Consider the following 56,691-nt stretch of genomic DNA (forward strand, 5'->3'; position numbering starts at 1 on the left):
ACAGTGCTCGTCGACGCGGCCATAAACCTCGCCATCCAGCATGGCGGCAGGCGCGCAGGCGCACAGGCCCAGACAGTAGACCGGCTCCAGCGTCACTGCGCCATCCGGCGTTGTCTGGTGAAAATCGATGCCGAGCAATTGCCGCACGCGATCGGCAACACGATCACCGCCCATCGACTGACAGGCTTCCGCCCGACAGAGTTTCAGCACATGCCGGCCGGCCGGATGATCGCGGAACTCGTGATAGAAGGTGACGACGCCATGCACTTCGGCGCGTGAAAGATTGAGTTCGCCGGCAATGACCGGCTTAACATCATCCGGCACATAACCGAACTCCGCCTGGATCGCATGCAGGATCGGCAGCAACGGGCCTTCGAGATGTTTGAGCTCGCGGACGATATCGCGCGAACGCTCGGCCATATCAGCCGTAGCGAGATGCATGTTCATTCGTCAGCCTCCCAACCGACTTCTGTTCATGCAAGCGAGGCATCAACGGCGCAGCGCGCCAAAACACCCTCCTCCGCTTACATTTGCAAAGTTTCGCAGCAGGTTAGGGGAAGGGTCAATAGGATGATTACGTTACGCGATAGAACATTTCTATCAATCCGGATCGATAACACCCAGATGTCGCGCCTCATGCAGCAGCGCCGAGACCAGCGGCGTAAACGGTTCGCGATGGGTGGCGACAAGCCCGACAATGTGGCTGGCCTTCGGTTCGACGATGGGAATGGTGCGGATCTGCGCCGAAAAACCGAATGAACGCGCGACGTTACGTGGCATGATGCTGGCCCAGCGCCCTGTGCCGACATGCGCGAGCAGCACGACCATCGAGTTCGATTCCAGCATGGTGCGAACATCGACGCCCGCGCTTGCCAGATGCTGGTTGATGATCCGGCGGTTCTGGTTATCCGGCGTCAGAAGGCAAAGCCTTAGACCCGCCATGTCTTTCCAGGTCACTTCTTCGCGATCTGACAGCGGCGTGCCCTCTGCCGTGACCAGCGTGTAATGTTCGGCATACAGCGGAACAGTGGTAACGCGACCGAGCGGCTCGTTGTCGAGATAGGTCAGACCGGCATCGATCTCGAAATTTTCCAGCTGGCTCAGCACCTGCAAGGAGGTGCGCGACACGACGGAAAACGTCACTTCGGGGTGCTTGGCCTGAAACGGTTCTGTCAGTTTTGGGATCATGGCAAGCGCCGTCGGGATCGCGGCCAGCCGGATATGCCCGGCCAGCCCCTTGCGCGCAGCCCGCATTTCCTCCCGCATCGTGCGCGTATCACCGACGATGCGGCGTGCCCATTCCAGCACGCGCTGACCTTCGGGTGTCAGCCCCTGAAAGCGCGATCCGCGCACCACCAGACCGACACCAAGCGTTTCTTCCAACTGCCGGATCGCTGCCGACAGCGTCGGCTGGGAAATGCCGCATTCCTCGGCGGCACGTCCAAAATGCTGCTCGCGCGCCAGCGCAATGAAAAATTCCAGCTTGTCGATCATGGCAACTCCCTCGAAACAAGCGCTAGCCGGTTACGCTCGTCAATTCAACAGATTGCAACGGCCGGATGATCAGAGTTGCAGCGCATCCGTGATGCTTTTCAGAAGTTCGGCACTGCGTTTCAGCGCCACTTGCTCGCTCGGGGAGAGATCGGGAAGCATATCGAAGGCCACGCCATTGGCGCCGATCACCCGCGGCAGAGATAGCGCCACCTGCTCGACCCCGGCCACATGATCCGTCACCAGCGACACCGTCAGAACCGCACCTTCGTCGCGGGCAATGGCCCGCACGATACGGGCAATGCCGGCGCCGATACCGTAATAGGTCGCCCCCTTGCCCTCGATGATCTTGTAGGCGGCGTTTCTGACATTGTCGTCGATCTCGGCGCGGACCTTGTCTGTCAACGGTGCGCCGATCTGCTGGGCAAACGACGCCAGATCGACGGAGCTGGCACGCGCACTGTGCCAGGCCAGAACCTCGCTATCCCCATGTTCGCCGATCACGTCGGCATGGATCGATTGCGGCGAGATGTTCAGGTGGCGTGCAATCAGGCTGCGAAACCGGGCCGTGTCGAGGATCGTGCCCGAGCCGATGACCCGCTGCGAAGGCAGACCGGACAGGCGCTGGGTGATGAAGGTGATGGCATCCACCGGGTTCGACGCCACCAGCAGGATGGGATTGCTGACGACGGACAGAACCTGCCCGACGATCTGCCGGAAAACCTCCGTGTTGCGGCCCAGAAGCTCAAGCCGTGTCTCGCCCGGTTTCTGGCTGGCACCGGCCGCAAGGATGACGATACCGGCACCATCGAGATCCGAATATCCCCCGGCCCGGACGCGCGTGGCCGACATGAACGGTACGGCATGGGCGATATCCTCGGCCTGCGCCACCGCCAGCGCCTCGTTGCGGTCGATGATCACGACCTCGCTGACATAACCGGTAATGGCGAGCGCAAAGCCCACCGAACTCCCCACCATGCCCGCGCCGATAATACCGATCTTCATGAAAAACACTCTGTGAAAGCTGGCCGTGACTATAGGGCGAAAAGCGCAGGGGTATTTGATATCAAGCCGTTTTGGGCAAGGACATAATCACCTCGGCGAAGCGGACAAGGTCACCATCCACGACATCCCGTGCAGTCGCCCGCCGCATCGGCCGGTTTTCCATCGCCCCCATCTCGTTGGCGAGCTCGTCAGGTGAAACAGCATCAAACGCCACCGGCAGCGCGCGCCGGATGTCGCAGCGATCCATCAGATCAGAAGTAAAGCCCGGCAGCTCCTGCGCAGACGCAAGGCCGATGGCTTTCGCCGCGGCATCCAACTCCGCAGTGGGCGCCGCAACAAGCCAGGGCAAGGTCGCCTCGAAACCCAGTGCCGTGGCGAGGCCATGACGAATGGGAGCAAGGCCCGCCAGCGCATGGCTTATATTGTGGGCGATGGCCGTGCCGCAATTATCGACGGCGATACCGGCGTAACACGAGCCCAGCAGAACCTTTCCGCGTGCATCGAGATTGCCCGGTGCCTTAACGGCCGTTTCCAATGCGCCGGCAACCAGCCGCATCGCCTCATATGCATAGAGCTGTACGCCGGCATGGGTGTTACGGTTGGTGGCGGCTTCGAATGCGTGGATGAAAGCATCCATCCCGCACCAGGCAGTCAGGTGCGGTGGCAGCGATACCGTCAGGGCAGGATCGAGGATGACCAGATCGGCCTTGGTTTCAGGCCCCCAAATCCAGAGTTTTTTGCCCTCGTCACCGGCAAAAATGCTGGTCGCAGACATTTCCGCGCCGGTCCCGGCCGTGGTCGGAACCAGTATCTTCCTGAGTGGATTTTTCGGCAGAGGGTTGGCCGCCAACGCATAAAACATCGGGTCCTGGCCAGAGGCAGCGCAGCAGGCGGTGATCTTGGCGATATCCATCGCAGAGCCTCCGCCGACGCCGATAACCTGCTGCGCACCTTTTGCCGCCCGTGTTGCGGCCTGGAGATGGGGAAGTTTCGGCTCGCCGGCAAAGTCGGCAAACAACGCCGCAGTAATGCCATGCGCTCTCAGGTCGTCAATCAGCCGGTTGGCCAGCCCGGAGGCAGCCAGAAAGCTGTCCATGACCACCAGCGCCCGATCGATATCGCCAAGCACTGCTGCCGCTGCGGCCGTTTCAGAAAAACTGCCCGCACCAAAACGCATGTCTGGAATGAAGGAATTTGAGAACATCAATGCTGCCCGCCCCCCTGGAAGTGACGGTATCAACATGCCTGATCAACTGGGATCTGCAAACCTGCAAATCCCGGAAATGAAAAGGGCGACCCGAAGGCCGCCCCGATCATTTGATATGAGCTCCAGCCTCAGCCGGAAACCGTGTTGTTCAAGTGCGTCAGATCCACCAGGAACTGCTCGAGCTTGGTCTTGTGCTCGTCGCTATCGGCATTATCCAGTTCTTTCTGGGCATGCTCGATGCGGGACTGCAGCTTTTCACGCGTGAGAGCCTGCAGCGGCAGAGCCGCTTCGGCCAGCAGCGTGCAGCCCGTCGGCAGGATGTCGGCAAATCCACCGATAACGGCGTATTTTTCCGTCTGGCCGGAAGCGAGCTTCACGGTCACGATGCCAGGCTTGATGGTTGTCATCGTCGGTGCGTGATTGGCCAGCACCGTCATCTCGCCAAGGGTCGCCGGGATAACGACTTCGCTTACCTGTTCGGAAACGAGAAGGCGCTCGGGCGATACGAGTTCAAAATTGAAGGTGTCGGCCATGACGGTCCACTTTCAGATGATGTTGCAGGCAAGAGCCGACGGCGCGTTTGTCACGCGCCGTCGAAGCATCAATGAGATCAGGCAGCAGCCTGCAGCTTCTTGGCCTTTTCGACCGCTTCTTCGATCGAGCCGACCATGTAGAAGGCTGCTTCCGGAAGGTGGTCGTATTCGCCGGCGACGAGGCCCTTGAAGCCCTTGATCGTGTCTTCGAGAGCAACCAGCTTGCCCGGCGAACCGGTGAACACTTCGGCGACGAAGAACGGCTGCGACAGGAAGCGCTCGATCTTGCGGGCGCGGGCAACCGTCAGCTTGTCTTCTTCCGACAGTTCATCCATGCCGAGGATGGCGATGATGTCCTGAAGCGACTTGTAGCGCTGCAGGGTCGTCTGAACCTTACGAGCGATTTCGTAATGTTCTTCACCAACGATCAGCGGGTCGAGCATGCGCGACGTCGAGTCGAGCGGGTCAACAGCCGGGTAGATACCCTTTTCAGCGATCGAACGCGACAGAACCGTCGTTGCGTCCAGATGGGCGAACGAGGTTGCCGGTGCCGGGTCGGTCAAGTCGTCGGCGGGGACGTAAATGGCCTGAACCGAGGTGATCGAGCCGGTCGTCGTGGTCGTGATGCGTTCCTGCATCTGGCCCATGTCGGTGGCAAGCGTCGGCTGATAACCAACGGCCGAAGGAATACGGCCGAGCAGAGCCGACACTTCCGAACCAGCCTGCGTGAAGCGGAAGATGTTGTCGACGAAGAACAGAACGTCCTGGCCCTTGTCGCGGAAGTCTTCAGCGATGGTCAGACCGGTCAGAGCGACTCGAGCGCGCGCGCCCGGCGGTTCGTTCATCTGGCCGTAAACGAGAGCAGCCTTGGAGCCTTCGCCGCCGCCGTGCTTGTTCACGCCCGATTCGATCATTTCGTGGTAAAGGTCGTTACCTTCGCGGGTACGTTCACCCACGCCGGCGAATACCGAGTAACCACCGTGCGCCTTGGCGACGTTGTTAATCAGTTCCATGATGAGAACCGTCTTGCCAACGCCGGCGCCGCCGAACAGGCCGATCTTGCCGCCCTTTGCGTAAGGCGCGAGAAGGTCGACGACCTTGATGCCGGTGACGAGGATCTGGCCTTCGGTCGACTGCTCGACGTAGGACGGTGCTTCCTGGTGAATGGCGCGCTTGCCCGAAGTGACCAGCGGGCCGGCTTCGTCAACCGGTTCGCCGATGACGTTCATGATACGGCCGAGCGTCTCGGGACCGACCGGAACGGTGATCGGTTCGCCGGTGTCGCTGACGGGCTGGCCGCGGACCAGACCTTCGGTCGAGTCCATAGCGATCGTGCGGACGGAGTTCTCACCGAGATGCTGCGCAACTTCGAGAACGAGGCGGTTGCCGTTGTTCTCGGTTTCAAGTGCGTTCAGGATCGCCGGCAGTGCGCCTTCGAACGATACGTCGACGACGGCGCCGATAACCTGGGTGACCTTGCCGGTTGCTGCGGCAGTAACGCTCTTGGCGCGGGTCTTCAGGGTAGCTGCTCTAGCCATGTTTCTTACCCTTTCTAAGGCCTTCAGAGCGCTTCCGCGCCCGAGATAATTTCAATCAGTTCCTTGGTGATCTGCGCCTGACGCTGACGGTTGTAGGACAAGGTCAGCTTGTTGATCATATCACCAGCATTGCGGGTCGCGTTGTCCATAGCGGACATCTGCGCACCGTAGAAGGAAGCGTTGTTTTCCAGAAGCGCCCGGAAGATCTGCACGGCAACGCTGCGTGGCAGCAGGTCTTCGAGGATTTCCTGTTCGCTCGGCTCGTATTCGTAGAGTGCTGCAGAGGCACTATCAGCCTCGGAAACACTTTCGAACTTTGCCGGGATGATCTGCTGGGCTGTTGCCACCTGCGAGATAACCGACTGGAAACGAGCGTAGAACAACGTCGCGATATCGAACTCGCCAGCATTGAACATCGTCAGCACGCGGCCCGCCACGTCATCCGCCTGAACGAAGCTAAGCTGCTTCACTTCGCGGAAGGTGACGTAATCGACGATGTTTTCGCGGAAGGAACGACGAAGAATGTCGTTGCCCTTGCGGCCGACCGTCAGGATCTTGACCGTCTTGCCTTCCGACAGAAGCTTCAGCGCGTGGTCGCGGGCAAGGCGGATGATGGAGGAGTTGAAGCCCCCAGCCAGACCGCGCTCGCCGGTGGCGACCACAAGAAGATGAACCTGGTCCTTGCCGGTACCCGACAGAAGCAGAGGTGCTTCCGCGTTGCCGGCATTGGCAGCCGCAAGGCTGGCAAGAACCTTGTCCATGCGTTCCGCGTAGGGACGTGCGGCTTCGGCGGCCTCCTGGGCGCGACGCAGTTTTGCCGCGGCGACCATTTTCATCGCCTTGGTAATTTTCTGCGTCGCCTTGACGGAGGCGATCCGGTTTTTCAGATCCTTAAGTGAAGGCATCCGTTATCGGTCCTCGGGCTAGTTCCGGTTTCAGGCGAAAGACTTGGCGTAGGCGTCGAGCGCAGCCTTGAGCTTTGCCTTGGTGTCGTCGGAAACCTGCTTCTCGGTGCGGATCGCATCGAGAACCGGCTTGCCTTCGCCACGCATGTAGGACAGCAGGCCCTGCTCGAACTTGCCGACGTCGGAAACCGCCACCTTGTCGAGGTAGCCGTTAACACCTGCGAAGATCACGGCAACCTGCTCTTCCGTCTTCAGCGGCGAGAACTGCGGCTGCTTCAGGAGTTCCGTCAGACGTGCACCACGGTTCAGCAGGCGCTGGGTCGAGGCATCGAGGTCGGAACCGAACTGAGCGAAGGCGGCCATTTCACGATACTGGGCAAGCTCGCCCTTGATCGAACCGGCAACCTGCTTCATGGCCTTGATCTGAGCGGCAGAACCAACGCGCGAAACCGACAGACCGACGTTAACGGCCGGACGAATGCCCTGGTAGAACAGGTCGGTTTCAAGGAAGATCTGGCCGTCGGTGATCGAGATCACGTTGGTCGGAATGAAGGCCGAAACGTCGTTACCCTGCGTTTCGATGACCGGCAGAGCCGTCAGCGAACCGGCACCGGCATCGTCGCCCATCTTGGCGGCGCGCTCGAGCAGACGCGAATGGAGATAGAAAACGTCGCCCGGATAAGCTTCACGGCCCGGCGGGCGGCGCAGCAGAAGCGACATCTGACGATAGGCAACAGCCTGCTTGGAAAGGTCGTCGTAACCGATCAGGGCGTGCATGCCGTTGTCACGGAAGTATTCGCCCATGGCGCAACCGGCGAACGGTGCGAGGTACTGCATCGGAGCCGGGTCGGAAGCCGTGGCAGCAACGATGATCGAATACTGCAGGGCGCCGCGCTCTTCCAGAACCTTGACGAACTGGGCAACGGTCGAACGCTTCTGGCCGATAGCAACGTAGACGCAGAACAGCTTTTCGCCGTCCGGGCCGTTGTCGTGGATGGCCTTCTGGTTCAGGATCGTGTCGAGAATGATGGCGGTCTTGCCGGTCTGACGGTCACCGATGACGAGCTCGCGCTGGCCACGGCCAACCGGGATCAGAGCGTCGACAGCCTTGAGGCCGGTCGACATGGGCTCATGAACCGACTTGCGCGGAATGATGCCTGGAGCCTTGACGTCGACGCGCGAACGGCGGGTCGCGTTGATCGGGCCCTTGCCGTCGATCGGGTTGCCAAGCGCGTCAACAACGCGGCCGAGCAGTTCCGGACCAACTGGAACGTCAACGATGGCGCCCGTACGCTTGACGGTGTCGCCTTCCTTGATGGCGCGGTCGGAGCCAAAGATAACCACGCCGACATTGTCGGCTTCGAGGTTAAGGGCCATGCCGCGAACGCCGCCGGGGAACTCGACCATTTCACCAGCCTGGACGTTGTCCAGACCGTAAACGCGAGCAATACCGTCACCGACGGAAAGCACCTGGCCGACTTCGGAAACTTCGGCTTCCTTGCCGAAATTCTTGATTTGATCTTTAAGAATTGCGGAAATTTCCGCGGCGCGGATGTCCATCAGCCAACCTCTTTCAGTGCAAGCTTAAGGGTGGAAAGTTTGGTGCGAAGGGAGGTGTCGATCTGGCGCGAACCAACCTTGACGATCAAACCGCCGAGAAGCGACGGGTCGACAGTCACATTGATGGTGACATCCTTGCCAGTGACGCCCTTCAGCGCCGTCTTAAGTTCTTTGTCCTGCGCTACGGTGAGCGCATGCGCCGAGGTGACCTCGGCAACAATTTCGCCGCGGTGAGCCGCAGCAATTTCGCGGAACGCGCGGATCATGCCCGGCAATGCGAACAGGCGGCGATTACCGGCAACGACCTTGAGGAAATTGGAAACAACCGGACCGAGAGCGGCCTTTTCGGCGATCGCCGTTACAGCTGCCTTCTGCTCTTCCGAAGAGAAGACCGGGCTCACCACGAGGCGGCGCAGATCTGCACTTTCATCAAGCATCGCCTGAAAACGGTCAAGATCGCCAGCAATCTGTTCGATTGCATTGGCCTCGACAGCCAGCTCGAAGAGCGAGGATGCGTAACGTTCGGCAACGCCGGAAATACGCTGGGATGTGTCTGCCACGGGCACGAATTCCCTGATTATCATCCAAGCGGAAGGCCTGTTTTGAGCAGTCCAACAAACGCTTGAAATCGTTTCGTTTTCTCGAAACGAACAGGGAACCTCCCCCCGCCGTTCTTTTTAATTCGCGGTTCGTCTAGCATAGGACGTTTGGACTCGCAACACGCGCGGCGCCGCAAAACACCCTCTCCACGGTGGGTTTGCGTGTTTTTAGGCTGTTTCCACGAAACAAGGCGGCGCGACCGGTGGTCACAGGCTAAAACGTGGCCGTCAGAAATACCCGAGGGAATAGCCAAGCGGCCCGGCAGCAAGCAGAAGCTGCAGGGTCAGAAGCGCGATATTGCGCACCACAAGACCGCGATCGAGGAAGAGTGACAGCAGGCGTCCCAAGGCCGCAAAACCGAGCGTGACGCCGACGGCCAGATAGTAGAAATCCTGCGCGAACAGCAGCGCGCAAATCGGCAGCCCGAGATAAAGACCGCCGGTCGAGCGGGTGGCGCCATAGCCTTCGGGTGTGATCTGTCCGACCTGAAAACCGCCGAGACGCAGCGCCGTGCCGGGCAGCACAAGCAGGAAAAGACCGATCAGGGCCGTGGCGGCGGATGCCACGAAGGCGATCTGTTCGGGTAGTTCGGTCGGAAAATAGAATTCCATAGGGCTTCCGCTCCATGCATGCATAGTGTGAGGATGTGTAGCAGCTAACCGGTTATGGTTAAAGAAAGCTCTGCGGATCGACGTCGAGCTGAACCTGAACCGATCCGCGCTGCTTTGGCCCGGCATTCAGCATGACGCGCAAAAATGCCTGCATGTCGGAATTGCGGCGCCCATGCACGAGCAGACGGAAACGATGGCGGCCGCGCACCAAAGCCAGCGGCGCTTCGGCAGGTCCGAGTACGGCAATGCCGGTCACTTTTGGCGCCGCAGCCCGCAAGCCGCGCGCATGGGTTTCGGCATCGGCGCGCGTTTCGGCGGATATGATGATGGAGGCCAGACGCCCGAACGGCGGCAGGATGGCTTTTTCGCGCTCGTTGATCTCGCGCTCGTAAAAGGCCGAGGCATCACCCGAAACGATCGCCTGCATGACCGGGTGCATCGGCTGGTAGGTCTGCAACAGGCCGTGGCTCTTCAGACCTGTACGACCGGCGCGGCCCGTCACCTGGCTGAGCAGCTGGAACGTGCGCTCGGCGGCGCGCGGATCGCCATTCGCCAGCCCCAGATCGGCATCGACAATACCGACCAGTGTCATCAGCGGGAAGTTATGACCCTTGGCGACGAGCTGTGTGCCAATGACGATATCCGCCTCACCATTGGCGATCGCCTCCAGCTCCAGCCGCATCCGCTTGACGCTGCCAAGCAGATCCGAGGACATGACGATGGTACGGGCATCGGGAAAATGCTTTTCTACCTCTTCGGCGATTCGCTCAACGCCCGGCCCACAGGCAACGAGGTGATCGAACGTGCCGCAGTCCGGGCAATGTTCCGGCGTATGCTGGTGATATCCGCATTGGTGGCACTGTAGTTGGTTCTTGAACCGGTGCTCCACCAGCCAGCTTGAACATTGCGGGCACTGGAAACGGTGACCGCATACCCGGCAGAGCGTCAGCGGTGCATAACCACGGCGATTGAGGAAGAGCAGAGATTGCTCCTTGCGCTCAAGCGTGCGTGCCATGGCCCGCAGCAGAAGCGGCGACAGGAACCCGCCGCGCTCGGGCGCATGCCGGCGCATGTCGATCAGATGCAGGTCCGGCATCGCCGCGTCACCAAAGCGGGTCGGCAGTTGCACGAGATTGTAGCGACCGGACAGGCCGTTGACCTGGCTTTCCACCGAGGGCGTGGCCGACACCAGCACGACCGGGAAATCCCCGATACGGCCGCGCACCACTGCCATGTCGCGGGCATTATAAAAGACGCGGTCTTCCTGCTTGTAAGCCGGGTCATGTTCTTCATCGACGATGATAAGGCCAAGCTCTTCGAACGGCAGGAACAGCGCCGAACGTGCACCGGCCACCACGCGCACCTCGCCGGTCACCACACCGCGCCAGACCTTTTCCCGCATGCGCGGCGAGAGATCGGAATGCCATTCGCCGGGCTTTGCGCCAAAACGATCCTGAAACCGCTCAAGGAAGGCAGGCGTCAGCGCGATTTCCGGCAGCAGGATCAGCACCTGCTTGCCACGCCGCAGCGTCTCGGCGATCGCCTCGAAATAGACTTCGGTTTTGCCCGATCCGGTCACGCCATCGATCAGCGACGCGGAAAAGCCCCCTTCGCGAATCGAGGCGACGATTTCCGCTGCCGCTTCCTTCTGCACGCCTTCGATGCGCGGCGCCGTATAATCCGGCTCCGGCCGCGCCACGACAGGTGGCGGCGGCAGGAATACGGTTTCGAAAATACCTTGCGCGGTCAGCCCATCGATCACGCTCATCGACACACCGGCCGCATGGGCAAGACCACTGCGCGTCCACGCAATATCCTCACCCTTGGCGATATCCAGAACCCGCACACGCGCCGGCGTCAGACGCTCCGGCTGGCCGCCGATATAACGCACCGCCTCGACCATCGGCTCGGGATCAAGCGCTGCCGGCGCACGCACCGCCATACGCGCAACCAGACCCGGTGGCGAGAGTGTGTAGGCGGCAACCCAATCGACGAAATCGCGCATTTCCTTGGAAAGCGGCGGACAATCGAAAGCGAGCGTGATCGGCCGCAACTTCTTCGGATCAAGCCCATCCTGGCTTTCGCCATCCCAGACCACACCGATCAACGGGCGCGGCCCAACGGGCACCTGCACAACGGAACCGGGTTCGACATGCATGCCTTCGGGCACGGCATAACTGTAGGGACCCGGCACCGGCAAAGGCACGAGAACGGGCACCACGCGCTTCAGCGGCGGCGCCTCGAACAGTGAACCGAAAAGACTGGTATTATCTGTGCCCAAATCATCTATGCCCGTGTGCGGCGACCATGCCGAAAGAGAGAACAAAAGTGAACCCTCTACCGATCACTCGTCCTCACTATCAAAGCCCGGAGACGGCAAAATAACGATTGCAACATGTCAAAAACGGTCAGGCCGCAGCCGACTTGTCATTCACTCCGAAGGCAAAACGCGCATCGGCATCCGCCGCCAGATTATGCACCGTATGCCGCTCCAGCGCCTGCGTGACGTCGTTGATATCACCATCCAGCGCTTCGGGCGGGATCAGGTGACCGACCGTCATGTCGAAGCGGTTACCCTTCTTATTCAGGAGTTCGTAAAACACCGTCATGTCACGCAATTCGGTCGACCATTTGGCAAACCAGTAAAACAGGCCTGAATTGCGTGCCGTCATATGGATCGGCAGGATCGGCAGATTGTATTTGCGGGCAAGCCCGACCGCCGAGGTTTTCCACGGACGCTCGTTGAGCTTGCCGTTTTCCCAATAGGCGATACGACCGGACGGAAACAGCACCATGACCTTGCCGGCCTCGACAGCCTGATTGGTCAGCACCAGCGTCTCGCGGGTCTTCAGCTTGCTCTTGTGTTCCTCGCGCCATTCCACAGGAATGATTGTTTCGGCAAAACGCGGATTGACGCGCACCGCATCCCGATTGGCGAACACCATGATATCCGGCCGCTTCGGCTTCAGGAGATCGAAGACGGCAACGCCATCGGCAATACCGGTCGGATGGTTGCTGACCAGAATGAAGCCGCCGGACGCCGGAATGCGATCGGCATGATGAGCCTGCACATCGAGATGCAGCAGATCGCTCATATACTCGAAACACTCGAAACCGCTCAGATTGGCAACATCATTGGCAAAACCGATAGCGCGGTCATAACGAAGCAGCGAATAGAGGAACGGTCGCATCAGCGGCCACAGCGGATGTTTGACGATTCGCTGGCCGCGTTCCGCAATCAGGGTATCAACGATGTGTCCGGGGCGGCCTTGGGAGACGAGCGCGATCGTTTGAGCAAAGTGACCGAGTGCGGTCGAATTATCGCGGCGCGCCATACAAACTCCATTACCACTTGCCGTATATCGCAGTCCCTCGTCATGTCAAAACGACAATGCGCAGGCTTTAGGGAATTCGTAACGGAACCATCGGCAATGTGGGATTTTGGCACACGAATTCAACAGGCTTGTGATGAACGAAATCCTGATCATTGCAGCGCCCGAACTTCTGGAGAAGCGCCGGGAATGGATGGAAAGCCTGTCCGACGAGCGCCGACTTTCCGAAAACACGCTCAATGCCTATGAACGCGACACCCGCCAGTTCCTGAAATTTCTGACAGGCCACCTCGCCGAACCAGCCCGCATAAGCGACATTCACACGCTGCGTCCGGCCGATCTGCGCGCTTTTCTGGCGGCCCGCCGACGCGAAGGCTCCGGCAACCGATCGCTCGGCCGTCATCTTGCCGGTATACGGTCATTTCTGCGGTATCTGGAGCGCAAGGGCCTCGTCAATGCGGCCGGTGCTTCGGCCATCCGCACACCAAAACAGCCGAAATCTCTGCCGAAACCATTGTCGGACACGCAGGCGATCGCTGTTGTCGGCCAGAATGCGCAATTGCATGAAGAGCCGTGGATCGCTGCACGCGACGCTGCCGTCCTGACCTTGCTCTACGCCTGCGGCCTGCGCATTTCCGAAGCGCTCGACCTGACGCCATCCGACATGGCGGCGGGCGCGACCTCATTGCGCATAACCGGCAAGGGCAACAAGATGCGCGTCGTGCCGCTTCTGCAGGCAGCACTGGAAGCGGTGGAGACATACAAACGCCTCTGCCCCTATCATCTGCCGGACAACGAGCCGCTGTTTCGCGGGGCTCGCGGCGGAAAACTGCAGCAGGCGATCATCCAGAGCGAAATGCGCAAGTTGCGGGGCGCACTCGGCCTTCCGGAAACCGCGACGCCGCACGCCCTGCGCCATTCCTTCGCCACCCATCTTCTGGCCGGCGGCGGCGACCTGCGCACCATTCAGGAACTGCTCGGCCATGCCAGCCTGTCGACGACACAGGTCTATACCGGCGTCGATGCCGCACGCCTGCTGGAAGTCTACGACCGCGCCCACCCCCGCGCCTGAGCGGGCGGTAAGCAATGCTTAACCACGCCCGTTAAGGGCTTTTCGACACCGAAGCGATACATCGGCCCTATGACAAAATTTGCCTTCACCTCGTCCAGACATCCGTTTTCGCGCCAGCCTGGCGATATCGCCCTATGGCTGCTGGCAACGCTGCACGTCATCGTCTTTCTGTCCTTCATGGTCGTTGTGGCATCTTTGTCTCCCGCGCATGCGCAGGATGCGAGCGCACAGGCAGCGCCCGTCTGCACCGGCAACAACGTGCTGGACGAATTGAAGACACAGGATCCGGCGCGCTACGCCAAGGTGATCGCCGAAGGCGAAAAGACACCGAACGGCAAGGGCATTTTCTGGAAGATCGAAAAGGACGGCGTCCCGACATCGTATCTGCTCGGCACCATGCATGTCACCGATCCGCGCGTGCTCGCAATGCCGGCAGGTGCTGCCGAGGCGGCAAAGGATGCAAAAACGATCGCCATCGAATCGGATGAGATCCTCGATGAGAAGAAGGCAATGGCCGGTTTGATGACCAAACCGGACCTGCTGATGTTCATGGATGGCAAGACCATCAAGACACTTCTGCCTGAAGAGCAGGTGGCAAAGCTCGAGGCCGCTCTGAAGGAGCGCAATATCCCGCTCGCCGCCGTTCAGAGTTTCAAACCCTGGATGATATCGGGCATGATCGCGCTTCCCGCCTGCGAACTGGCACGCAAGGCCAATGCCGCGCCTTTCCTCGACAAGAAGATCGCGCTCGACGCCATTGCTGCAGGCAAGCCGGTAAAAGGCCTTGAATCGATGGAGGAGCAGCTTTCCGCAATGGCAGCCCTCCCCCTCGACCTGCATCTGAAATCGCTCGCGGAAACGCTCGATCTCGGTTCACGTATGAACGACGTGACCGAAACCATGACGGCGCTTTATGTGGCCGGTGATATCGGCCTGACAGTGCCTATGCTGCGGGCGCTGACGCCTGAAGACGACAAGGAAGCCGATGCCGGTTATGCCGAGTTCGAAAAGATGATCGTCACCAAACGCAACCATGTCATGGCGGACCGCTCCGCCGCGCTGTTCAAGGAAGGCGGCCTGTTCATGGCTGTCGGCGCACTTCACCTGCCGGGTGAGGAAGGCGTGATCGAACTGCTGCGCAAACAGGGCTTCAAGGTTTCCGCCATCAATTGATAGGCGTCAGCTGTCGCGCGATGTTGCGCAGCATGGTCTTGACGATCAGCCTGTGAAACGGCGTGATGGCTGCAATGTACAGACGTCCGAGCAAGATCTTTCGGTAAACCAACGTTGTTGCTGAAACGATCGAAAGACCGTTGTCTCCATTCTCGACATCAACGACAACCCGGAAATCCAGATGCCTGTCGTCGAACCCGACCACGACTTGACGATCTGATTGTTTGACGATCGGGAAAAAACCTATCCGTTCGGTCGTTGTACCTGCGAGATCACCCGTGGACTGCAATCCGGCCAGAGCAACGATGCCGTTTCGCATTTTCAACAGCAATCTCACCCATAGCGGAAAAGAGCCGAAGGCAAGACGTGCCGCCTCTATTGCCGACAATTGCGGGTTTGCGACTTGCAGGGCATAACAATCGGCCCAATCGGCGCGCGGAAAAATCGGGTGCGGTAATTGAGGTCGACTGAAAACCGGCATCCGGCTGAAATCGTCAACTTTTGTCATGGCCCAACCCTACACCCGGCGATTTGCGCTCTCCAGCACAATAGATTTCCGTAGAGCCGACAAGGCAACAAAAAACCGCCGCCTGCATGACAGACGACGGCTTTCTGTTCGAATAATTCGATCGATCACATATGGATCGGCTTGGCGAAGGTCGAAAGAGCCGCTTCCTTGACCGCTTCCGACATGGTCGGGTGGGCATGGCAGGTACGGCCGAGGTCTTCCGACGAACCACCGAATTCCATGAGAACCGTGATTTCATGGATCATCTCGCCGGCGCCAAAGCCGACGATATGGCCGCCGAGAACGCGATCAGTTTCCTTGTCGGCCAGGATCTTCACGAAACCGTCCGTCACCTGCATGGCGCGAGCGCGGCCGTTCGCGGTGAACGGGAACTTGCCGACCTTGTAAGCGATGCCGGCAGCCTTCAGCTCTTCCTCGGTCTTGCCGACGGAAGCGACTTCCGGCTGGGTATAAACGACGCCCGGAATGACATCATAGTTCACATGGCCGTGCTGGCCGGCGAGGATTTCGGCAAGCGCCACACCCTCGTCTTCCGCCTTGTGCGCCAGCATCGGACCCTTCACGACGTCGCCGATGGCATAAATGCCGGCAACATTGGTCTTGAAGCCATGGTCGATTTCGACGCGGCCACGGTTGTCGAGCGCCACGCCGGCACCTTCGAGACCAAGGCCTTCAGTGTAGGGCTTGCGGCCGGTGGAGATCAGCACGACATCGGCCTCGAAGGTGACAGCATCGCCGCCCTTGACCGGCTCATAGGTGACCTTGGCGCCCGTTTCGGTCTTTTCGACGGCCGTAACCTTGGCTTCGGTGCGGATATCCATGCCCTGCTTGGCGATCATCCGCTGGAACTGTTTCGACACGTCGGCATCCATGCCGCCGAGCAGCTTGTCGAGATATTCGATGACGGTGACCTTGGCGCCGAGACGCAGCCAGACCGAACCGAGCTCAAGGCCGATGACACCGCCGCCGACGACGATCAGGTTCTGCGGAACCTTGTCGAGTTCCAGTGCACCGGTCGAGGAAACGATGACCTTCTCGTCGATCTCGACATTGACGCCCGGAATGCCGGCAACGTCGGAACCGGTGGCGATGACGATGTTCTTGGTCTCGAGCTCCTGAACCTTGCCGTCTTCAGCGGTAACGGAAACCTTGCCGGCTGCAACGATCTTGCCGGTGCCGATAAAGCCATCGATCTTGTTCTTCTTGAACAGGAAGGACACGCCCTCGACGTTCGACTTGATGGTGGCCTCCTTGTGCGCCATCATCTTTTCGAGGTTCAGCTTGGGCGCTGCGATTTCGATGCCGAGCGAGTCCATGCCGTGAGCGGCGTGATGGAACATTTCCGATGCATGCAGCAGAGCCTTGGACGGGATGCAGCCGACATTGAGGCAGGTGCCGCCATAGGTGGCGCGCTTTTCGATTACGGCGACCTTGAGGCCGAGCTGCGCTGCCTTGATGGCGCAGACATAACCACCGGGGCCGGAACCGATAACGATCACATCATAGGACATTGTTTCTTTTCCTCTTGAGATTGTCTGTTTAGTCCGCCGCACGGGTCAGTGCGAGGCGGAAGCCGAAGCCGACCAGAGCGGCACCGGTAATGCGGTTGAACCATTTGCCGCTTGCGATGAAGCGGTCGCGAACGGCCTTGACCGTAAAAAAGGTGGAGACACCGGCGAACCAGACGGCCAAGGCCGTCGCCATGCCGATGCCATAGCTGAACTGGATCAGAGCCGGCGTATCGTGATGCACGAGCGTCGAAAACAGCGACAGGAAGAACAGCACAGGCTTGGGGTTCAGCGCGTTGGTGATGAAGCCCATGCCCAGGCATTTCAGAGCCGAGATCGGCTTGCGTTCCGCCTCGGATACCTTGATCTCCTCGACATTAAAGCCGGGCGCGCGAAACGACATGATGCCGAGATAGATCAGGTAAGCCACACCCGCCAACTTGATCAGCGAAAACAGCATCAGCGATTGCGAGACGATCAGCCCGAGACCGAGAATGGTGTAGCTGATGTGAAACAGCAGCGAAAAGCCCATTCCGAGGCCGGTCATCATCGCTGCTCGGCGGCCATGCACGATGCTCTGGCGCAGGATCACGGCAAAGTCGGCGCCCGGAACGACGATGAAGATTGAGAAGACGGCCATCAGGCCGAGAAATTCAAGGAGGTATTGCATGTTCACACCGCCATTGGGGTCATCGACCGCCGCTCACATTGAGGATCGAGCCCGTGATATAGGAAGCCTCGGATGACAACAGGTAGAGCACCGCATCGGCGATCTCTTCAGCCGTTCCAGCACGCTGCATCGGAATAGTCGGCGCCATGTCGCGCGCCCGATCCGGCAGGCCGCCGGAGGCATGGATTTCGGTGTCGATGACACCCGGCCGCACCGCATTCACTCGCACACCTTCGGTGGCGATTTCACGGGCGAGACCGATGGTAAACGTGTCGATCGCGGCCTTGGAGGCGGCGTAGTCGACATATTGCGAGGGAGAGCCGATGATTGCAGCCATCGATGAAATATTGACGATAGCGCCGCCACTCCCGCCATGTCGGGTCGACATTCGGCGAACCGCTTCGGCGGCGCAGAGAATGGAGCCGGTCACGTTGATACGCATCATCCGCTCGAGGCGCTCGACCGACATCTCGTCCACCCGCGCCTGCGCATCCACAATGCCGGCATTGTTGGCAAGTCCGTCCAGCCGTCCGAATTGCTTGTCGACGGCTTGAAACATCGCCGCGATATCGGCGGCATTGCCAACATCACCCTTGATCGCAAAAGCCTCGCCGCCACTGGCCTCGATCGCGGAAACGACAGCATCGGCCGCAGCCTTGTTGGCAGCGTAGTTCACGGCTACCCGCCATCCCTTTGCAGCAGCAAGCCGGGAGATTGCAGCGCCGATACCACGGCTGCCGCCGGTTACGAGCAGGACGGGGTTTTCAGTCATGGCAGCACACCCCTACTGTGATCGACGGTGCCATCACAGGAACAACCCGATCATCATCAGCAACAGCCCAAGCAGGCTGACCACCCAGACCAGCGAGCGCACATAGGCAACACCGCCGAGATAAAGCGGGATGTAAACAATACGCGCAATCAGCCAGACCCAGCCGCCGAGCAGGCCGAGACCCGACGTATCACCGGTCAAGATCATCGCCAGCAGCAGGCCGATAAAGGCCGGATAGGTTTCCTGGAAATTTTTGGAAGCGCGGGCAGAGCGGCCGGCAAGCGCACTCTTCGGCTCATTATCGCCGTCACGCGGCCCGGCATTCCATTCCAGGCCGCGTTCCTTGGTCGCAAAATTCCCCTGCAGGAGGATATGAACCACGAGCAGGACGACGCTTAAGGCTAGCAGCACCAGCAGCGTGGTGGCATTGGCAGAAGCGGCGTCCATCGTGGTCTCCTCCAGTCAGGATGGAATGATCAGAGGTCCAGAACCAGACGTTCCGGATCTTCCAGGCTTTCCTTGACGCGCACGAGGAAGGTAACCGCTTCCTTGCCGTCGACGATGCGGTGATCGTAGGAGAGCGCCAGATACATCATCGGGCGGATGACGACCTGACCGCCGATGGCGACCGGACGCTCCTGGATCTTGTGCATACCGAGAATACCCGACTGCGGTGCATTGAGGATGGGCGAGGACATCAGCGAACCATAAACACCACCATTGGTGATGGTGAACGTGCCGCCCTGCATGTCGGCCATCGACAGCGAACCGTCGCGGGCTGCCTTGGCAAGACGCCCGAGTTCCTTTTCGACGCCGGCGATCGAACGCTGGTCGGCATCACGGATAACCGGAACCACCAGACCCTTGTCGGTGCCGACAGCCATGCCGACGTGGCAGTAGTTCTTGTAGATGATGTCGGTGCCGTCGATTTCGGCGTTGACGGCCGGCAGTTCCTTCAGCGCGTGCGTAACGGCCTTGGTGAAGAAGCCCATGAAGCCGAGCTTTACGCCGTGCTTCTTCTCGAACACGTCCTTATAACGGTTGCGCAGGTCCATCACGGCCGACATGTCCACCTCGTTATAGGTGGTCAGCATGGCTGCGGTGTTCTGGGCATCCTTGAGGCGCTTGGCGATGGTCTGGCGCAGGCGCGTCATCTTCACGCGTTCTTCGCGGGGTGCATCTTCAGCCGAAGAGACCGGGCGTGGTGCCGCAACAGCAGCAGCAGGTGCTGCCGGAGCCGACGTGCCCTTGGCAATGGCAGCGATGACGTCGCCCTTCAGAACCTGGCCACGCTTGCCGGAACCATCGACATCAGCGGTCGAGATGTTGTTGTCGGCAGCGATCTTTGCGGCGGCCGGAGCAGCCGGCATGGCGGAACCGCCAGCCGGTGCGGCAGCAGCAGCCGGTGCAGGAGCTGCGGCCGGTGCTGCTTCAGCAGGCTTGGCAGCGGCAGGCGCCGCAGAAGCGGTACCGGCAGCACCTTCGGCGATCTGGCCGAGCAGGGCATCGAGGCCAACGGTTTCGCCGTTCTGGGCGACGATCTCGGTCAGGACGCCGGATACCGGGGACGGCACTTCGACGGTGACCTTGTCGGTTTCGAGTTCGACCAGCGGCTCATCGGCCTTGACGGTGTCGCCGACCTTCTTGAACCAGGTGCCGACGGTCGCCTCGCTGACGGATTCGCCGAGGGTGGGAACGCGGATTTCGGTGGCCATGACTTGTTTCCGTTTTTGTCAGGTGTTCGTTGAATTTGCGAAAGGTGGAAGGCTGAAGGATCAGCCGCCCAATGCGTCTTCGAGGAAGGCTTCGAGCTGCTGCAGATGCTTCGACATCAGACCCGTTGCCGGAGAGGCGGCGGCCGGACGGCCGGTATAGCGCACGCGCTGATACTTGGCGTCGATATGCGCCAGCACCCATTCCAGGTAAGGGTCGATGAACGACCATGCACCCATGTTCTTCGGCTCTTCCTGGCACCAGACCATTTCGGCATGGCGGAAGCGGGAAAGCTCGTTGATCAGAGCCTTGGCCGGGAACGGATAGAGCTGTTCGACACGCAGCAGGTAGACATCGTCGATGCCGCGCTTTTCGCGTTCTTCGAGCAGATCGTAATAGACCTTGCCGGTGCACATCACGACGCGGCGGATCTTTGCGTCCTTCTGGAGCTTGATCGGACCGTCCTTGATCACCTCGGCATCATCCCACAGCAGACGGTGGAACGACGATTCGCCGGCCATTTCGGCAAGCGTCGAAGTGGCGCGCTTGTGGCGCAGCAAGGATTTCGGCGTCATCAGGATCAGCGGCTTGCGGAAGTCGCGTTTCACCTGGCGGCGCAGGATGTGAAAATAGTTCGACGGCGTCGTGCAGTTTGCGACCTGCATGTTGTCTTCCGCACACATCTGCAGCCAACGCTCGAGACGCGCCGAAGAGTGCTCCGGACCCTGACCTTCATAACCATGCGGCAGAAGGCAGACGAGACCGGACATGCGCAGCCACTTGCGTTCGCCAGACGAGATGAACTGGTCGAACACGACCTGCGCGCCGTTGGCAAAATCACCGAACTGGGCTTCCCAGAGCGTCAGAGCGCTCGGGCGGGCCAGCGAATAACCGTATTCGAAACCGAGCACAGCTTCTTCCGAAAGCATCGAGTTGATGACTTCGTATTTGCCCTGGCCGGCCTGCAGGTTGGAAAGCGGAATGTAACGCTCTTCGGTGTCCTGATCGTAGAGAACCGAGTGACGCTGGCTGAACGTGCCGCGTTCACAATCCTGACCCGAGAGGCGGATTTTCGTGCCTTCGACGGCGAGCGAACCGAAAGCAAGCGCTTCCGCCATAGCCCAGTCGATACCTTCGCCGGTCTCGACCATCTGGGCGCGGTTTTCCATGAAACGCTTGATGGTGCGATGGACGTTGAAACCGTCCGGAATGGTCGCCAGCTTGCGACCGATTTCCTTGAGGCTCTTCATCGGCATGGCGGTCTTGCCGCGACGCTGTTCATCGGCATTGTCGGCCGAGCGCATGCCCGACCACTGGCCATCCAACCAGTCGGCCTTGTTCGGCTTGTAGGCCTGGCCGGCTTCGAATTCGGTCTCCAGATGGGCGCGCCAGTCGGCCTTCATCTTCTGGAAATCACCGTCGGTGATGACGCCTTCGGCGACCAGACGATCGGCATAGATCTCGGCCACGGCCTTATGGGCGCGAATAACCTTGTACATCTTCGGCTGGGTGAACGAAGGCTCGTCGCCTTCGTTATGGCCGAAGCGACGGTAGCAGAACATGTCGATCACGACCGGCTTGTGGAACTTCATCCGGTATTCGGTGGCGATCTTGGCAGCGTAGGTGACCGCTTCCGGATCGTCGCCGTTGACGTGGAAGATCGGTGCTTCGATCATCTTGGCGACGTCGGACGGATAAGGCGACGAACGCGAGAAACCGGGATTGGTGGTGAAACCGATCTGGTTGTTGATGATGACGTGCATCGTGCCGGCAACGCGGTGACCGCGCAGGCCCGACAGGCCGAGGATTTCGGCAACAACGCCCTGGCCGGCAAAAGCCGCATCGCCGTGCAGCAGCAGCGGCAGAACCTTGGAGCGCTCGGACAGCGGAATGATGTTGTCCTTGTCCCAGACCTTGGTCAGCATGTCCTGCTTGGCGCGGGCCTTGCCCATGACAACCGGGTTGACGATTTCAAGGTGCGACGGGTTGGCCGTCAGCGACAGGTGAACCTTGTTGCCGTCGAATTCGCGGTCGGAAGAGGCACCGAGATGGTACTTCACGTCGCCCGAACCTTCGACTTCGTCAGGCTTGAACGAGCCACCCTTGAACTCGTGAAAGACGGCGCGGTGCGGTTTGTGCATGACGTTGGTCAGAACGTTCAGGCGGCCACGGTGGGCCATGCCGACGATGACTTCCTGCAGGCCTTCCTGGCCGCCGCGCTTGATGATCTGTTCCAGCGCCGGGATCAACGATTCACCGCCATCGAGGCCGAAACGCTTGGTACCCTTGTATTTGACGTCGATGAACTGTTCGAAACCTTCGGCCTCGACCAGCTTGGACAGGATAGCCTTCTTGCCTTCAGGCGTGAACTCGACGCCCTTATCCGGACCTTCGATACGCTCCTGAATCCAGGCTTTCTCTTCCGGGTTCGACATGTGCATGAATTCGACGCCGATCGTCGAGCAATAGGTGCGCTCGAGAATATCGATCATCTCGCGCACGGTGGCGTATTCCAGGCCCAGCACGTTATCGATGAAGATCTTGCGATCGTAATCGGCATCGGTGAAGCCGTAGGAAGATGGCGACAGTTCGTTATAGTCGTCGACCGGGCTGGCGATGCCGAGCGGATCGAGCTTGGCATGCAGGTGGCCACGCATGCGATAGGCGCGGATCATCATGATGGCGCGCACGCTGTCGCGGGTCGCCTGATGAACTTCTGCGGGGCTTGCCGGCTGGCCGGTGACGGCAGCAGCAGCTTCGACCTTGGCCTTGACCTTGGTTTCAATGGCCTTTTCCACCACGACCGGCCAGTGGCCGTCGAGGGCCGAAACAAGATCGCCGCTGGCAGCCAGCGGCCAGTTGGCGCGCTTCCAGGAGGCGCCCTTGGCGGCCTTTTTCACGTCCTCGGGATTATCGGCCAGTGCCTTGAAGAAGGCCTGCCATTCCGCGTTGACCGAATTCGGATCCTCTTCGTAACGCGCGTAGAGCTGCTCGATATAGGGAGCGTTCGCGCCGTCGAGGAACGAAGTGATGAGAAACTGCTCGTTGGCTTCTTGCCGTGCCATGATGTCCCGCGGGCGCCGCGCCCGCCTCCTCACGTAATTGAGGGCCGGGAAAACAAAGCGCCGGCCGCCGCTTGGGTCTTGTCTTTAGATCCGCATCAAGCGGCAGCACCCGAGGGCACTGGAACGGGAGGCGGAGATGCCGCCTGCCCGTATTCTTTCGACCACATCCGGCCCTGAAGGCCGGTCGTGGTCCCTATGTGGCGTCAGCCCTTGAGGACTTCAACCAGCGTGGTGCCGAGGCGTGCCGGGGAAGGCGAAACCTTGATACCGGCTGCTTCCATGGCAGCGATCTTGGATTCCGCATCGCCCTTGCCGCCGGAAACGACAGCGCCGGCATGGCCCATGGTGCGACCCTTCGGAGCCGTACGGCCGGCGATGAAGCCTGCCATCGGCTTCTTGCGGCCCTTCTTGGCTTCGTCGATCAGGAACTGGGCTGCATCTTCTTCAGCCGAACCGCCGATTTCACCGATCATGATGATCGAAGTCGTGGCTTCGTCGGCCAGGAACATTTCCAGCACATCAATGAACTCGGTGCCCTTGACCGGGTCGCCGCCGATACCGACAGCCGTCGTCTGGCCGAGGCCTTCGTTGGATGTCTGGAAAACGGCTTCATAGGTGAGCGTGCCGGAGCGCGAAACGATACCGACCGAACCCTTGCGGAAGATCGAGCCCGGCATGATGCCGATCTTGCATTCTTCCGGCGTCAGGATGCCCGGGCAGTTGGGGCCGAGCAGGCGCGACTTGGACTTGTCGAGGCGAGCCTTGACGCGGACCATGTCCATGACCGGGATGCCTTCGGTGATGCAGGTGATGAACGGGATCTCGGCGTCGATTGCCTCGATGATGGCGTCGGCGGCACCTGCCGGCGGAACGTAGATGACCGATGCGTCAGCACCGGTGCGTTCCTTGGCTTCTGCGACGGTCGCAAAGATCGGCAGGCTTTCACCCTTCGAACCGGTCCAGGTTTCGCCACCCTTCTTCGGGTGGATACCGCCGACCATCTGCGTGCCGTAATAGGCAAGCGCCTGTTCGGTGTGGAACGTGCCGGTCTTGCCGGTCAGGCCCTGAACCAGGACCTTGGTATTCTTGTTTACGAGAATAGACATTTATCAGGTCCTCAAATTAGGCTTTGATCGCCGCGACGATCTTCTTGGCTGCATCGTCGAGATCGTCAGCTGCCGTGATCGCGAGACCGGATTCGTTGAGGATCTTCTTGCCGAGCTCGACATTGGTGCCCTCGAGACGAACGACGAGCGGAACCTTGAGACCGACTTCCTGAACGGCTGCGACAACGCCTTCGGCGATGACGTCGCACTTCATGATGCCGCCGAAGATGTTGACGAGGATGCCCTCGACCTTCGGGTCAGCCGTGATGATCTTGAAGGCTGCAGCCACCTTCTCCTTGCCGGCGCCACCGCCGACGTCGCAGAAGTTTGCCGGCTCCTTGCCGTATAGCTTGATGATGTCCATCGTCGCCATGGCGAGACCGGCACCGTTGACCATGCAGCCGATATTGCCGTCGAGAGCAACGTAGGCGAGGTCCCACTTGGAGGCTTCGATTTCCTTGGCGTCTTCTTCGGTCTCGTCGCGCAGCGCCTTGACGTCGTCATGGCGGAACAGGGCGTTGCCGTCGAAGGACATCTTGGCGTCGAGGACGCGCAGATGGCCGTCCTTCATGACGATCAGCGGGTTGACTTCGAGGAGAGCCATGTCCTTTTCGCCGAACGCCTTGTAGAGCGCCGGGAAGAGCGCCTTGGCGTCTTCGGCAGCCGCACCCGAAAGCTCGAGAGCCTTCGAAATCTTGGCAACGTCGTCAGCCGTCACACCGGCCTGCGGTTCGATGGCGATCGTGTGGATCTTCTCAGGCGTGTCGTGAGCGACAGCTTCAATGTCCATGCCGCCTTCGGTCGATACGACGAAAGCAACCTGACCGACCGAACGGTCGACCAGCAGCGAGCAATAGAGTTCGCGCTCGATGTCGGCGCCGTCTTCGATGTAGAGACGGTTGACCTGCTTGCCGGCATCGCCCGTCTGGGCGGTTACCAGCGTGTTGCCGAGCATGTCCTTGGCGTGCGCCACGACTTCTTCGATCGACTTGGCAAGGCGAACACCGCCCTTTGCGTCGGGGCCAAGTTCCTTGAACTTGCCCTTGCCGCGGCCACCAGCATGGATCTGGCTCTTGACGACGTAAAGCGGACCCGGAAGCGACTTGGCAGCAGCTTCGGCTTCCTCGACCTTGAGGATGGCCACACCTTCGGCGACCGGAGCGCCAAAGCCCTTCAGAAGAGCCTTGGCCTGGTATTCATGAATGTTCATGGGGCGATGTCCCTGTTTGAATGAGTGCGGCGCCGATTACTTGAGAGCCGGCGCGATCGTGATGCAGGCTTCGCAAAGACCGGCGACAGCGCCGACCGACTTCTGGAAGGCCGCTTCTTCGTCCTTGGTGAATTCGACTTCGATGATGCGCTCGATGCCGCCGGCACCGATGATCGTCGGAACGCCGACATACATGTCGTTAACGCCGTACTGACCCGAAAGATGGGCAGCGGCCGGCAGAACGCGCTTCTTGTCCTTGAGGTAGGATTCGGCCATTTCGATCGCCGAGGCAGCCGGTGCGTAATAGGCCGAACCGGTTTTCAGCAGGCCGACGATTTCGGCGCCGCCGTCACGGGTGCGCTGGATGATTTCTTCGAGACGTTCCTTGGTGATCCAGCCCATCTTGACCAGATCGGTCAGCGGAATCCCACCGACGGTCGAATAACGGGCGAGCGGCACCATCGTGTCGCCGTGGCCGCCGAGCACGAAAGCGGTGACGTCCTGAACGGAAACGTTGAATTCTTCGGAGAGGAACAGGCGGAAGCGCGAGCTATCGAGCACGCCGGCCATGCCGACGACCATGTTCTTCGGCAGGCCGGAGAACTTCTGCAGCGCCCAGACCATCGCATCGAGCGGGTTGGTGATGCAGATCACGAAGGCGTTCGGGGCATATTTCTTGATGCCGGCGCCGACCTGTTCCATGACCTTGAGGTTGATGCCGAGAAGATCGTCGCGGCTCATGCCCGGCTTGCGGGCAACGCCGGCGGTAACGATGCAGACATCAGCGCCTTCAATCGCAGCATAGTCGCTGGCACCGGTCAGCTTGGCATTAAAGCCTTCGACGGGGCCGGACTGAGCGATATCGAGGCCCTTGCCCTGCGGAATGCCGTCGGCAATGTCGAACAGGACGATGTCGCCCAGTTCTTTCAGGCTGGCGAGATGTGCCAGCGTGCCGCCGATCATGCCGGAGCCAATAAGTGCAATCTTCTTGCGTGCCATCGAAATGCTTCCTCTCCATTCACACTCATGGCCGGCACATACAACGGTCGACCGATGTGGGGAGAGGACATAAACCGGCTGCGACAAATTGGCAACCGATTAATTCAAAGCTATATTTTTCAATCGTTTAGATATTAAAACTCTTACGTAAACGTAAGAAATTATGTCATCAAAGTGTTAGATATCAGCACGTTCGCTTTTATGCAGCGCAAGATAGTCGGCGCTGCGCATCTCGAAAAGGCGGGATACGGTGCGGTCAAATTCGAAACCTTCCGTGCCGCGGCGCTCCGTCAAAAGATCCTCGGCAGGCGCGGCGGCCGTTGCATAAAGACGGACGGATTTATCGTAGAGCGCATCGACCAGCGTGATGAAGCGTTTGGTCTCGTTGCGTTTTTCCGGCCCAAGCCGCGGAATGTGCTCGATGAAAATGGCATCGTAACGGCCGGCGATCGCCAGATAGTCGCTCGCGCCCAGCGGCTTCTCGCAGAGATCGGAAAAATGGAAGCGTGCGACACGACCGGCAGACGCGGGCACATGAATGCTGCGCCCCTTCATCGGTATCTCATCGGGCGCCGATTTCGCTCCATCGGTAATATGGTGCCAAGCGGATTCCATCGCGGCATCGGCGCGCGCATCCGCGGGCGTCAGATAGACCGGCAGGCTGGCGAGTTTTTCCATGCGGTAGTCGGTCGGCGAATCAAGCGTCGTGACATCCACGTTCTGCTGCAGCAGGCCGATGAACGGCAGGAACAGGCTGCGGTTCAGCCCCTCATTATAAAGGTTTTCCGGCGCGACGTTGGATGTGGCGATCAGCACGCATCCAAGCGAGAACAGTTCAGTGAACAGTCTCCCGAGGATCATCGCATCGGCGATGTCGGTGACAGTGAATTCGTCAAAGCACAGCAGTTCGGCTTCGGCAAAAAGAGCCGCCGCAACCGGCGGCACCGGGTCGGCCTGCTTGGTCTCGCCGGCCTTCAGCTTCTGTCGATGTTCGTGGATGCGGCCATGCACATCCGCCATGAATTCGTGGAAATGCGAGCGCCGCTTGCGCTCCACCGGCGCCTTCGCAAAGAACATGTCCATCAACATGGTCTTGCCGCGACCGACGCTGCCGTAAACGTAAAGACCGCGGATATGTTGCGGTTTACCGCCACGGGCAAACAGCCAGCCGAGCGCACTTTTCTTCTTGGCAGGACGCATGTCCCGCAAAGAGGAAAGCACGTGGTCGAGCTTGGCTGCAACATCGAACTGCGCGGCATCCGCCTGCAGCTTGCCGGAGGCGGTCAGCGACTTGAGTTCCTCGCTGACGCTCAGCTTGTAATCCGGTATGCGTTCCAATCAGCCCTCCCCGCCGATAGCCCGTCGGGCTTTAGCGGCTGAGGCTGACAGGCTGGCCGGAATTGGTGGTGCCGTCGTAGCGGTTGTCGGCGCTCTTGTAGACGCGGCCGATGACGTCGCCGGCGCGGTTCTTGAACTGGACCATCTTGCCGGAAACTTCCCACGAACCCATGGCCGTCAGTTCGCCGGAGCAACCGCGGGTACCACCACGCGAGCCGCTGCCGAGATTGGTCAGCGTCAGGAACATGTCGCAGGATGCGCCGCCGTTGGAAACGCGCCAGTTACCGACCATGGATTCCTTGGTCACATCAAGCGCATTGGTCGGAGCCGAACCCGGATCGAGCGATGCCATGTTCTGGTTGCCCATCGGGGCATTGGGGAACTGCTGGCCACCGGCGCCCGGAGGCGGCAGCTGGCCCGACTGTACGGAAGGAACCGGCTGCGCCTGCAATGGCGGCGGCGACTGCAGATTGTTATAGGGGTTGTTCGACGTTCTCTGGCAGCCAGCGAGAGAAACCGCGACCACAAGTCCCGTCACCACATATTTCAACTGCATCATTCCACTCCTGCGTTCAGTGCGCGCTGCACCATGCCACTGGCCCGGGGCCACTGAATTAAGCCCGATTATCGTAAAGCGATTTGGTTAATCAAGTCGTACCACGACAATTTGACGAGGCTTTGATCAGGCCCGGCCATCAAATTCCGCAATCGATCTCCCGGATATAAAAGGCATCCGTCCGCTCTTTCATCATGTCATCCTCGGCAGTTTCGATGAGGTCGAACGACGTCGAAAGCCCGCCGAACGCTGCCAACGCCTCCTGAAGTAGGGCGGCGACCGGCACCGGCACAGGCCCCTCCCCCATTTCCCGCGTCAACTTTTTCAACACGACCAGATCGAGAATGGCCTGCCGCTGCTCATCCGCCATGACGCAGCCCTCCAGGCATTCCAGCATGTTCATCGGCGGCAGGGCCGTAAAATCGCGCTGGCTCATCCAGTGCAGGGCAATGGCGGGACGCACGGCGTAGAGCAGTTTCTTGAGCTTGGACTGGGTAAAAACGTCACCCGGCATATGTCGGTGCAGCAATCCGACATAATGAAGCGCCACCCGGCGCGGCACCATGATCTCGTCGAGCAGGCTTTTCAGCCGATCGCGAAAACCCGGCTCTTCCTCGTAAGCGATGGGTGATGTTACCCACTCCACCAAAGCCGCATTGCCTTTAAGGGCAAGTAGCAGCGCCTTGCGCAAATCCCAGCCGCCGGCATCGATATCACCAACGATCGGAAACTCGATGACATCGCGCTTGGGGAACAGGCTGAGATAATCGTTGCGCGACCGCACATAGATGAAGCGGCAGTCGTAATCGCTGTCGGGGGACGGAAAACCCCAGGCGCGGCTGCCGCTTTCGATGGCAAAGCCGATACGGACACCGGATGCCCTGACAGATTCGAGCCGCTTGCGGATTTCGGCAACGGCAAGCGGATCGAATTCGCTCAGTGACATCTTTACTCTCGAGCGCCTAGATGCGGCGCTCGACCATCATCTTCTTGATTTCGGCAATCGCCTTGGCCGGGTTCAGACCCTTCGGGCAGGCCTGGGCACAGTTCATGATCGTGTGGCAGCGATAGAGCCGGAAGGGATCCTCGAGATTATCGAGACGTTCACCCTTGGCTTCGTCTCTGGAGTCGATCAGCCAACGATAGGCCTGCAGCAGAACGGCCGGACCAAGATATTTGTCGCCATTCCACCAGTAGCTCGGACAGGAGGTCGAGCAGCAGGCGCAGAGAATGCACTCGTAAAGACCGTCGAGCTTCTGACGGTCATCATGGCTCTGCTTCCACTCCTTGGCTGGTGCCGGCGATACCGTCTTCAGCCAGGGCTCGATCGAGCGATGCTGGGCATAGAAGTTGGTGAGGTCAGGAACGAGATCCTTGACGACCGGCATATGCGGCAACGGATAAACCTTCACCGTACCATTCACGTCGTCCATGCCCTTGGTGCAGGCAAGCGTGTTGGTGCCGTCGATGTTCATCGCGCAGGAGCCGCAAATGCCTTCGCGACAGGAACGGCGCAGCGTCAGCGTCGGATCGATCTTGTTCTTGATGTACAAGAGACCGTCGAGCACCATCGGGCCGCAATCGTCGATATCGATGTAATAGGTATCGATACGCGGGTTCTGGCCGTCATCCGGGTTCCAGCGATAGATACGGTATTCCCGAACATTCTGGGCACCATCCGGCTTCGGCCAGACCTTGCCTTCGGTCATCTGGGAATTTTTTGGGAGAGCGAGTTCAACCATGGTCCAATTCCCTTCAGATCAATAGACGCGCGCTTTGGGCTCGATCTTGTAAGGATCGATGCCTTCGGCGATCAGGTCGGTATGGACCGGGCGATAGTCGAGCTTGACGTCACCGGCGTCGCTGACCCACGCCAGCGTATGCTTGCGCCAGTTGACGTCGTCGCGGCCGGCGAATGCGCCCTCGGTATAGTCTTCGCGGGCGTGCGAACCGCGGCTTTCCTTGCGCGCTTCGGCGCCGTAGACCGTGGTGATCGCGTTGGCCATCAGGTTGTGCAGTTCCAGCGTCTCGACGAGATCGGAGTTCCAGATCATCGAACGGTCGGTGACCTTGATGTCCTTCATCTCGCCCCAGATCTGGCTCATGCGGCGACAGCCGGATTCGAGCGATTCCTGGGTACGGAACACAGCGGCATCGTCCTGCATGGTGCGCTGCATGCGGTCGCGCAGCACAGCCGTCGGCGTACCGCCGGCAGCATGACGCAGGCCGTCGAAACGATCCATGATCTTGTCGCAGGCAGCCGTGTTGAGTGCCGGGATTGCCGAGGCGCGGTCGATGACCTGACCGGCGCGGATCGCTGCGGCGCGACCGAAGACCACGAGGTCGATCAGCGAGTTGGAGCCGAGGCGGTTTGCACCGTGCACCGAGGCGCAACCAGCTTCACCGACGGCCATCAGGCCGGGCAGGATACGCTCAGGGTTATTGCTGTCTGCGTTCAGCACTTCGCCCCAGTAATTGGTCGGGATACCGCCCATGTTGTAGTGAACCGTCGGCAGAACCGGGATCGGCTCGCGCGTCACGTCGACGCCCGCAAAAATCTTGGCGCTCTCGGAAATGCCCGGCAGACGTTCGTGTAGAACAGCCGGATCGAGATGATCGAGATGCAGGAAGATGTGGTCCTTGTTCTTGCCGACGCCGCGGCCTTCACGGATTTCCATCGTCATGCAGCGCGAAACCACGTCACGCGAGGCAAGGTCCTTGGCCGATGGCGCATAACGCTCCATGAAGCGTTCGCCTTCGGAATTGACGAGATAACCGCCTTCGCCGCGTGCGCCTTCGGTGATCAGGCAGCCCGAACCGTAAATGCCGGTCGGGTGGAACTGAACGAATTCCATGTCCTGCATCGGCAGGCCGGCGCGTGCCACCATGCCGCCACCGTCGCCGGTGCAGGTATGGGCAGAGGTCGCCGAGAAATAGGCGCGGCCGTAACCGCCGGTCGCCAGAACCACCATCTTGGCGGCGAAACGATGGATCGTGCCGTCATCGAGGTTCCAGGCCACGACGCCTTCGCAGCGGCTGCCATCGTCCGACATGATCAGGTCGAGCGCGAAATATTCGATGAAAAATTCGGCATTGTTGCGCAGCGACTGGCCGTAAAGCGTGTGCAGGATGGCGTGGCCTGTACGGTCGGCCGCAGCGCAGGTGCGCTGCACCGGCGGGCCGGCGCCAAAATTCTGCATGTGGCCGCCGAACGGGCGCTGGTAGATCTTGCCTTCTTCGTTACGCGAGAACGGCACGCCGTAATGCTCGAGTTCGTAGACGGCCTTCGGCGCTTCCATCACCATGTACTGCATGGCGTCGACATCGCCGAGCCAGTCGGAACCCTTGACGGTGTCATAGAGGTGCCACTGCCAACTGTCCGGCGTCATGTTCTGCAGGGAGGCGGCAATGCCACCCTGCGCCGCGACAGTGTGCGAACGGGTCGGGAAAACCTTTGTGATGCAGGCGGTCTTGAAACCCTGTTCGGCCATGCCGAGCGTGGCGCGCAGGCCGGCGCCACCGGCGCCAACGACGATCACGTCATAGGAATGGTCGACATAGGTATATGCTTTGCCGTTCTGGGCGATGGGGGTCACGGATGCCATGGCGGGTTATCCTACGAACGCAATTTTCAGAACGGCGAAAAGACAGAGACCACCGATCAGCATTGCAAAGAATGTATTGAGCATCATCACGAGGAACTTCAGTCCTTCGTGATGGACATAGTCGACGATGATTTCCTGAATGCCGATGCGCATGTGCACGAGACCGGCAATGATCATCATGCCGAACAGGACGGCGACGATCGGGTTCGACAGCGCACCAACGACATCTTCGTAGGGAGCACCGGCATAACGGATCAGGAAAATGATGAAGAAGATGGCCAGCGGCACCATGGCCACGGCAGACATCCGCTGCACCCAGAAATGCTCGGTGCCAGCCTTTGCGGAACCGAGACCGCGAACTTTGCCCAGAGGCGTACGCATATCCATGATTTTTTCCCTCAGATCGCCAGACCGACGATCCAGATCACCACGGTGAGACAGATCGATACGATTGGCAGCGCGATCGCCATCTTGGTGGTGAAGTGCTTGTCGAAGCCGTGGCCCATGTCCCACATGAAGTGGCGCATGCCGCCAAGCATGTGGTGAACCAGCGCCCACGTATAGCCGAACAGCACGAGAAGACCGATCCAGGTGCCGAGCAGCCAGCTGATCCAATCGAAATACGGCTTGCCAGAGGCTGCGGCAATTAGCCACCATGCCAAAATAATGGTTCCCACAGCCAGTGCTCCACCGGTAATACGGTGTACGATCGACATAACCATGGTGGGAATTGGCTTGTAGATTTGCAGATGCGGCGACAGGGGCCGCTTGTTAGTCACATTCGCCATCATATCCTCGCGGCGTATTGCGGGCGCGCCCATACCTCCTGGTGCGTTCCCGGCAATGCACGATGCCGAAGAAATGTGCATTGCATCATGCGATGCTTTAATCGTCGATTGCCGTCACGACAAGCTTATTTCAGAGCGAATCCGAATTTAATCGATTGGGGTTCGATGCCGCCACACGTCCTATTGTGACTGACGAAAGTTAACCATTTCAGTCAGTTTTTCGCCGACGCAAAAACTACTGGCGCTTTCTTTCGGACTATGTGTTAACGATTGGTTAACCGTAATGCGTTCGGAGGATCCGCCATGATGGCGAAAAGCATCTTCGGCGGCATGACTGCCGCTCTTCTGTTTGTGTGCGCCGCACCCATCGCCAATGCCAGCGACAGATCTCTCGGCAGCGGCAACGGGCCTCTTGGCAACAATATCAGCGTTCAATCGTACAATGGCGATCAAGGTCGCGCGAGCCGTAGCTACGAAGGTCGTTATCCTTCGTATTTCATCCGCCATGGCAGCGTCGCCATCGTGAACGCCAGAATTTACGGCAGGTTCGTATCACTCGACGACAGGCGTGAAGCAAAGAAGTCCATCACCGTTCTGGCGCCGAAAGCAAAGATCATCGATGTGGATACCGTTGCCTATAATGACGCCTTTGCGCCGCGCTCCGGCTGCGTCATGGAATCGGGCGTCTGCGTGATTCGCGGCGATCGCTGAACGATTTTCAGGCGAACTGCCAGACGGTGGTTCGTTTGATCTCGCTGTCTTCCAGCACCCGGGTGACCGGAACCTCGTAACTTGCCAGCGCAACAAGTTCGCTCATTGGGCAATAGCTGCGACCCGGATCACCAACGAGCACCTGACGGCCTTCTGCCGTCAACCGCTTGAACCAGGGCGTCAGTGCCGCGGCAAAATCACGATCGTAAAAAACGTCGCCGGCAAGAACGATATCCGCTTCGACAGAATGGCCGATCAGGTCATCACGGACAAATTCGACCTCGACATCATTGGCGGCAGCATTGAGCGCCAGCGCCGTGCCGACCCATGGATCGATATCCACGGCCAGAACATGCGATGCTCCGGCTTTCATCGCAGCAATCGCCACCAGCCCGGAACCGGTCGCAAAATCCAGCACGCGCTTGCCGGCAACAAGCTCGGGATGATCGAGAACATACCGGGCAAGTCCTTGCCCACCCGCCCAGGCAAAAGCCCAGAAGGGCGGTGGCAGGCCGATCTCCTGCAACTCATCCTCGGTTTTCAGCCAGAGATCATGCGCTTCGCTTGCCAGATGCAAAAGCACCTCCGGCACATGCGGCGGTCGCATGAGATCGGTATTGGCGAGAATGAAGTTTTTGGGATCGGTCTTCACGCCACACTCGTCTCTCGGGTCAATCCGGAGACTTCGGAGGATTATCGACACCACCGAGGCGGCAGATCTCGAAATATTCCTCTTCCGTGACCGGCTGTACCGAAAGACGCATCGAGGTGACGAGCGCCATCTTCTCGAATTTCGGATTAGCCTTGACGTCCTTGAGTGTGACCGGCTTCGGTACATCCATGACGGCGCGGATATCGACGCAATCCCACTTCGGATCGCCCTTGGCCGACGAATCGGGATGCGACAGGGCGCAGACCTCGACGATACCGACGATCTCCAGCCCCTCGTTGGAGTGATAGAAGAACCCCTTGTCGCCGATTTTCATGGCGCGCATGTTGTTGCGCGCCAGATAGTTACGAACGCCTGTCCATTCCTCGCCGGCAGCGCCCTTGGCTTTCTGCTGTTCCCAGGACCAGACATTCGGTTCGGATTTGTAGAGCCAGTAAGCCATGGATGATCAAGCCTTCGGCGGGTTGAAAACCCAGTTGAACGGTTTCACTTCGACCTTCTCGAACAGACCGGCCTTTGCGTAAGGATCGGCATCGGCCAAAGCCCTGGCTTCCTCGATCGTCGCCGTTTCGACGATGACAAGGCTGCCATTCGGCTTGCCATCGGCATCGAGAAACGGACCTGCCATTTTCAGGATGCCCTTTTCGTTGAGCGCGGTCAGATGCTCCACATGCGGCGGGCGCGTGGCCATGCGCAGTTCGAGCGAATTCGGCTTGTCGGTGCAGATGAAGGAGAAGAGAGGCATGGTGTCAGAACTCCCGTGACAAAAATTATTCGGTGGTGATCGGTCGCGTCATCAACGCTTCCATGGCGGCGCGCACGCCGAGCCGGCCATCGATGATGGCGGCAACCGCTTCGGCCACCGGCATCTCGATACCATTTTCGCGCGCCAACCGGACGGCAACGGACGCGGTATGCGCACCTTCAACCAGCCCGCCGGCCGCCGCATCCGCCGGAACGCCTTCGCCGAGCGCGATGCCGAAACGCAGATTGCGCGATTGATGACTTGTGGCCGTCAGCACAAGATCGCCAAGACCGGAAAGGCCGCGAACGGTATCGGCAGAGCCGCCCAGCGCCACGACCAGACGCGACATTTCCGCAAGACCACGCGCAATCAATGCCGCTCGTGCACTATCGCCAAGTCCGGCGCCTTCCACGACACCGCAGGCAATCGCCAGCACGTTTTTCAACGCGCCGCCCAATTGCACGCCGATACGATCGCTCGATGCATAAAGGCGAAATGTCGGGCTGGAAATGGTTTGCGCCAGATGTTCGGCAACGCTCAGATCTTCGGCGGCAATCGACATGGCCGTCGGCAGGCCACGAGCAATATCGGCAGCAAAACCGGGACCGGACAGGACTGCAACCGCATTGTTCGGCAATGACGCTTTCAGCACGTCGGTCAGCATGCGCCCGCTCGAGCGTTCGATACCCTTGGCACAGGTGACGACCACGACGTCACCGCGCAGATAAGGACCGTAATAATGCGCGGCGGCATCATGCGCCTGCGCCGGCATGGCGAAGAGTACGAGGTCAGCCTGCTCCAGCGCATCCGGCTCTGCCGAAAACTGCAGACCATCCGGCAGCGGCACACCCGGCAAAGCCGCATCATGCATGCGGTCATTACGCAGGTCGGCCATCAATGCCAGATCACGCCCGACAAGCGTCACATCCGATCGGCCATCCAGCGCCATGACAGTGGCAAGCGCCGTTCCGAAAGCACCGGCGCCGATGACGGCAATCTTCTGTCGTCCGCTCATGCCTTGGCTCCCCTCTTGCCGGAACCAAGCAGCGTCTGCGCTTCGGCATCGAGCGGCCAGCGCGAACGCGGCGCGACCTGCAGCGTATCGGGCGCAACGTCGTTTGCCATGCGCTCCAGCCCTGCCCAGGCGATCATCGAGGCGTTGTCGGTGCAGAGATTCATGGGCGGCGCGATAAAGCGGAAGCGGTGTTCGGAGCACAGCGCCTGCAGCGTTCGGCGAATTTCCTGATTGGCGGCAACGCCACCGGCAACGACCAGCGCCGGCTCAGCCATGCCCGGATATTCCGCCTTGAACCGCGCAAGGCCACGGCCAATGCGGTCCTTCAGCGTGCGCGAAATCGCCTTCTGGAAGGACGCACAGATATCGGCAACATCCTGATCGGAAAGCGGTGCGATCTCGGTCGCCGCCTGCCGTACGGCCGTCTTCAGGCCGGAGAAGGAAAAATCGAGGCGCGCCTCGCCGACCAGCGGACGCGGCAGGACAAAACGATCCGGATTACCGGAAAGCGCCGCCTTCTCGACGGCGGGACCACCGGGATAAGGCAGACCAAGCAGCTTTGCCGTCTTGTCGAAGGCTTCGCCAAGCGCGTCATCGATCGTCGTGCCCCAACGCTCGTATTCGCCGACACCCTTGACCAGAATAAGCTGCGTATGACCACCGGAGACCAGCAGCATCAGATAGGGGAAGGACAATCCATCCGTCAGTCGCGCCGTCAGCGCATGGCCTTCGAGATGGTTGATCGCATAAAGCGGCTTGCCGGTGGCAAGCGCCATCGCCTTGGCCGTCATCAGCCCGACCAGCAGGCCGCCGATCAGACCGGGACCGGAGGTTGCGGCAATCGCATCGATATCCGACAGCGACAGATTGGCGCGGGCAAGCGCCTCGTCGATCAGCCCATCGACGGCTTCGACATGGGCACGCGCGGCAATCTCCGGCACCACGCCACCATAGGCGCTGTGCTCCTCAAGTTGAGAAAAAACAACGTCCGAGAGAATTTCGCCGCGGCCATCGTCGTGACGTGCGACCACCGCCGCGGCGGTCTCGTCGCAGCTGGTTTCGATGCCGAGAATACGCAGAAACGGTGCCATGGGTCTGTCGGATTGATTGCGATGGGGCTAGAAGCCGGTTACGAAGCTACCGCCTAACAATGGATGACTGCGGATGCAAACAAAACCTTTCCGGATCGGCACGCGTGGCAGCCCGCTGGCCCTAGCCCAGGCCGCCGAAACCCGTTCCCGCCTGATGGAGGCCCACGGCCTGCCCGAGGAGATGTTCGAGGTCGTGGTATTGTCCACCAAGGGCGACCGCATCACCGACCGGGCGCTCAGCGAGATCGGTGGCAAGGGCCTGTTCACCGAAGAACTGGAACAGCAACTGCTGTCCGGCGAGCTGGATTTTGCCGTTCATTCGTCGAAGGACATGCCGACATGGCTGCCGGAAGGGCTGGAGATTTCCGCCTATCTGCCACGCGAGGATTTTCGTGATGCCGTGGTCGGCCGCACTGCGCCCAGCCTGACCGCCCTGCCCGACCGCGCCGTCGTCGGCTCTGCCTCTTTGCGCCGACAGGCCCTGATCCGCCGGATGCGCCCGGATATCGAGGTCATCGTGTTCCGCGGTTCGGTGGAAACCCGTCTGCGCAAGCTCAATGAAGGTCAGGTCGACGCGACGCTTCTGGCACTCGCCGGCCTGAAACGTCTTGGCCGCGAGGATGTGGTCACCGAGCTTCTCGACCCGACCGAATTTCCACCGGCACCGGCGCAAGGCGCGATCTGTATCGAAAGCCGCGTTGGCGACCGGCGCGTCCTCGACCTGCTGGAAGGCATCAACCACAAGCCAACCTATGACGCAGTGTCCTGCGAGCGTGCCTTCCTGGAAGTGCTGGACGGTTCCTGTCGCACGCCGATCGCCGGTTATACGATCCTCGATGGTGATCACCTGAAATTTTCCGGCCTGATCCTGACGCCGGATGGCACGCGCGAACATGCCATCAGCATCGATGGTTCGCGCGCCAATGCGGTCAAGCTCGGCAGACAAGCGGGCGAAGCGGTGCGCACCGCCGCCGGCCCCGGCTTCTTTTCAAGCTGGAGCTGACCGATGCGGGTGGTGGTGACGCGGCCGCAAGACAGGGCTGAGGCCACCGCCGCAACGCTTCGCGGCATGGGCCACGAACCGCTGTTGCTTCCGCTGAGCAAAGCCCGACACCTGACGGATCGGGTCCGCGAACTGTTGGTCCGAAAATATCCGGCCATCGCGCTGACAAGTGCGGAAGCACTGCGGGCACTTGCAGATTTCGATCTCTCCGATCATCTGGCGACACCGCTGTTCGCCGTTGGCCGCAAGACCGCTGCAGCCGCACAACAGGCCGGTTTCAAGACGATCGAGATCGCCGATGGCGATGGCGCTTCGCTTGCCGCGCTGATTGCCCGGAATGCACCAACTGGCGTGGTTTACCTGACGGGAAAACCACGGTCACCAACCTTTGAAAAGGCACTTCAGGCGGAAGACATCCCGCTTTCCGTCATCGAATGTTACGAGATGGTGCCGCTTGCACCGGCACCGGCAGATATTCTCGCACTGCTTGACCCGCCACCCGGCGCCATTCTTTTCCATTCACGCGAAACAGCCCGGCTTTTTTTCGCGCTTCCGGCAATCGCCGAAAACCTCGCGGCATTGTCTGCCGGCATCATCGCCTGCCTGAGCGCCCGCGTGGCAGAAGAAGTGCCAACCGCTCTACAAGACAGCGTGAAGATTGCCGAGCGCCCCGATGAAGCCGCCTTGCTGGCACTTCTGTAACCATCACGGCAGATAACAAGGCACCGACAACGGCCTAATTCGGGTCGCGCCCCTTCCCTTCGTTGGTCGTGCTGTCTACTTTTGTTTTGAATGCAGAAAAATGAGGTTGCCATGGTTTCGGACAAGCCCCCACGCCGCTCCAAATCGGACAAGTCTCCCGTCACGATCGATCTTGCGGCCGACGACGTCAGCACGATCGCCACGCCCGTGCGCAGTGATGACAGCGACGCACCTGTGAATGCCGCGAAGAAGGATGCCGAGTCCGTGGTTTCCGAAAAGCCACCCGTTGCTCAATCGGCATCCACGGCAACAGGCCCGCAAGACACCAAACCGGCGGACGTGAAACCAGCAGTGTCTGTAAGCGCCCCAAGGGGTAATGCCGAATCCGGCAAAACACCTGAAGTCACCAAGCACAGCGCCGCCAGCGCTTCAGATAAGACAGGTCCGGCGACCAGCGCACCGACATCGAGCCCGTCTTCAGCCTCTGCCTCAGCTGCCAGCAGCACGGGCACCTCAGGCGTCGACACGCCAAACAAACCTTTTGGCACCAGCACCGCCGGTACGAGCGCCCCGATTGCCGGAGCAACATCGGCTTCGGCAAAAGCCGGCCCCGGCTCCACATCGACATCGGCACCCGCCAAGGAACAACCCCGCCAATCTCCTGCCACCAGTTCGCTGATTGCCGCCGGCATTGTTGGTGGCGTCGTCGCCCTGGCACTGGTCGGCAGCATGTTTTACGCAGGCGTCATTCCCGGCTCATCCGGGGGCAGTTCCACCGAAACGGCAACCCTGCAGCAGCAGATCGACAGCCTGAACCAGCAGCTTGCCTCCAGCACCGCCGCCATCGAGGCGCTCAAGGCAACCGCTGCGGCCGGCAATGGTGCCACCGGTGGCAGCACCGAGATTTCTGATCGGCTGGCGGCACTGGAAGCGCGGATCACCGAGGCCGGCTCCAACACTGCGGCCTCAGACGCCCTGACGCAGCGACTGGCCGCATTGGAAGCCAAGGTTGATCAGCCCGGCCGCGAAGAGGCGGTCGCCAAGGCGCTTGCCGCTTCGGCCCTGAAAACAGCCATCGACCGCGGCGGCCCCTTCACCGGCGAATTGCAGACATTTTCCGGTATCGCCGGAGATGATCCGGCCGTGCAGGTGCTGGGAAAATTTGCCCAGAGCGGCGTGCCGTCCGCATCCGATCTGGTCCAGAAATTTCCGCAGACAGCCAACGCCATTCTGAACGCCGCCAATCAGACGGATGAGCAGGCAGGGGTCGGTAGCCGGCTACTGTCCAGCGCCATGCAGATGGTCAAGGTGCGCCCGGTCGGCGATGTCGAGGGTGATACGCCCGAAGCGATCGTTGCCCGCATGGAGGACCAGCTGCGCAAGGGCAATCTCAAGGGCGCGACCAGCGAGTGGGAAGCCTTGCCGCAGTCTGCCAAGGATGCCTCGGTTGCCTACAAGCAGACGCTTGATGCCCGCATCGAGGTTGATGGCCTCGTCGACAACACACTCAACCGCGCCATTGCCGGCGCCAGCAATGCAGGCTGAGGTTCTTCGATGATCCGTTTGTTCATATTCGCCATCGTCGTTCTCGGTCTGGGTTGGAGCTTTTCCTGGCTCGCCGATCGTCCCGGCCTGATTTCCATTACCTGGCAGGGTCAGTTGATCGAGACCAGCCTGATGGTGGCTGCCACCCTTCTGGTCGCCATCGTTGCCGCCATGATGTTCATCGGCTGGCTGGTGCGCATCATCTGGAGTTCGCCGCATCTGGTGCAACGCCATTTTCGCGCCCGCAAGCGTGACCGCGGTTACCAGGCGCTTTCCACCGGCCTGATTGCCGCCGGCGCCGGCAACGCAACGCTTGCCCGCAAGATGAGCCTGCGCAGCCGCAGTCTCATTCGCGCCGATCAGGAGCCGCTGATCCTGCTTCTCGAAGCACAGACGGCTTTGATCGAAGGCAAGCATGACGAGGCCCGTTCGATTTTCGAAGCCATGTCGCAGGATCCGGAAACCCGCGAAATCGGGCTGCGTGGTCTCTATATGGAAGCCCGCCGCCTCGGCGCCGATGAAGCCGCCCGGCAATATGCCGAGAGCGCTGCCGAAAACGCGCCTTACCTGCCATGGGCCGCTCAGGCGACTTTGGAATATCGCTGTCAGGCCGGACGCTGGGATGACGCCATCCGCCTTCTCGACCAGCAGCGCATTGCCGGTGTGATCGAGCGTGACAAGGCCGATCGCTGGAAGGCCGTGCTTCTGACCGCCAAGGCCGGTGAAAAGCTCGAAGGTGATCCGCGCGGCGCCCGCGACGATGCGACCGCTGCATTGAAACTGGCCAAGGATTTGGTGCCCGCCGGCATCATCGCCGCCAAGGCCTATGCGCGCGAAAACAATCTGCGCAAGACGGCATCCGTGCTCGAAAGCATCTGGAAAATCACACCGCATCCGGATGTTGCCGAGACCTATGTTCGCGCCCGCAGCGGCGACAGCACGGCCGACCGCCTGAAACGCGCCGAAAAGCTGGAAGCGATGCGACCGAACAACGTCGAATCGCTGATCGCAGTCGCCCGTGCAGCACTCGATGCCAGGGATTTCGACAAGGCCCGCGCCAAGGCGGAAGCCGCTGCCCGTATCGATTCCCGTGAAGGCGTCTATCTGCTTCTTGCCGATATCGAAGAGGCCGACACTGGTGATCAGGGTCGCGTTCGCCACTGGATGGGACAGGCCCTGCGCGCGCCGCGCGACCCGTCCTGGGTAGCAGACGGCATCGTTTCAGATCACTGGCTGCCTGTCTCGCCGGCCACCGGCCGCCTCGACGCATTCGAGTGGAAGGCGCCTTTTGGTCAGTTGGAAGGACCGGTCGAAGAAGGCAGGCTTGCGGAAACTGCAATCGCCAGCCTGCCGGCCGTCCACACGGCGCCGGAGCGGACGGATGTGAAGGCTGCGGAGACGAAGTCGGAGCAGAAAACCTCCACCGTTGCGGAACCGACACCTGCTCCTTCCCCTGCACAGACCGAAACGCAAAAATTTTCACCGCTAACCTTCGTGAAGATTGAGGAAAAGCCGATTGCCAAACCGGCCCCGACACCAGCAAGGACACCAGCCACAGCGCAAACGCCGGTACCGGCAAAAACCGACACTGCGCCGAGCGTAGCGGAACCTGATCCGTTCAATGGCCGGCCGCCGGATGATCCGGGCGTAAAGGACCAGGCTGCAAGCAACGAAGCCCCGACACGGTTGAGGCTCTATTGATGCTGGAGAGGATACAGGCCTTTCTCCAGACACTGACGGTCGGCCGCTCCGAAAACGAATTTTCGGGCGACGATCCGCGCGTGGCATTTGCAGCCCTCTGTTTTCAGGTCATGGAGGCAGACGGCAAGGTTTCGAAGTCCGAAATGCAACGCCTGAAGGACCTGCTCGGCGTACGTTACGGTCTGACAAGCGGTCAATTGCAGGCACTGATTGAGGCTGGTCAGGAAGCTGGACTTGAGGCGGTCGACTATTACCGCTTCACCTCGGATCTGAAACGGCATCTGTCGCCGGAGGAATGCACAGAACTGCTCGGCATCCTCTGGGATCTCGTTTATGCCGATGGTGACCGCAGCGAAATGGAAGACCACGTCATCTGGCGGGTCGCCGATTTGCTGGGTGTATCTTCTCGAGACCGTGTTCTGTTGCGGCAACAGGCCGCCTCACGCGCCAGGCCGGACGCCCAGCCGGTTGCCTTGGAGACTGAGGACTAGACAGATGATAGCCGCGCCTGCCCGACGCTCCAATAAAGCTCCGGTTCTTGTTGTGTTGCATCAGGAACGCTCTTCACCCGGACGCGTCGGACAGATGCTGTTGGAAAAAGGCTATCCCCTCGATATTCGCCGACCGGCGCTGGGTGACAGCCTGCCATCGACACTGGCCAGCCATTCCGGCGCCGTCGTGTTTGGCGGGCCGATGAGCGCCAATGACGAACATGAATTCGTCAAGGCCGAGATCGACTGGATCAAGGTGCCGCTCAAGGAAAACAAGCCCTATCTCGGCATTTGCCTCGGCGCGCAGATGCTGGTGCGCCATCTCGGCGGCAAGGTACACGCCGACAAACAGGGCATGACCGAAATCGGCTGGTACCCGCTACGCCCGACCGAGCATGGACGGCTTCTCATGCACTGGCCAAAGATGGTCTATCAGTTTCACCGCGAGGGTTTTGAGGTGCCGCGTGGCGCGCAACTGCTTGCCGAAGGCGATACCTATCCCCATCAGGCCATACGCTACGGCGACAATGCCTGGGGCGTACAGTTTCATGCAGAACTCACCCGCGCCATGATGCAGCGCTGGGTCGTGCATGGCGCCGAGCGGTTCACCATGCCGAACGCGCAGGTCGGCAGCCGACATCTGGAAGGCCGCATGCTGTTCGACCAGCCGCTCAGGGAATGGCTATGGAACTATCTCGATCTGATTTTCGAACCGAAAAAGCTGGAAGCCGAACTGCCAAGATACAGCCCGGCCCCGAAATCGGCGAACGCCTGAAGCTTATCTTTCCGTCCGATCCGGCGCCTGCAGGCTGTCGATCTTGCGCAGTTGCGGAAAGCTTAGCGACCAGATCACCGCCACCGCCAGTGTTCCAAACCCGCCGATGACGACAGCCGGAACCGCACCGATGATATGTGCCATCGTGCCGGCGCGGAACTCGCCCAGTTCGTTGGAAGCGCCGATAAACACGCTGTTGACGGCGTTGACGCGGCCGCGCACCTCGTCCGGCGTCCAGAGCGCAATCAGCGTTTCGCGCACATAGACCGAGATCATGTCGGAAGCGCCCATCAGGGCAAGCGCTGCAATCGAAATCCATGGCGTTTGCGACAAGCCGAAAATTGCCGTTCCGATACCGAACAACGCGACACCGACGAACATGGCGATGCCGGCATTGTGCTGGATGGGCCGGAACGCCAACCAGATCGCCACGATGATGGCACCGACGCCCGGCGCCGAGCGCAGCAGGCCGAGACCGAGCGGGCCGAGTGCCAGCACATCCGTGGCAAACACCGGCATCAGCGCCACCGCGCCGCCAAGAAGCACGGCAAAAAGGTCGAGCGAAATGGCACCCAGCACCACCTTCTCGCGGCTGATGAAGTGGAAGCCTGCCAGGATTTCCGTCCAGCTTGTGGCCTTGGAGGACGTCCGCTGCGCCGGTTTCGGAATGATCGAGACCAGAACGGCACCGAGAATGAACATGCCCAGCGCAACCGAATAGGCAACCGACGCGCCGAGACCATAGAGCAGACCGCCGGCCACCGGGCCGATGATCGATGCCATCTGCCATGACGACGAATTCCAGGCGATGGCGTTGGCCAGATCCTTTTCCGGCACCAGATTGGGCGCAAGCGACTGCACGGCCGGCCCCATGAAGGCGCGCTCGATGCCGAACAGGACGAGAATGATGAACACAGGCAGCGGCTCGAATGCGCCGGCCAGTGTCAGCCCAAGCAGCGCTGCGGCAGAAATGGCAGCCAGCGCCATGCAGGCCGAAACGATGACACGCCGATTATAACGGTCGGCAACCGAACCGGTGACAAGAATGAGCAACAGCGCCGGCAGGAACTGAACGAGACCGATCAACCCGAGATACAGCGTGTTGCGCGTGACTTCATACATCTGCCAGCCGACCGAGACACTGACGATCTGGATGGCGAAGGCGGCAAGGAAGCGGGATGAGAAGAACAGCGAGTAGGAGCGGTGCCGGAAAGCGGCAAAACGGTCCCCCGTAGACGAGATGCTCATTGGAAACGCACTTTCAGAGGGCCGGAAAACCGGCAGGCCTGTCATGAGCGCGCGTTAAACATGTTTCGTCTGAGCCAACGGCGCGGTACTTGCTCGTTAAGGCCTCAATGTCTACATGTCTGTCAACCACGAAATGGAGAACTCGATGGCGGGCATTATTTTCGCTCTGATCCAAGTCATTCAGATGGCACTGACGTTTTTTGTCTACATTCTTATCGCCAGCGCCATCTTCTCCTGGCTCTACGCGTTCAACGTCATCAATTCGGGCAACCAGTTCGTCAATTCGATCGGTTCGTTCCTCTACAACGTGACGGAGCCGGTTCTGCGCCCGATCCGGCGCGTGATGCCGAACCTCGGCGGTATCGATATCTCGCCGATCGTGCTGATCCTGCTCATCTATTTCCTGCAGATGATCATCGCGAACCCGATTGCACCGGCGCTGATCTCGCTGGTCTCTTGAATACGGCTGGTTTGAACACGCCGTTCAGACTGCATGACGACCATCTGCGGCTCTCGGTCCGGCTGACGCCGAACGGGGGCCGCGATTCTATCGACGGCATCGAGAAGGATGCCGATGGCGACGCCTATCTGAAGGCGCGCGTGTCCGCAGTTCCCGAAAACGGCAAGGCGAACAAGGCGCTCATCGCGCTTCTTTCAAAAGAGCTGCGCGTACCGAAAAGCGCGATAACCGTCATCACCGGGGAAACAGCGCGCAAAAAAATCCTCCGGATCGATGGCGACCCGGAGGATTTGTCAAAACAGCTGGATATGCTGACGGGCGCCTGAAGGCTTACTTCTGCGCCTCGTAACGCTCGATCGCTTCGACGATCAGCTTCTTGGCAACGTCAACGCCCTGCCAGCCGCCGATCTTCACCCACTTGCCGGGCTCCAGATCCTTGTAGTGCTCGAAGAAGTGCTCGATCTGCTTGAGCGTGATTTCCGGCATATCGGTGTAGTTCTGGATCTTGTCGTAGCGACGCGTCAGCTTCGGCGACGGTACGGCGATGATCTTCTCATCCTTGCCGCCATCGTCTTCCATGATCATCACGCCGATCGGACGGACGTTGATGACGCAACCCGGAACCAGCGGACGCGTGTTGCAGATCAGGACGTCGATCGGGTCACCGTCTTCCGACAATGTGTGCGGCACGAAACCGTAGTTACCCGGATAGGTCATCGGCGTGTAGAGGAAACGATCGACGACCAGCGCGCCTGCATCCTTGTCCATCTCGTACTTGATCGGCTGACCGCCGACCGGCACTTCAACGATGACATTGACATCTTCAGGCGGATTCTTGCCGATGGAAATCGCGTCGATACGCATTCTAATCCTCGATAATGTTGAACATTCGAGGGTTTGGATATCGGGATTTGAAAGCCATGGCAACCTGCCATTTACCATCCAATCCGAGTGATGCTCGGACAGGCAGCCGCACCATCGCGGCATTTACGGCCAGACGAAACCGATCTTGCGCAGATGCGCACCGCCGAAATCCTCCATGCCTTCGGCAAGATCGTGACCGCCATGACGGCGGAAGAAACTCGTGGCGCTCTCACTGTCCTCCAGGCACCAGACGACAAGCCCGTTGCAGCCAAGCGATTTCAGCAGGCGGCGCGTTTCTCCGAACAGGCGGCGGCCAAGGCCGATGCCCTGATATTCCGGGCGCAGATAGATTTCGTAGATTTCGCCATCCTGAGGCAGCGCCTTGGCCCGGTTCAGGCCGACAGTGGCGTAACCGGCAATGGTTCCGGCGACATCGAGCACCAGCAGCGTTGCGGGGCCGCGCGCAGCCTTGCGCCACCAGTTTTCGTTTCGGCGCTCCAGCATCTGCGTGAGCGGCTTGTGGGGGATGAGGCCCGTATAGGCCTGCGCCCACGCAGCCCGGTGCACCTCGGAGATCTCCCGGGCATCATTGGGCTCGGCGCGCCGCACATCTATGGATAACGTCTTCATAACGCCACTCTGGTCCCGCGAGGGCTGATTCGCCAATCCCGGCAGTGACTCCGGGTTGCGTTGCCCACAGGCTAATCAGCCATTAAACTTCCGTGAAGGTTAACGCATTTTTAACGATCACGACAAGCCTGTGCCGAACCAAAGCACATTAAAAAACCCGGCACTGAGGCCGGGTTTTATGGTCTTGGTTAAGACGTAGATCAGAGAGCGGCTTTCGACTTGTCGAAGCGCTTGCGGTCGTTGGCGTCGAGGTAGATCTTGCGCAGGCGGATCGACTTCGGCGTCACTTCCATCAGCTCGTCGTCCTGGATCCAGGAGAGAGCGCGGTCGAGCGTCATGCGGATCGGCGGGGTCAGGCGGACGGCTTCGTCCTTGCCGGCCGAACGGATGTTCGTCAGCTGCTTGCCCTTCAGGACGTTGACCTCAAGGTCGTTATCGCGGGTGTGGATGCCAATGATCATGCCGGCATAAACCTTTTCACCCGGCTCGATGATCATCGGGCCGCGATCTTCCAGGTTGAACATCGCGTAAGCGACAGCTTCACCAGACTGGTTGGAGAGCAGAACGCCGTTGGAACGGCCAGCGATTTCACCCTTGTAAGGCTGATAGTCGTTGAACAGGCGGTTCATGATGGCCGTACCGCGCGTGTCGGTCAGCAGTTCCGACTGGTAGCCGATCAGGCCGCGGGTCGGAGCGAGGAACTTGAGGCGAACGCGGCTGCCGCCCGAAGGACGCAGTTCGGTCATCTCGGCCTTGCGCTCGGACATCTTCTGAACGACGACGCCGGAATGTTCTTCATCAACGTCGATGACGACTTCTTCGATCGGCTCCATGGTGACGCCGTTCTCGTCCTTGTGCATGACGACGCGCGGACGCGACACGGCAAGCTCAAAGCCTTCGCGGCGCATGGTTTCGATCAGAACGGCGAGCTGAAGTTCGCCACGGCCGGACACGTAGAACGAATCCTTGCCTTCGGCTTCTTCGATTTTCAGTGCAACGTTGCCTTCGGCTTCCTTGAACAGACGATCGCGGATGACGCGGCTGGTGACCTTGTCGCCTTCGGTGCCGGCAAGCGGGCTGTCGTTGACGATGAAGGACATGGTGACGGTCGGCGGATCGATCGGCTGAGCCGTCATCGCTTCCGAGACCGAAGGATCGCAGAACGTATCGGCAACGGTACCCTTGGACAGACCGGCGATGGCAACGATGTCGCCAGCGATTGCTTCATCGATAGCGGTACGCTCGATGCCGCGGAATGCGAGGATCTTGGAAATACGGCCGGTTTCAACGGTCTTGCCGTCCTGAGCCAGAACCTTGACGGCCTGGTTCGGCTTGATCGAGCCGGAAGCGACGCGACCGGTGATGATGCGGCCGAGGAACGGGTTGGCTTCGAGAAGCGTACCGATCATGCGGAACGGACCTTCTTCGACGGTCGGCTCAGGAACGTGCTTGAGAACCAGATCGAGCAGCGGTGCCAGACCTTCGTCCTTCGGGCCTTCCGGGTTGACGTTCATCCAGCCATCGCGACCGGAACCGTAAAGGATCGGGAAGTCGAGCTGCTCGTCGGTGGCGTCGAGGTTTGCGAACAGGTCGAAAACTTCGTTGATGACTTCTTCGTGGCGGCCGTCCGGACGGTCGATCTTGTTGATCGCGACGATCGGGCGAAGACCAACCTTCAGCGCCTTGCCGACCACGAACTTGGTCTGCGGCATCGGGCCTTCCGACGAGTCGACCAGAACGATCGCGCCGTCCACCATCGAGAGGATACGCTCAACTTCGCCACCGAAGTCGGCGTGGCCGGGGGTGTCGACGATATTGATGCGAACGCCCTTCCACTCCACCGAGGTCGCCTTGGCGAGAATGGTGATGCCGCGTTCCTTTTCGAGATCGTTCGAATCCATCACGCGTTCTGCAACGCGCTGGTTCTCACGGAACGAACCGGACTGCTTCAGGAGCTCGTCGACAAGCGTTGTTTTGCCATGGTCAACGTGCGCGATGATCGCGATGTTGCGAAGTGCCATATCAAGTTTCTCTGGGGCTGGGGCGCGACTATTGGGAGAAGGCGCCAATTTCTGTTGGCGCGCTCTTAGCCTGTTTTTCCCGTTTGCGAAAGGGGGCGAAGATTTTCGCCTCTCCTTAAGACCCGTCTGCGAAGAACCGATGACAATTCGCCGGCGAAAATTCAGCCATCGCTGCCCGACAGCTCTCCCATAACGGCCAGACCTTTTTTCTTCAGCATTGCCGTCGGATCAGGCAGTTTGCCGCGGAAAGCCTTGTAGGTGTCTTCCGGATCGATCGAGCCGCCAACCGAATAAATATTGTTCTTCAGCTTGCGCGCCAGCACCGGATCAAACGCATTGCCGGTCTCCTCGAAAGCAGCAAAGGCATCGGCATCCAGCACTTCAGACCACATGTAGGAATAATAACCGGCCGAATAACCATCACCAGAGAAGACATGCTGGAAATGCGGCGTGGCGTGGCGCATGACGATGGAGGCCGGCATGCCAAGCTCATCCAGCACCTCAGCCTGAACCGCGAGCGGATCCTCCACCGGGCCACGCGTGTGGAATGCCATGTCGACCAGCGCCGACGAGGTGAATTCCACCGTCGCGAAACCGGCATTGAAGGTGCGTGCCGCCAGAACCTTGTCGAGCAAAGCTTTCGGCATCGGTTTGCCGGTCTCGTGATGCACGGCATATTTTTCGAGAATTTCCGGCACGGTCAGCCAATGTTCGTAAAGCTGCGACGGCAGTTCGACGAAATCGCGCGAGACACCGGTGCCCGAGACCGACGGATAAGTGACATTGGACAACATGCCATGCAGCGCATGGCCGAATTCGTGGAAGAGTGTGCGGGCATCATCGAGCGACAGCAGCGCCGGCTTGCCGGCGGCGGGCTTTGCAAAATTGCAGACGTTGTAGATGATCGGCAGCTCGCCCTCTGCGCCGCTTTTCAGCGTCAGCTTGTGCTGCGACTGGAACGCGCTCATCCACGCACCCGAGCGCTTGGAAGAGCGGGCAAAATAATCACCGAGGAACATCGCCTTCAGCGTGCCTTCCTCATCGCGCACTTCGAATACCCGCACGTCCGGATGATAGGCGGCAATACCGGAGACTTCCTTGATCTCGACGCCGAAGAGGCGCGTGGCAACATCGAAGCAGGCCTCGATGATCTTTTCGAGCTGCAGATACGGCTTCAGTTCCGACTCGGAAAAATCGAACATCCGCTCACGCAGCTTTTCCGCGTAAAAACGCCAGTCCCACGGCATGACCGCATGATTTTTGCCTTCCTCGGCGATCAGCCCGGACAGGCTCGCCTCTTCCTCCAGCGCCTTGGTACGCGCTTTTTCCCACACCTGATGCAGCAGGCCGTTCACGGCCTCGGAAGTCTTGGCCATCGTGTTGTCGAGCTTGAAGGCGGCAAAATCGGCATAGCCCAGCAGCTTTGCCTTTTCGAAGCGCAGCGCCAGCGTTTCGCGGACGATGCCGATATTGTCGGTGGCGCCACCATTGCGGCCACGCGCCGCCCATGCCGCAAAAGCCTGTTCGCGCAATTCGCGACGCTCGGAAAACGTCAGGAACGGCTCGATGATCGAACGGGACAAGGTCACGGCAAAGGCACCCGGCGAACCGCGGTCCTCCGCAGCCGACGACATCGCATCACGCACAAACGCCGGCAGACCGGCAAGGTCCGCTTCATCCGTCAGGATCAGCGACCAGTCCTTTTCGTCGGCCAGCACGTTCTGACCGAAGCTGGCGCCGAGGCCGGCCAGCGTTTCGTTGATTTTTGCAAGACGCTGCTGCTCATCCCTGGAAAGCTTTGCACCGGCTTTCACAAAACCTTTCCAGTGGCGCTCGAGAACACGCGTCTGCTCCAGATCGAGCTCCAGTGTCGAGCGGCCGTCCCACAGCGCATCGACGCGCGCGAACAAGGCAGCATTCATGCCGATCTTCGAATAATGCCGCGACATTTTTGGCGCGATTTCGCGCTCCAGCGACTGGATCAACTCGTTTGTATGTGCGCCCGCCTTGTTCCAGAACAGAGACGAGACGCGTGACAGCGCGTCACCGGCAATTTCCAGTGCTGCGATTGTGTTCTCGAAGGTCGGTGTTTCCGTGTTGTCGGCAATCGCATCGATTTCCGCTTCATGCGCAGTCAGCGCAGAATCGAAGGCGATGGCAAAATCCTCGTCCTTCACCAGTTCGAATTTCGGAAGACCATTGGGGCCGTTCCAGTCGATGAGGGCCGGATTGATTTGCGTTTCGGTCGCCATGCGCGCTTTTCCTCTGCATCGATGTGAGTCTCGTCGGTATTACATAGGAGAAACCTTCGAGGATTGGGAGGGTATCTGCGACAGGCGCAGTAAAGCGCGCATCTGTCGCGGCCCGATCAGACGAAAACACCGGCTTTTCGGCTTTTCGGTTTTCCTTGACGGTGGAACTGAGTAAGGGTGCCCGCGGCAACGGCAGCAGGATCGATGGACGCAAAGCAGAACACCGACACCTTGACCTTCCTGATTTCCGACAGCGCACGCGTGCTGCGGGCAGCTTTCGAGCGGCGTATCGTTCAGGCAGGGCTGGAGGTAACCCCGGCGGAAGCACGGACCCTGTTGAACGTGGAAATCCTCAAGGACGGCCGACAACTGGATATCGCTGCCCGCATGGGCATAGAACCGATGACGGTCTGCGCCTTTCTCGACAAGCTGCAGGCCGCCGGCCTGATCGAGCGCCAACCGGACCCCACCGACCGCCGCGCCAAGCAGGTGGTGCTGACGCCGAAATCGCACGATCTGATCAAGCGTATCCGCCATGAACTCGACCAGTTGATCGCACAGGCGACCGAAGGTCTGGCCGAAAACGATGTTAAAATTTTCATGCGCGTACTCGAAACCGTGCATGACAATCTTCTTGCCGAAACGCCCTGAGCCTCCTGCCGAGATCATACCCCCTGATGACCAGTTCCGTGGTGCCGCCCGAAAAGAAACGCATGAGCGAGCGCCGGGTGGCGATTTTTGGAGCGGTGCTGACGGCGATCGGCCCGATCTCCATGGCGATTTCCACACCCGCCATGCCGGAAATGGTGAAAGCATTCGGTACGACGGAAGCGGCGATCAAGCTTAGCCTGTCACTTTATTTCGGCGGTTTTGCCATGGCGCAATTGCTGGCAGGGCCGGCATCGGATGCTTTTGGACGTCGCAAGACCACCATCGCCTTCATGGCCATATATCTTCTCGGTGCGTTGATCTCCGTTTTCGCCACATCGGTGGAAGCGCTGCTGATCGGCCGCCTGATCCAGGGCATCGGCGCCTCTGTAGGCGTTACCGTCGCCCGCGCCATCGTCCGCGACCTCTTCATTGGCGCAGAGGCCGCGCGCATCATGAACCTCGTCGGCATCATGGTGGCGATCGGTCCTGCAATGGGACCGACCATCGGCGGCCTGGCTCTTTCGGCTTTCGGCTGGGAATCCGTCTTCATCCTGATGGTCCTGTTCGGTGTCGGCATCGTCGCCAGCGTGTTCTTTCTGCTGAAGGAAACCACGGTCCCGGATCGCACGCGCATCCGCCCCGCGCGGCTGATCTCCGCTTATCGGGAAACGCTGTCGGAACCACGTTTCCTCACCACCGCACTCATCCTCGGCGGTTCGGTCGGCGCGCTCTACGCCCAGTCGACCATGCTGCCCTTCGTGCTGATCGGCGCAGTCGGCCTCACGCCCACGCAATTCGGCCTGTCCATGCTGATGCAATCCGGTGCCTATTTCACCGGATCCCTCGTTCTCAAGCGGGTTTCCAGCCGGATCGGTGGCCCCGGCGCCGTGCGCATCGGCCTCGCCCTGATCGGCTTCGGCGCGCTTCTGATGTTCAGCTGGAACATGCTTTTACCGGCAACGCTAGTCTCGATCATGGGACCGGTCGCCATCTGCACCTTTGGCCTCTCCTTCATCACGCCCCAGGTGGTCACCATGGCGCTCGCCCCCTTCCCGCATATTGCCGGCTCGGCATCGGCGATCATGGGCTTCATCCAGATGGGCTTTGGTTTTACCGGAGGGCTTGCGGCGGCGGCACTCGGATCACCCGTCTTGGCCTTCAGCATCATCATTCCGGCAATGGAACTGATCGCCATTGCCAGCTATTTCGGTTATCTCGCCCTCAACCGGCGTCGCTGACAGGCGGCAATAAAAAACCCGCCCTGCACGAGGCAGGACGGGTTCTTAGATCAGACATCTGGCGGCCGAAGCCGCCAGAGAAATTACTTGTTGCGCTTGCCGAGCGTGCGCAGGCGCAGAGCGTTCAGCTTGATGAAGCCGGCTGCGTCCTTCTGGTCATAGGCGCCCTGGTCGTCTTCGAACGTAACCAGCTGGTCGGAATAGAGGGACTTGTCGCTCTCGCGGCCGATGACCATGACATTGCCCTTGTAGAGCTTCAGCGTCACTTCGCCTTCGACATGCTCCTGGCTCTTGTCGATCAGCGCCTGCAGCATTTCGCGTTCCGGCGAGAACCAGAAGCCGTAATAGATCAGCTCGGCGTAACGCGGCATGATCTCGTCCTTGAGGTGGGCAGCGCCACGGTCAAGCGTGATGGATTCGATGGCGCGGTGAGCGGCGAGCAGGATCGTGCCGCCGGGGGTCTCGTAGACGCCACGCGACTTCATGCCGACAAAGCGGTTTTCGACGAGATCGAGACGGCCGATGCCGTTGTCGCGGCCATAGTTGTTGAGTGCTGCCAGCAGTGTGGCCGGCGACATTTCGACACCGTTGATCGAGCAGGCATCACCCTTGCGGAAACCGACCTTGATGACGGTGGCCTTGTCGGGAGCAGCTTCCGGCGAGATCGTGCGCATATGCACGTATTCCGGAGCCTCGACGGCCGGGTCTTCCAGAACCTTGCCCTCGGACGAGGAGTGCAGGAGGTTGGCATCGACGGAAAACGGCGCTTCGCCCTTCTTGTCCTTGGCAACCGGGATCTGGTGCTGTTCGGCGAAGTTCAGGAGGTCCGTACGGCTCTTGAACGACCAGTCGCGCCAAGGAGCGATGATCTTGATATCCGGGTTAAGCGCATAAGCCGACAGTTCGAAACGAACCTGGTCATTGCCCTTGCCGGTGGCGCCATGCGCGATCGCATCGGCGCCGGTTTTTTTGGCGATGTCGATCAGATGCTTGGAGATCAGCGGACGGGCGATCGAAGTGCCGAGCAGATAGACGCCTTCGTATACGGCATTGGCACGGAACATCGGGAATACGAAATCGCGCACGAATTCTTCGCGGACGTCCTCGATATAGATTTCCTTGATGCCCATCATCTCGGCCTTCTTGCGGGCCGGCTCGAGTTCTTCACCCTGGCCGAGATCGGCGGTGAAGGTGACGACTTCAGCGTTCAGTTCGGTCTGAAGCCATTTCAGGATGATCGAGGTATCGAGACCGCCGGAATAGGCGAGAACGACCTTCTTTACGTCTTTGGGGAGAGCCATGGCGAAAATATCCGTCTGCGGGTGGTTGGCGGACAGCAGTCCGCCCAATTGGATCGCCGAACTTTTTAGCGAGTTTCGCGGGCCACGCAAGGGAAACCCGGTGAAACGGCATCAGAGATGCTGGCGAACGTTCATGCGCTGGTGGAGGATGCGGATGACAAGAACCTGGCGGTTCGCGTGGCGGTATATGATACGATGCGAACCGGACGCAAAACTGAGATACCCGTAATGGATATCGTCAATCGGCTTGCCGCGCTTTACGCCCGTCGCCAAAGCTTCCACCGAATTGATCAGTTCTTGGTAATAGCTGTCCGCCTGGACGATGGACCACGTGTCGCGGGTATAAAGCCAGATTTCCAGGAGATCCCGCTTCGCTCGTGGCGAAAGCTTGTAGCGCCTCAGCTCATCGCCCATGTTTACGATGGATCTCGGCCAGAAACGCATCCGGATCAAACGTCTCGGGCTCTCCCGAAGCCTCACCCTCCTCGATCGCGGTGCGGATCGCGTCAATGGCCGCCTCTTCGCTCTCCTTGAGCATCCGCAGGGCGTCTTCGATCACCGCGCTCTCGGACGGGTAACGGCCGTCATCGACCTGCTGCCTGACGAAGGCCGTCAATTCCTCATCCACGCTGATCGATGTGATCTCGCCCATCAGGCTTGCTCCGGTTGGCCATTCCGTCATGTTGACGCAGTATCGTCACCGTACCATATGCGTCCCCACCTTTGAACAGCAGCCTCGCAGAGGAGATCCGTCATGGCCGTTACCCATCCTGCCATCAAGAAGGATAATGTCGCCGTCGTCACCGGTGCGGCCTCCGGTATCGGACTTGCCGCCGCAAAAGAATTCGCCCGGCTTGGCATGTGTGTCGTACTCGTCGATCTGGAAGGCGACCGCCTTGCCGAAGCCACAAGCGAAGTCACAAGCTTCGCAGAAGACGGAGAAGCCGATGTCGTCGCCATACCGACCGATGTTTCGCGTATCGACCAGCTGGAAGCGCTGGAACGCGCCGTCATCCAGCGGTTTGGCCGCGTGCATGTGCTGATGAACAATGCCGGTATCCAGCCGGGCAGCAGCGTCTTCGGCCCGCAGGCAAACTGGGACAGCATTCTGGCCGTCAACCTGATGGGCATCATCAATGGCAGCCGCGTTTTGGGTCCCGGCATGATCGCGCACAAGGAGCCGGCCTTGATCATCAACACCGGCTCGAAACAGGGCATCACCACGCCGCCGGGCGACCCGGCCTACAATGTCTCCAAGGCCGGCGTGAAAGCCTTTACCGAAGCCCTGCAGCACGAATTGCGCAACACGCCGGAATGCAATGTCGAAGCCCACCTGCTGATCCCCGGTTTCGTGTTCACGCCCCTTGCTGCGGGTGGCCGCACGGAAAAACCGGAGGGGGCATGGACATCGGAACAGACGGTCGAATTCATGCTCCGGAGCATCGAACGCGGCGACTTCTACATCCTTTGCCCGGACAATGATGTCGATCGCGCCACCGACGAACGCCGCATGGCCTGGGCGATCGGAGACGTCATCGAAAACCGGCCGCCGCTGTCGCGCTGGCATCCCGACTATGCAGAGGCTTCCAAGGAATTCATCAGCGGTCGCTGATCCATTGGCAGGAACACGAAAGCCGGGTACACAAGCATATCGACCATCCGGCTTTCGAGTGCACCCATGGAATTCCTGCCCAGCATTGCCACCCTGCTTGCCTTCTCCGCCGCAGGCCTGCTTCTCGCACTGACCCCCGGCCCGGACATGACCCTGTCCATCAGCCGCGCGCTTGGCCAGGGCCGCAAGCCGGCAATGTTTGTGGTTCTCGGCACCAGCCTTGGCGTCGTCTGCCACACGCTTCTCGTCGCCTTCGGCGTTTCGGCGCTGATCACCGCATCGCCAACCGCGTTCTTTTTCCTCAAGACCGGCGGTGCCGCCTATCTGCTCTGGCTGGCAATCCAGGCGATCCGCTTCGGCTCAAGCCTGTCCGTTCAGAAGGTGGACAAGGCCGAAAGCAGTCCCTTCGCCAACATTTCCGTGGGATTTTGGGTGAATATCCTCAACCCCAAAGTCATTATCTTTTTCATGACTTTTCTGCCGCAATTCGTCACGGCGGGCGATCCGCATGTCACCAGAAAACTGATCTTCCTTGGCGTGTACTTCATCATCATCTGCATGCCGGTGAACGTGGCGGCAGTGCTCGCTGCCGATAAGCTGGCCGGCTGGCTGCAGGCCAATCCAAAATTTCTGCGCGGCATGGATTACACTTTTGCCGGCGTCTTTTCGGTGTTCGCCGCCAAAATCTTTCTGACGCAGGCCCGCTGAGCCATCGGTCAAAACGATCATAGACCTGCGGAAACTGCACGGCAGTCATGCCGTTAGACCTCTATCGTCCAAATTAGTTTTGATGCAAATCATTTGAATGCGCATCAATTCGAATGATCCCAAAGCCGTCTTTGGCGGCGCCGTCGTCGTGTTCGCCCGCCGCTGGCGAAATTTCATAGACCACAGACTTGCCGAGAGCGGCCTCACGGACGCCAGCTGGACGCCACTCATCTATCTCTACCGTCAAGGCGATGGCCTGCTGCAAAAGGAACTCGCAACGGCGTCTGGCCTCGACGATTCGAGCCTTGTCCGGCTCCTCGATATCCTGTCGAAACGCAATCTCGTCGAGCGGCGCATTGATCCGAACGATC

Annotated in this window: 58 protein-coding genes (2 of these 58 cut by a window edge); 16 read left to right on the forward strand and 42 right to left on the reverse strand. The window is 60.0% G+C overall.

The genetic code is table 11. The annotated features are described in order from the left end of the window. From EDF70_RS20090 to EDF70_RS20145, 12 genes are all read right to left on the reverse strand, one after another. A protein-coding gene (locus tag EDF70_RS20090) for a formate dehydrogenase subunit gamma (protein ID WP_132277201.1) crosses the window boundary here: on the reverse strand, positions 1-447 show its 5' portion. 33 nt of this gene lie to the left of the window's left edge; only the first 447 of its 480 coding nucleotides appear in the window; it begins with the start codon at positions 445-447; its stop codon lies off the left edge, out of view. Positions 448-600: 153 nt separating this feature from the next. Next, positions 601-1,494 (reverse strand): LysR family transcriptional regulator, encoded by an 894-nt coding sequence (locus EDF70_RS20095; RefSeq protein WP_132277203.1) that lies wholly within the window; start codon positions 1,492-1,494, stop codon positions 601-603. Between the two features lie 69 nt (positions 1,495-1,563). Beyond that, positions 1,564-2,496: an L-lactate dehydrogenase gene (locus EDF70_RS20100; protein ID WP_132277205.1), complete on the reverse strand. Its 933-nt coding sequence runs from the start codon at positions 2,494-2,496 to the stop codon at positions 1,564-1,566. 61 nt (positions 2,497-2,557) lie between these two features. Continuing rightward, positions 2,558-3,700 (reverse strand): iron-containing alcohol dehydrogenase, encoded by a 1,143-nt coding sequence (locus EDF70_RS20105; RefSeq protein ID WP_245519254.1) that lies wholly within the window; start codon positions 3,698-3,700, stop codon positions 2,558-2,560. A gap of 131 nt (positions 3,701-3,831) precedes the next feature. Further along, entirely contained in the window at positions 3,832-4,236 is a 405-nt protein-coding gene (locus tag EDF70_RS20110; RefSeq protein ID WP_132277209.1) for a F0F1 ATP synthase subunit epsilon, read from the reverse strand. 77 nt (positions 4,237-4,313) lie between these two features. Continuing rightward, positions 4,314-5,774: a F0F1 ATP synthase subunit beta gene (gene atpD / locus EDF70_RS20115; protein WP_132277211.1), complete on the reverse strand. Its 1,461-nt coding sequence runs from the start codon at positions 5,772-5,774 to the stop codon at positions 4,314-4,316. A gap of 23 nt (positions 5,775-5,797) precedes the next feature. Further along, entirely contained in the window at positions 5,798-6,679 is an 882-nt protein-coding gene (locus tag EDF70_RS20120) for a F0F1 ATP synthase subunit gamma (RefSeq protein WP_132277213.1), read from the reverse strand. A 30-nt stretch (positions 6,680-6,709) separates the two neighbouring features. Further along, positions 6,710-8,239, reverse strand: coding sequence for a F0F1 ATP synthase subunit alpha (gene atpA, locus EDF70_RS20125; RefSeq protein WP_132277215.1), 1,530 nt, complete (start codon positions 8,237-8,239; stop codon positions 6,710-6,712). After that, positions 8,239-8,805 carry a F0F1 ATP synthase subunit delta gene (locus EDF70_RS20130; protein WP_132277604.1) on the reverse strand — a complete coding sequence of 189 codons (567 nt, stop codon included), beginning with the start codon at positions 8,803-8,805 and terminating at the stop codon, positions 8,239-8,241. Before EDF70_RS20130 ends, atpA begins: the two co-directional genes overlap by 1 nt. A 261-nt stretch (positions 8,806-9,066) precedes the next feature. Further along, positions 9,067-9,450: a DUF4345 domain-containing protein gene (locus tag EDF70_RS20135; RefSeq protein ID WP_132277217.1), complete on the reverse strand. Its 384-nt coding sequence runs from the start codon at positions 9,448-9,450 to the stop codon at positions 9,067-9,069. A gap of 58 nt (positions 9,451-9,508) precedes the next feature. Continuing rightward, a complete protein-coding gene (locus EDF70_RS20140; RefSeq protein WP_132277219.1) occupies positions 9,509-11,731 on the reverse strand; it encodes a primosomal protein N' in 2,223 nt (740 codons plus the stop codon). A 127-nt stretch (positions 11,732-11,858) separates the two neighbouring features. After that, positions 11,859-12,785 carry a 1-acyl-sn-glycerol-3-phosphate acyltransferase gene (locus EDF70_RS20145; RefSeq protein WP_132277221.1) on the reverse strand — a complete coding sequence of 309 codons (927 nt, stop codon included), beginning with the start codon at positions 12,783-12,785 and terminating at the stop codon, positions 11,859-11,861. A gap of 133 nt (positions 12,786-12,918) precedes the next feature. Here EDF70_RS20145 and EDF70_RS20150 point away from each other — a divergent pair, with 133 nt between their 5' ends. Next, positions 12,919-13,854 (forward strand): tyrosine recombinase XerC, encoded by a 936-nt coding sequence (locus EDF70_RS20150; protein WP_132277223.1) that lies wholly within the window; start codon positions 12,919-12,921, stop codon positions 13,852-13,854. A gap of 69 nt (positions 13,855-13,923) precedes the next feature. Continuing rightward, positions 13,924-15,027 carry a TraB/GumN family protein gene (locus EDF70_RS20155; RefSeq protein WP_132277225.1) on the forward strand — a complete coding sequence of 368 codons (1,104 nt, stop codon included), beginning with the start codon at positions 13,924-13,926 and terminating at the stop codon, positions 15,025-15,027. Here EDF70_RS20155 and EDF70_RS20160 read toward each other — a convergent pair. The 17 genes from EDF70_RS20160 to sdhC all read right to left on the reverse strand — a co-directional run bounded on the left by EDF70_RS20160 (position 15,020) and on the right by sdhC (position 32,886). Then, positions 15,020-15,535: a DUF2867 domain-containing protein gene (locus EDF70_RS20160; RefSeq protein WP_245519255.1), complete on the reverse strand. Its 516-nt coding sequence runs from the start codon at positions 15,533-15,535 to the stop codon at positions 15,020-15,022. The genes EDF70_RS20155 and EDF70_RS20160 overlap by 8 nt on opposite strands. A 125-nt stretch (positions 15,536-15,660) precedes the next feature. Beyond that, a complete protein-coding gene (lpdA, locus tag EDF70_RS20165) occupies positions 15,661-17,088 on the reverse strand; it encodes a dihydrolipoyl dehydrogenase (RefSeq protein ID WP_281033627.1) in 1,428 nt (475 codons plus the stop codon). Between the two features lie 7 nt (positions 17,089-17,095). Continuing rightward, positions 17,096-17,734, reverse strand: a complete 639-nt coding sequence (locus EDF70_RS20170; protein ID WP_132277229.1) for a LysE family translocator — start codon at positions 17,732-17,734, stop codon at positions 17,096-17,098. A 19-nt stretch (positions 17,735-17,753) separates the two neighbouring features. Further along, positions 17,754-18,506, reverse strand: coding sequence for an SDR family oxidoreductase (locus tag EDF70_RS20175; RefSeq protein WP_132277231.1), 753 nt, complete (start codon positions 18,504-18,506; stop codon positions 17,754-17,756). Between the two features lie 33 nt (positions 18,507-18,539). Next, positions 18,540-18,953 (reverse strand): MAPEG family protein, encoded by a 414-nt coding sequence (locus tag EDF70_RS20180; RefSeq protein ID WP_132277233.1) that lies wholly within the window; start codon positions 18,951-18,953, stop codon positions 18,540-18,542. Positions 18,954-18,982: 29 nt separating this feature from the next. Beyond that, the gene (odhB, locus tag EDF70_RS20185) at positions 18,983-20,221 is read right to left on the reverse strand and encodes a 2-oxoglutarate dehydrogenase complex dihydrolipoyllysine-residue succinyltransferase (RefSeq protein ID WP_132277235.1); all 1,239 of its coding nucleotides are present in this window, start codon (positions 20,219-20,221) and stop codon (positions 18,983-18,985) included. Positions 20,222-20,281: 60 nt separating this feature from the next. Then, the gene (locus EDF70_RS20190; protein WP_132277237.1) at positions 20,282-23,284 is read right to left on the reverse strand and encodes a 2-oxoglutarate dehydrogenase E1 component; all 3,003 of its coding nucleotides are present in this window, start codon (positions 23,282-23,284) and stop codon (positions 20,282-20,284) included. 203 nt (positions 23,285-23,487) lie between these two features. Continuing rightward, positions 23,488-24,390: a succinate--CoA ligase subunit alpha gene (gene sucD / locus EDF70_RS20195; protein WP_112429332.1), complete on the reverse strand. Its 903-nt coding sequence runs from the start codon at positions 24,388-24,390 to the stop codon at positions 23,488-23,490. A gap of 16 nt (positions 24,391-24,406) precedes the next feature. Then, entirely contained in the window at positions 24,407-25,600 is a 1,194-nt protein-coding gene (gene sucC, locus EDF70_RS20200; protein ID WP_132277239.1) for an ADP-forming succinate--CoA ligase subunit beta, read from the reverse strand. A gap of 36 nt (positions 25,601-25,636) precedes the next feature. Next, a complete protein-coding gene (gene mdh / locus EDF70_RS20205; protein ID WP_132277241.1) occupies positions 25,637-26,599 on the reverse strand; it encodes a malate dehydrogenase in 963 nt (320 codons plus the stop codon). Positions 26,600-26,776: 177 nt separating this feature from the next. Next, complete coding sequence (zapE, locus tag EDF70_RS20210; protein ID WP_132277243.1) at positions 26,777-27,937, reverse strand: cell division protein ZapE; 1,161 nt, start codon at positions 27,935-27,937, stop codon at positions 26,777-26,779. Positions 27,938-27,968: 31 nt separating this feature from the next. Further along, entirely contained in the window at positions 27,969-28,493 is a 525-nt protein-coding gene (locus EDF70_RS20215; RefSeq protein ID WP_132277245.1) for a protease inhibitor Inh/omp19 family protein, read from the reverse strand. Positions 28,494-28,632: 139 nt separating this feature from the next. Beyond that, positions 28,633-29,439 (reverse strand): nucleotidyltransferase domain-containing protein, encoded by an 807-nt coding sequence (locus tag EDF70_RS20220; protein WP_132277247.1) that lies wholly within the window; start codon positions 29,437-29,439, stop codon positions 28,633-28,635. Positions 29,440-29,455: 16 nt separating this feature from the next. Next, positions 29,456-30,235 (reverse strand): succinate dehydrogenase iron-sulfur subunit, encoded by a 780-nt coding sequence (locus tag EDF70_RS20225; protein ID WP_132277249.1) that lies wholly within the window; start codon positions 30,233-30,235, stop codon positions 29,456-29,458. 18 nt (positions 30,236-30,253) lie between these two features. After that, positions 30,254-32,098, reverse strand: a complete 1,845-nt coding sequence (sdhA, locus tag EDF70_RS20230) for a succinate dehydrogenase flavoprotein subunit (RefSeq protein WP_132277251.1) — start codon at positions 32,096-32,098, stop codon at positions 30,254-30,256. 6 nt (positions 32,099-32,104) lie between these two features. After that, complete coding sequence (gene sdhD / locus EDF70_RS20235; protein ID WP_132277253.1) at positions 32,105-32,485, reverse strand: succinate dehydrogenase, hydrophobic membrane anchor protein; 381 nt, start codon at positions 32,483-32,485, stop codon at positions 32,105-32,107. 11 nt (positions 32,486-32,496) lie between these two features. Then, positions 32,497-32,886: a succinate dehydrogenase, cytochrome b556 subunit gene (gene sdhC / locus EDF70_RS20240; RefSeq protein ID WP_132277255.1), complete on the reverse strand. Its 390-nt coding sequence runs from the start codon at positions 32,884-32,886 to the stop codon at positions 32,497-32,499. A 303-nt stretch (positions 32,887-33,189) separates the two neighbouring features. On the opposite strand from sdhC, the gene EDF70_RS20245 reads away from it, so the two are divergent. Next, positions 33,190-33,597: a hypothetical protein gene (locus EDF70_RS20245; RefSeq protein WP_132277257.1), complete on the forward strand. Its 408-nt coding sequence runs from the start codon at positions 33,190-33,192 to the stop codon at positions 33,595-33,597. A 7-nt stretch (positions 33,598-33,604) separates the two neighbouring features. On the opposite strand, the gene EDF70_RS20250 is transcribed toward EDF70_RS20245, so the two are convergent. Genes EDF70_RS20250 through tsaD form a run of 5 tightly spaced genes read right to left on the reverse strand, consistent with a single transcriptional unit; the run spans position 33,605 to position 37,118 of the window. Continuing rightward, on the reverse strand, positions 33,605-34,249 hold the full coding sequence (locus EDF70_RS20250) for a methyltransferase (protein ID WP_132277259.1): 645 nt from the start codon (positions 34,247-34,249) through the stop codon (positions 33,605-33,607). A 19-nt stretch (positions 34,250-34,268) separates the two neighbouring features. After that, a complete protein-coding gene (locus EDF70_RS20255) occupies positions 34,269-34,709 on the reverse strand; it encodes an EVE domain-containing protein (RefSeq protein ID WP_132277261.1) in 441 nt (146 codons plus the stop codon). Positions 34,710-34,715: 6 nt separating this feature from the next. Further along, positions 34,716-35,012 (reverse strand): YciI family protein, encoded by a 297-nt coding sequence (locus tag EDF70_RS20260; RefSeq protein ID WP_132277263.1) that lies wholly within the window; start codon positions 35,010-35,012, stop codon positions 34,716-34,718. A gap of 25 nt (positions 35,013-35,037) precedes the next feature. Continuing rightward, a complete protein-coding gene (locus EDF70_RS20265) occupies positions 35,038-36,027 on the reverse strand; it encodes an NAD(P)H-dependent glycerol-3-phosphate dehydrogenase (RefSeq protein ID WP_132277265.1) in 990 nt (329 codons plus the stop codon). Further along, positions 36,024-37,118, reverse strand: coding sequence for a tRNA (adenosine(37)-N6)-threonylcarbamoyltransferase complex transferase subunit TsaD (gene tsaD / locus EDF70_RS20270; protein WP_132277267.1), 1,095 nt, complete (start codon positions 37,116-37,118; stop codon positions 36,024-36,026). The genes EDF70_RS20265 and tsaD overlap by 4 nt, the downstream gene beginning before the upstream one ends. A 73-nt stretch (positions 37,119-37,191) precedes the next feature. Between tsaD and hemC the strand changes: the two genes are divergently transcribed. From hemC to EDF70_RS20300, 6 genes are all read left to right on the forward strand, one after another. Beyond that, a complete protein-coding gene (gene hemC, locus EDF70_RS20275) occupies positions 37,192-38,121 on the forward strand; it encodes a hydroxymethylbilane synthase (RefSeq protein ID WP_132277269.1) in 930 nt (309 codons plus the stop codon). A 3-nt stretch (positions 38,122-38,124) separates the two neighbouring features. Further along, complete coding sequence (locus tag EDF70_RS20280; RefSeq protein WP_132277271.1) at positions 38,125-38,823, forward strand: uroporphyrinogen-III synthase; 699 nt, start codon at positions 38,125-38,127, stop codon at positions 38,821-38,823. 111 nt (positions 38,824-38,934) lie between these two features. Then, positions 38,935-40,368, forward strand: a complete 1,434-nt coding sequence (locus tag EDF70_RS20285; protein ID WP_165932077.1) for a mitofilin family membrane protein — start codon at positions 38,935-38,937, stop codon at positions 40,366-40,368. Between the two features lie 9 nt (positions 40,369-40,377). After that, positions 40,378-42,069, forward strand: coding sequence for a heme biosynthesis protein HemY (locus tag EDF70_RS20290; RefSeq protein ID WP_132277275.1), 1,692 nt, complete (start codon positions 40,378-40,380; stop codon positions 42,067-42,069). Then, on the forward strand, positions 42,069-42,560 hold the full coding sequence (locus tag EDF70_RS20295; protein WP_132277277.1) for a TerB family tellurite resistance protein: 492 nt from the start codon (positions 42,069-42,071) through the stop codon (positions 42,558-42,560). The genes EDF70_RS20290 and EDF70_RS20295 overlap by 1 nt, the downstream gene beginning before the upstream one ends. A 4-nt stretch (positions 42,561-42,564) precedes the next feature. Beyond that, positions 42,565-43,335 carry a glutamine amidotransferase gene (locus tag EDF70_RS20300; protein ID WP_132277279.1) on the forward strand — a complete coding sequence of 257 codons (771 nt, stop codon included), beginning with the start codon at positions 42,565-42,567 and terminating at the stop codon, positions 43,333-43,335. 3 nt (positions 43,336-43,338) lie between these two features. Here EDF70_RS20300 and EDF70_RS20305 read toward each other — a convergent pair whose 3' ends face one another. Then, positions 43,339-44,583 (reverse strand): MFS transporter, encoded by a 1,245-nt coding sequence (locus tag EDF70_RS20305; RefSeq protein WP_132277281.1) that lies wholly within the window; start codon positions 44,581-44,583, stop codon positions 43,339-43,341. Positions 44,584-44,698: 115 nt separating this feature from the next. On the opposite strand from EDF70_RS20305, the gene EDF70_RS20310 reads away from it, so the two are divergent. After that, entirely contained in the window at positions 44,699-45,043 is a 345-nt protein-coding gene (locus tag EDF70_RS20310) for a YggT family protein (protein WP_132277283.1), read from the forward strand. Positions 45,044-45,054: 11 nt separating this feature from the next. Beyond that, complete coding sequence (locus EDF70_RS20315; RefSeq protein ID WP_132277285.1) at positions 45,055-45,369, forward strand: DUF167 domain-containing protein; 315 nt, start codon at positions 45,055-45,057, stop codon at positions 45,367-45,369. 4 nt (positions 45,370-45,373) lie between these two features. Here the strand turns inward: EDF70_RS20315 and ppa are convergent, their stop codons facing one another. From ppa to EDF70_RS20335, 4 genes are all read right to left on the reverse strand, one after another. After that, a complete protein-coding gene (ppa, locus tag EDF70_RS20320; RefSeq protein ID WP_132277287.1) occupies positions 45,374-45,907 on the reverse strand; it encodes an inorganic diphosphatase in 534 nt (177 codons plus the stop codon). Between the two features lie 123 nt (positions 45,908-46,030). Beyond that, positions 46,031-46,537, reverse strand: a complete 507-nt coding sequence (locus EDF70_RS20325; protein ID WP_132277289.1) for a GNAT family N-acetyltransferase — start codon at positions 46,535-46,537, stop codon at positions 46,031-46,033. A gap of 200 nt (positions 46,538-46,737) precedes the next feature. Next, positions 46,738-48,558 (reverse strand): translational GTPase TypA, encoded by a 1,821-nt coding sequence (typA, locus tag EDF70_RS20330; RefSeq protein WP_132277291.1) that lies wholly within the window; start codon positions 48,556-48,558, stop codon positions 46,738-46,740. Between the two features lie 161 nt (positions 48,559-48,719). Next, positions 48,720-50,810, reverse strand: a complete 2,091-nt coding sequence (locus tag EDF70_RS20335; RefSeq protein ID WP_132277293.1) for a M3 family metallopeptidase — start codon at positions 50,808-50,810, stop codon at positions 48,720-48,722. Between the two features lie 204 nt (positions 50,811-51,014). On the opposite strand from EDF70_RS20335, the gene EDF70_RS20340 reads away from it, so the two are divergent. Together EDF70_RS20340 and EDF70_RS20345 are read left to right on the forward strand one after the other, a co-directional pair. Beyond that, positions 51,015-51,461 (forward strand): MarR family winged helix-turn-helix transcriptional regulator, encoded by a 447-nt coding sequence (locus tag EDF70_RS20340; protein ID WP_132277295.1) that lies wholly within the window; start codon positions 51,015-51,017, stop codon positions 51,459-51,461. A gap of 26 nt (positions 51,462-51,487) precedes the next feature. After that, positions 51,488-52,699, forward strand: coding sequence for a multidrug effflux MFS transporter (locus tag EDF70_RS20345; RefSeq protein WP_132277297.1), 1,212 nt, complete (start codon positions 51,488-51,490; stop codon positions 52,697-52,699). Between the two features lie 83 nt (positions 52,700-52,782). Here EDF70_RS20345 and EDF70_RS20350 read toward each other — a convergent pair whose 3' ends face one another. The 3 genes from EDF70_RS20350 to EDF70_RS20360 form a co-directional block, all read right to left on the reverse strand. Continuing rightward, on the reverse strand, positions 52,783-54,000 hold the full coding sequence (locus EDF70_RS20350) for an argininosuccinate synthase (RefSeq protein WP_132277299.1): 1,218 nt from the start codon (positions 53,998-54,000) through the stop codon (positions 52,783-52,785). A 111-nt stretch (positions 54,001-54,111) separates the two neighbouring features. Beyond that, positions 54,112-54,414, reverse strand: coding sequence for a type II toxin-antitoxin system RelE/ParE family toxin (locus EDF70_RS20355; RefSeq protein ID WP_165932078.1), 303 nt, complete (start codon positions 54,412-54,414; stop codon positions 54,112-54,114). After that, positions 54,404-54,652: a type II toxin-antitoxin system ParD family antitoxin gene (locus EDF70_RS20360; protein WP_132277303.1), complete on the reverse strand. Its 249-nt coding sequence runs from the start codon at positions 54,650-54,652 to the stop codon at positions 54,404-54,406. The genes EDF70_RS20355 and EDF70_RS20360 overlap by 11 nt, the downstream gene beginning before the upstream one ends. Positions 54,653-54,754: 102 nt before the next feature. On the opposite strand from EDF70_RS20360, the gene EDF70_RS20365 reads away from it, so the two are divergent. From EDF70_RS20365 to EDF70_RS20375, 3 genes are all read left to right on the forward strand, one after another. Beyond that, on the forward strand, positions 54,755-55,612 hold the full coding sequence (locus tag EDF70_RS20365; RefSeq protein ID WP_132277305.1) for an SDR family NAD(P)-dependent oxidoreductase: 858 nt from the start codon (positions 54,755-54,757) through the stop codon (positions 55,610-55,612). A 66-nt stretch (positions 55,613-55,678) separates the two neighbouring features. Further along, entirely contained in the window at positions 55,679-56,320 is a 642-nt protein-coding gene (locus EDF70_RS20370) for a LysE family translocator (RefSeq protein WP_132277307.1), read from the forward strand. A 97-nt stretch (positions 56,321-56,417) separates the two neighbouring features. After that, on the forward strand, positions 56,418-56,691 hold the 5' portion of the coding sequence (locus tag EDF70_RS20375) for a MarR family transcriptional regulator (RefSeq protein ID WP_132277309.1). 191 nt of this gene lie beyond the right edge of the window; the window shows 274 of its 465 coding nt (coding positions 1-274); it begins with the start codon at positions 56,418-56,420; its stop codon lies beyond the right edge, outside the window.

Origin of the sequence: Neorhizobium sp. JUb45 (assembly GCF_004343585.1) — a bacterium.
Lineage (GTDB): Bacteria > Pseudomonadota > Alphaproteobacteria > Rhizobiales > Rhizobiaceae > Neorhizobium.

Bases quoted from the DNA above. Each gene is read 5' to 3' on its own strand.
- EDF70_RS20095 (WP_132277203.1), bottom strand. From the start codon at position 1,494: ATGATCGACAAGCTGGAATTTTTCATTGCGCTGGCGCGCGAGCAGCAT.
- EDF70_RS20100 (WP_132277205.1), bottom strand. From the start codon at position 2,496: ATGAAGATCGGTATTATCGGCGCGGGCATGGTGGGGAGTTCGGTGGGC.
- EDF70_RS20105 (WP_245519254.1), bottom strand. From the start codon at position 3,700: ATGTTCTCAAATTCCTTCATTCCAGACATGCGTTTTGGTGCGGGCAGT.
- EDF70_RS20110 (WP_132277209.1), bottom strand. From the start codon at position 4,236: ATGGCCGACACCTTCAATTTTGAACTCGTATCGCCCGAGCGCCTTCTC.
- atpD (WP_132277211.1), bottom strand. From the start codon at position 5,774: ATGGCTAGAGCAGCTACCCTGAAGACCCGCGCCAAGAGCGTTACTGCC.
- EDF70_RS20120 (WP_132277213.1), bottom strand. From the start codon at position 6,679: ATGCCTTCACTTAAGGATCTGAAAAACCGGATCGCCTCCGTCAAGGCG.
- atpA (WP_132277215.1), bottom strand. From the start codon at position 8,239: ATGGACATCCGCGCCGCGGAAATTTCCGCAATTCTTAAAGATCAAATC.
- EDF70_RS20135 (WP_132277217.1), bottom strand. From the start codon at position 9,450: ATGGAATTCTATTTTCCGACCGAACTACCCGAACAGATCGCCTTCGTG.
- EDF70_RS20145 (WP_132277221.1), bottom strand. From the start codon at position 12,785: ATGGCGCGCCGCGATAATTCGACCGCACTCGGTCACTTTGCTCAAACG.
- EDF70_RS20150 (WP_132277223.1), top strand. From the start codon at position 12,919: ATGAACGAAATCCTGATCATTGCAGCGCCCGAACTTCTGGAGAAGCGC.
- EDF70_RS20155 (WP_132277225.1), top strand. From the start codon at position 13,924: ATGACAAAATTTGCCTTCACCTCGTCCAGACATCCGTTTTCGCGCCAG.
- EDF70_RS20160 (WP_245519255.1), bottom strand. From the start codon at position 15,535: ATGACAAAAGTTGACGATTTCAGCCGGATGCCGGTTTTCAGTCGACCT.
- EDF70_RS20170 (WP_132277229.1), bottom strand. From the start codon at position 17,734: ATGCAATACCTCCTTGAATTTCTCGGCCTGATGGCCGTCTTCTCAATC.
- EDF70_RS20175 (WP_132277231.1), bottom strand. From the start codon at position 18,506: ATGACTGAAAACCCCGTCCTGCTCGTAACCGGCGGCAGCCGTGGTATC.
- EDF70_RS20180 (WP_132277233.1), bottom strand. From the start codon at position 18,953: ATGGACGCCGCTTCTGCCAATGCCACCACGCTGCTGGTGCTGCTAGCC.
- odhB (WP_132277235.1), bottom strand. From the start codon at position 20,221: ATGGCCACCGAAATCCGCGTTCCCACCCTCGGCGAATCCGTCAGCGAG.
- EDF70_RS20190 (WP_132277237.1), bottom strand. From the start codon at position 23,284: ATGGCACGGCAAGAAGCCAACGAGCAGTTTCTCATCACTTCGTTCCTC.
- sucD (WP_112429332.1), bottom strand. From the start codon at position 24,390: ATGTCTATTCTCGTAAACAAGAATACCAAGGTCCTGGTTCAGGGCCTG.
- sucC (WP_132277239.1), bottom strand. From the start codon at position 25,600: ATGAACATTCATGAATACCAGGCCAAGGCTCTTCTGAAGGGCTTTGGC.
- mdh (WP_132277241.1), bottom strand. From the start codon at position 26,599: ATGGCACGCAAGAAGATTGCACTTATTGGCTCCGGCATGATCGGCGGC.
- EDF70_RS20215 (WP_132277245.1), bottom strand. From the start codon at position 28,493: ATGCAGTTGAAATATGTGGTGACGGGACTTGTGGTCGCGGTTTCTCTC.
- EDF70_RS20220 (WP_132277247.1), bottom strand. From the start codon at position 29,439: ATGTCACTGAGCGAATTCGATCCGCTTGCCGTTGCCGAAATCCGCAAG.
- EDF70_RS20225 (WP_132277249.1), bottom strand. From the start codon at position 30,235: ATGGTTGAACTCGCTCTCCCAAAAAATTCCCAGATGACCGAAGGCAAG.
- sdhA (WP_132277251.1), bottom strand. From the start codon at position 32,098: ATGGCATCCGTGACCCCCATCGCCCAGAACGGCAAAGCATATACCTAT.
- sdhD (WP_132277253.1), bottom strand. From the start codon at position 32,485: ATGGATATGCGTACGCCTCTGGGCAAAGTTCGCGGTCTCGGTTCCGCA.
- sdhC (WP_132277255.1), bottom strand. From the start codon at position 32,886: ATGGCGAATGTGACTAACAAGCGGCCCCTGTCGCCGCATCTGCAAATC.
- EDF70_RS20245 (WP_132277257.1), top strand. From the start codon at position 33,190: ATGATGGCGAAAAGCATCTTCGGCGGCATGACTGCCGCTCTTCTGTTT.
- EDF70_RS20255 (WP_132277261.1), bottom strand. From the start codon at position 34,709: ATGGCTTACTGGCTCTACAAATCCGAACCGAATGTCTGGTCCTGGGAA.
- EDF70_RS20260 (WP_132277263.1), bottom strand. From the start codon at position 35,012: ATGCCTCTCTTCTCCTTCATCTGCACCGACAAGCCGAATTCGCTCGAA.
- EDF70_RS20265 (WP_132277265.1), bottom strand. From the start codon at position 36,027: ATGAGCGGACGACAGAAGATTGCCGTCATCGGCGCCGGTGCTTTCGGA.
- tsaD (WP_132277267.1), bottom strand. From the start codon at position 37,118: ATGGCACCGTTTCTGCGTATTCTCGGCATCGAAACCAGCTGCGACGAG.
- hemC (WP_132277269.1), top strand. From the start codon at position 37,192: ATGCAAACAAAACCTTTCCGGATCGGCACGCGTGGCAGCCCGCTGGCC.
- EDF70_RS20280 (WP_132277271.1), top strand. From the start codon at position 38,125: ATGCGGGTGGTGGTGACGCGGCCGCAAGACAGGGCTGAGGCCACCGCC.
- EDF70_RS20285 (WP_165932077.1), top strand. From the start codon at position 38,935: ATGGTTTCGGACAAGCCCCCACGCCGCTCCAAATCGGACAAGTCTCCC.
- EDF70_RS20290 (WP_132277275.1), top strand. From the start codon at position 40,378: ATGATCCGTTTGTTCATATTCGCCATCGTCGTTCTCGGTCTGGGTTGG.
- EDF70_RS20295 (WP_132277277.1), top strand. From the start codon at position 42,069: ATGCTGGAGAGGATACAGGCCTTTCTCCAGACACTGACGGTCGGCCGC.
- EDF70_RS20300 (WP_132277279.1), top strand. From the start codon at position 42,565: ATGATAGCCGCGCCTGCCCGACGCTCCAATAAAGCTCCGGTTCTTGTT.
- EDF70_RS20305 (WP_132277281.1), bottom strand. From the start codon at position 44,583: ATGAGCATCTCGTCTACGGGGGACCGTTTTGCCGCTTTCCGGCACCGC.
- EDF70_RS20310 (WP_132277283.1), top strand. From the start codon at position 44,699: ATGTCTGTCAACCACGAAATGGAGAACTCGATGGCGGGCATTATTTTC.
- ppa (WP_132277287.1), bottom strand. From the start codon at position 45,907: ATGCGTATCGACGCGATTTCCATCGGCAAGAATCCGCCTGAAGATGTC.
- EDF70_RS20325 (WP_132277289.1), bottom strand. From the start codon at position 46,537: ATGAAGACGTTATCCATAGATGTGCGGCGCGCCGAGCCCAATGATGCC.
- typA (WP_132277291.1), bottom strand. From the start codon at position 48,558: ATGGCACTTCGCAACATCGCGATCATCGCGCACGTTGACCATGGCAAA.
- EDF70_RS20335 (WP_132277293.1), bottom strand. From the start codon at position 50,810: ATGGCGACCGAAACGCAAATCAATCCGGCCCTCATCGACTGGAACGGC.
- EDF70_RS20340 (WP_132277295.1), top strand. From the start codon at position 51,015: ATGGACGCAAAGCAGAACACCGACACCTTGACCTTCCTGATTTCCGAC.
- EDF70_RS20345 (WP_132277297.1), top strand. From the start codon at position 51,488: ATGACCAGTTCCGTGGTGCCGCCCGAAAAGAAACGCATGAGCGAGCGC.
- EDF70_RS20350 (WP_132277299.1), bottom strand. From the start codon at position 54,000: ATGGCTCTCCCCAAAGACGTAAAGAAGGTCGTTCTCGCCTATTCCGGC.
- EDF70_RS20355 (WP_165932078.1), bottom strand. From the start codon at position 54,414: ATGGGCGATGAGCTGAGGCGCTACAAGCTTTCGCCACGAGCGAAGCGG.
- EDF70_RS20360 (WP_132277303.1), bottom strand. From the start codon at position 54,652: ATGGGCGAGATCACATCGATCAGCGTGGATGAGGAATTGACGGCCTTC.
- EDF70_RS20365 (WP_132277305.1), top strand. From the start codon at position 54,755: ATGGCCGTTACCCATCCTGCCATCAAGAAGGATAATGTCGCCGTCGTC.
- EDF70_RS20370 (WP_132277307.1), top strand. From the start codon at position 55,679: ATGGAATTCCTGCCCAGCATTGCCACCCTGCTTGCCTTCTCCGCCGCA.